The sequence below is a fragment of the Xanthomonas sp. NCPPB 1062 genome, assembly GCF_041481705.2.
Lineage (GTDB): Bacteria > Pseudomonadota > Gammaproteobacteria > Xanthomonadales > Xanthomonadaceae > Xanthomonas > Xanthomonas euvesicatoria.
Map to the genome: position 1 here is coordinate 570,407 of NZ_CM192987.1, position 57,671 is coordinate 628,077.

Annotated in this window: 46 protein-coding genes and 2 other RNA genes (2 of these 48 running past the window's edge); 25 read left to right on the top strand and 23 right to left on the bottom strand. The window is 67.0% G+C overall.

Annotated features, from left to right (window positions below):
- The 3 genes in view from ACCQ16_RS02480 to ACCQ16_RS02490 are tightly spaced (at most 39 nt apart) and all read right to left on the bottom strand, a layout consistent with a single transcriptional unit that may run on beyond the window.
- A protein-coding gene (locus ACCQ16_RS02480) for an ATP-binding protein (protein WP_029818494.1) crosses the window boundary here: on the bottom strand, positions 1–1,791 show its 5' portion. Its footprint begins 480 nt before the window's first position; 1,791 of the gene's 2,271 nt are visible here — the first part of the coding sequence; its start codon is at positions 1,789–1,791; its stop codon lies off the left edge, out of view.
- 39 nt (positions 1,792–1,830) lie between these two features.
- Positions 1,831–3,807 (bottom strand): EAL domain-containing protein, encoded by a 1,977-nt coding sequence (locus tag ACCQ16_RS02485; protein WP_277572975.1) that lies wholly within the window; start codon positions 3,805–3,807, stop codon positions 1,831–1,833.
- 38 nt (positions 3,808–3,845) lie between these two features.
- Positions 3,846–4,472, bottom strand: a complete 627-nt coding sequence (locus ACCQ16_RS02490) for a DUF4126 domain-containing protein (RefSeq protein ID WP_011346185.1) — start codon at positions 4,470–4,472, stop codon at positions 3,846–3,848.
- A gap of 140 nt (positions 4,473–4,612) precedes the next feature.
- On the opposite strand from ACCQ16_RS02490, the gene ACCQ16_RS02495 reads away from it, so the two are divergent.
- The 6 genes from ACCQ16_RS02495 to ampE all read left to right on the top strand — a co-directional run bounded on the left by ACCQ16_RS02495 (position 4,613) and on the right by ampE (position 10,658).
- Complete coding sequence (locus ACCQ16_RS02495) at positions 4,613–5,350, top strand: DUF6776 family protein (protein WP_033478798.1); 738 nt, start codon at positions 4,613–4,615, stop codon at positions 5,348–5,350.
- A gap of 3 nt (positions 5,351–5,353) precedes the next feature.
- Entirely contained in the window at positions 5,354–5,803 is a 450-nt protein-coding gene (locus ACCQ16_RS02500) for a bactofilin family protein (RefSeq protein WP_008574004.1), read from the top strand.
- Between the two features lie 83 nt (positions 5,804–5,886).
- Complete coding sequence (erpA, locus tag ACCQ16_RS02505; RefSeq protein ID WP_002808218.1) at positions 5,887–6,273, top strand: iron-sulfur cluster insertion protein ErpA; 387 nt, start codon at positions 5,887–5,889, stop codon at positions 6,271–6,273.
- 958 nt (positions 6,274–7,231) lie between these two features.
- Positions 7,232–8,494: a lipase family protein gene (locus ACCQ16_RS02510; RefSeq protein WP_029818498.1), complete on the top strand. Its 1,263-nt coding sequence runs from the start codon at positions 7,232–7,234 to the stop codon at positions 8,492–8,494.
- A 309-nt stretch (positions 8,495–8,803) separates the two neighbouring features.
- Entirely contained in the window at positions 8,804–9,694 is an 891-nt protein-coding gene (nudC, locus tag ACCQ16_RS02515) for an NAD(+) diphosphatase (protein WP_031420852.1), read from the top strand.
- 73 nt (positions 9,695–9,767) lie between these two features.
- Positions 9,768–10,658, top strand: coding sequence for a regulatory signaling modulator protein AmpE (gene ampE, locus ACCQ16_RS02520; RefSeq protein ID WP_372380193.1), 891 nt, complete (start codon positions 9,768–9,770; stop codon positions 10,656–10,658).
- Positions 10,659–10,846: 188 nt separating this feature from the next.
- Here the strand turns inward: ampE and ACCQ16_RS02525 are convergent, their stop codons facing one another.
- From ACCQ16_RS02525 to ACCQ16_RS02540, 4 genes are all read right to left on the bottom strand, one after another.
- Positions 10,847–11,254, bottom strand: a complete 408-nt coding sequence (locus ACCQ16_RS02525) for a DUF2752 domain-containing protein (protein WP_218539443.1) — start codon at positions 11,252–11,254, stop codon at positions 10,847–10,849.
- A 2-nt stretch (positions 11,255–11,256) separates the two neighbouring features.
- Positions 11,257–11,637 (bottom strand): CD225/dispanin family protein, encoded by a 381-nt coding sequence (locus tag ACCQ16_RS02530; RefSeq protein WP_218539444.1) that lies wholly within the window; start codon positions 11,635–11,637, stop codon positions 11,257–11,259.
- 463 nt (positions 11,638–12,100) lie between these two features.
- Complete coding sequence (locus ACCQ16_RS02535) at positions 12,101–14,023, bottom strand: MFS transporter (RefSeq protein WP_078538382.1); 1,923 nt, start codon at positions 14,021–14,023, stop codon at positions 12,101–12,103.
- A 68-nt stretch (positions 14,024–14,091) separates the two neighbouring features.
- Positions 14,092–14,994, bottom strand: a complete 903-nt coding sequence (locus ACCQ16_RS02540) for a LysR family transcriptional regulator (protein ID WP_277572974.1) — start codon at positions 14,992–14,994, stop codon at positions 14,092–14,094.
- A gap of 97 nt (positions 14,995–15,091) precedes the next feature.
- On the opposite strand from ACCQ16_RS02540, the gene ACCQ16_RS02545 reads away from it, so the two are divergent.
- Positions 15,092–16,282 (top strand): MFS transporter, encoded by a 1,191-nt coding sequence (locus tag ACCQ16_RS02545; RefSeq protein WP_014089205.1) that lies wholly within the window; start codon positions 15,092–15,094, stop codon positions 16,280–16,282.
- A gap of 131 nt (positions 16,283–16,413) precedes the next feature.
- Here the strand turns inward: ACCQ16_RS02545 and yccS are convergent, their stop codons facing one another.
- The 4 genes from yccS to purH form a co-directional block, all read right to left on the bottom strand.
- Positions 16,414–18,627 carry a YccS family putative transporter gene (gene yccS / locus ACCQ16_RS02550; protein WP_372380194.1) on the bottom strand — a complete coding sequence of 738 codons (2,214 nt, stop codon included), beginning with the start codon at positions 18,625–18,627 and terminating at the stop codon, positions 16,414–16,416.
- A 208-nt stretch (positions 18,628–18,835) separates the two neighbouring features.
- Complete coding sequence (purD, locus tag ACCQ16_RS02555; RefSeq protein WP_014089207.1) at positions 18,836–20,131, bottom strand: phosphoribosylamine--glycine ligase; 1,296 nt, start codon at positions 20,129–20,131, stop codon at positions 18,836–18,838.
- A 32-nt stretch (positions 20,132–20,163) separates the two neighbouring features.
- Positions 20,164–21,009, bottom strand: a complete 846-nt coding sequence (locus ACCQ16_RS02560; RefSeq protein WP_277572972.1) for a hypothetical protein — start codon at positions 21,007–21,009, stop codon at positions 20,164–20,166.
- 24 nt (positions 21,010–21,033) lie between these two features.
- A complete protein-coding gene (purH, locus tag ACCQ16_RS02565) occupies positions 21,034–22,617 on the bottom strand; it encodes a bifunctional phosphoribosylaminoimidazolecarboxamide formyltransferase/IMP cyclohydrolase (protein WP_008571212.1) in 1,584 nt (527 codons plus the stop codon).
- A gap of 73 nt (positions 22,618–22,690) precedes the next feature.
- Here purH and ACCQ16_RS02570 point away from each other — a divergent pair, with 73 nt between their 5' ends.
- The 8 genes from ACCQ16_RS02570 to ACCQ16_RS02605 all read left to right on the top strand — a co-directional run bounded on the left by ACCQ16_RS02570 (position 22,691) and on the right by ACCQ16_RS02605 (position 30,661).
- Positions 22,691–23,308, top strand: coding sequence for a CDP-alcohol phosphatidyltransferase family protein (locus ACCQ16_RS02570; RefSeq protein ID WP_057681096.1), 618 nt, complete (start codon positions 22,691–22,693; stop codon positions 23,306–23,308).
- 84 nt (positions 23,309–23,392) lie between these two features.
- Positions 23,393–25,153: a bifunctional alpha/beta hydrolase/class I SAM-dependent methyltransferase gene (locus ACCQ16_RS02575; protein WP_277572970.1), complete on the top strand. Its 1,761-nt coding sequence runs from the start codon at positions 23,393–23,395 to the stop codon at positions 25,151–25,153.
- Positions 25,150–26,487 carry a phosphatase PAP2/dual specificity phosphatase family protein gene (locus ACCQ16_RS02580; RefSeq protein WP_277572969.1) on the top strand — a complete coding sequence of 446 codons (1,338 nt, stop codon included), beginning with the start codon at positions 25,150–25,152 and terminating at the stop codon, positions 26,485–26,487. The genes ACCQ16_RS02575 and ACCQ16_RS02580 overlap by 4 nt, the downstream gene beginning before the upstream one ends.
- Positions 26,484–26,930 (top strand): hypothetical protein, encoded by a 447-nt coding sequence (locus ACCQ16_RS02585; protein WP_008571207.1) that lies wholly within the window; start codon positions 26,484–26,486, stop codon positions 26,928–26,930. The genes ACCQ16_RS02580 and ACCQ16_RS02585 overlap by 4 nt, the downstream gene beginning before the upstream one ends.
- Entirely contained in the window at positions 26,927–28,423 is a 1,497-nt protein-coding gene (locus ACCQ16_RS02590) for a TIGR04222 domain-containing membrane protein (protein ID WP_057681099.1), read from the top strand. Before ACCQ16_RS02585 ends, ACCQ16_RS02590 begins: the two co-directional genes overlap by 4 nt.
- Complete coding sequence (locus tag ACCQ16_RS02595) at positions 28,423–29,061, top strand: CDP-alcohol phosphatidyltransferase family protein (protein ID WP_029818511.1); 639 nt, start codon at positions 28,423–28,425, stop codon at positions 29,059–29,061. The genes ACCQ16_RS02590 and ACCQ16_RS02595 overlap by 1 nt, the downstream gene beginning before the upstream one ends.
- Entirely contained in the window at positions 29,058–29,690 is a 633-nt protein-coding gene (locus tag ACCQ16_RS02600; protein ID WP_008571203.1) for a lysophospholipid acyltransferase family protein, read from the top strand. The genes ACCQ16_RS02595 and ACCQ16_RS02600 overlap by 4 nt, the downstream gene beginning before the upstream one ends.
- Positions 29,687–30,661: a phosphatidate cytidylyltransferase gene (locus ACCQ16_RS02605; RefSeq protein WP_008571202.1), complete on the top strand. Its 975-nt coding sequence runs from the start codon at positions 29,687–29,689 to the stop codon at positions 30,659–30,661. Before ACCQ16_RS02600 ends, ACCQ16_RS02605 begins: the two co-directional genes overlap by 4 nt.
- A 214-nt stretch (positions 30,662–30,875) precedes the next feature.
- On the opposite strand, the gene fis is transcribed toward ACCQ16_RS02605, so the two are convergent.
- From fis to ACCQ16_RS02620, 3 genes are all read right to left on the bottom strand, one after another.
- Positions 30,876–31,148 carry a DNA-binding transcriptional regulator Fis gene (gene fis / locus ACCQ16_RS02610; RefSeq protein ID WP_002804983.1) on the bottom strand — a complete coding sequence of 91 codons (273 nt, stop codon included), beginning with the start codon at positions 31,146–31,148 and terminating at the stop codon, positions 30,876–30,878.
- A gap of 105 nt (positions 31,149–31,253) precedes the next feature.
- On the bottom strand, positions 31,254–32,624 hold the full coding sequence (locus ACCQ16_RS02615; RefSeq protein ID WP_277572967.1) for a DUF3426 domain-containing protein: 1,371 nt from the start codon (positions 32,622–32,624) through the stop codon (positions 31,254–31,256).
- A gap of 326 nt (positions 32,625–32,950) precedes the next feature.
- Positions 32,951–33,328 carry a helix-turn-helix domain-containing protein gene (locus ACCQ16_RS02620; protein WP_008571865.1) on the bottom strand — a complete coding sequence of 126 codons (378 nt, stop codon included), beginning with the start codon at positions 33,326–33,328 and terminating at the stop codon, positions 32,951–32,953.
- A 143-nt stretch (positions 33,329–33,471) separates the two neighbouring features.
- Between ACCQ16_RS02620 and ACCQ16_RS02625 the strand changes: the two genes are divergently transcribed.
- A complete protein-coding gene (locus ACCQ16_RS02625; protein ID WP_277572966.1) occupies positions 33,472–33,981 on the top strand; it encodes a hypothetical protein in 510 nt (169 codons plus the stop codon).
- A 22-nt stretch (positions 33,982–34,003) separates the two neighbouring features.
- Here ACCQ16_RS02625 and prmA read toward each other — a convergent pair whose 3' ends face one another.
- On the bottom strand, positions 34,004–34,924 hold the full coding sequence (gene prmA, locus ACCQ16_RS02630) for a 50S ribosomal protein L11 methyltransferase (RefSeq protein ID WP_277572965.1): 921 nt from the start codon (positions 34,922–34,924) through the stop codon (positions 34,004–34,006).
- 893 nt (positions 34,925–35,817) lie between these two features.
- Here prmA and ACCQ16_RS02635 point away from each other — a divergent pair.
- Complete coding sequence (locus ACCQ16_RS02635) at positions 35,818–36,747, top strand: hypothetical protein (RefSeq protein ID WP_277572964.1); 930 nt, start codon at positions 35,818–35,820, stop codon at positions 36,745–36,747.
- Positions 36,744–37,109 (top strand): hypothetical protein, encoded by a 366-nt coding sequence (locus tag ACCQ16_RS02640; protein ID WP_003483177.1) that lies wholly within the window; start codon positions 36,744–36,746, stop codon positions 37,107–37,109. The genes ACCQ16_RS02635 and ACCQ16_RS02640 overlap by 4 nt, the downstream gene beginning before the upstream one ends.
- Before the next feature lie 369 nt (positions 37,110–37,478).
- Here the strand turns inward: ACCQ16_RS02640 and accC are convergent, their stop codons facing one another.
- The 6 genes from accC to cutA form a co-directional block, all read right to left on the bottom strand.
- A complete protein-coding gene (gene accC, locus ACCQ16_RS02645) occupies positions 37,479–38,846 on the bottom strand; it encodes an acetyl-CoA carboxylase biotin carboxylase subunit (RefSeq protein WP_008571860.1) in 1,368 nt (455 codons plus the stop codon).
- Complete coding sequence (locus ACCQ16_RS02650) at positions 38,836–39,213, bottom strand: four helix bundle protein (protein ID WP_233381706.1); 378 nt, start codon at positions 39,211–39,213, stop codon at positions 38,836–38,838. The genes accC and ACCQ16_RS02650 overlap by 11 nt, the downstream gene beginning before the upstream one ends.
- 77 nt (positions 39,214–39,290) lie before the next feature.
- Positions 39,291–39,779, bottom strand: coding sequence for an acetyl-CoA carboxylase biotin carboxyl carrier protein (gene accB / locus ACCQ16_RS02655; protein ID WP_008571858.1), 489 nt, complete (start codon positions 39,777–39,779; stop codon positions 39,291–39,293).
- 96 nt (positions 39,780–39,875) lie between these two features.
- Positions 39,876–40,322 carry a type II 3-dehydroquinate dehydratase gene (aroQ, locus tag ACCQ16_RS02660; RefSeq protein ID WP_218493015.1) on the bottom strand — a complete coding sequence of 149 codons (447 nt, stop codon included), beginning with the start codon at positions 40,320–40,322 and terminating at the stop codon, positions 39,876–39,878.
- Positions 40,323–41,166: 844 nt separating this feature from the next.
- The gene (locus ACCQ16_RS02665) at positions 41,167–43,482 is read right to left on the bottom strand and encodes a protein-disulfide reductase DsbD family protein (protein ID WP_277572963.1); all 2,316 of its coding nucleotides are present in this window, start codon (positions 43,480–43,482) and stop codon (positions 41,167–41,169) included.
- 5 nt (positions 43,483–43,487) lie between these two features.
- The gene (gene cutA / locus ACCQ16_RS02670; RefSeq protein WP_008571855.1) at positions 43,488–43,820 is read right to left on the bottom strand and encodes a divalent-cation tolerance protein CutA; all 333 of its coding nucleotides are present in this window, start codon (positions 43,818–43,820) and stop codon (positions 43,488–43,490) included.
- Positions 43,821–44,204: 384 nt separating this feature from the next.
- Here cutA and ACCQ16_RS02675 point away from each other — a divergent pair.
- Positions 44,205–44,279: non-coding RNA, sX9 sRNA (locus ACCQ16_RS02675), on the top strand.
- Positions 44,280–44,283: 4 nt separating this feature from the next.
- Here ACCQ16_RS02675 and ACCQ16_RS02680 read toward each other — a convergent pair.
- Entirely contained in the window at positions 44,284–46,074 is a 1,791-nt protein-coding gene (locus tag ACCQ16_RS02680; protein ID WP_218489651.1) for an endonuclease, read from the bottom strand.
- Between the two features lie 140 nt (positions 46,075–46,214).
- On the opposite strand from ACCQ16_RS02680, the gene ACCQ16_RS02685 reads away from it, so the two are divergent.
- From ACCQ16_RS02685 to groL, 3 genes are all read left to right on the top strand, one after another.
- A non-coding RNA gene (locus ACCQ16_RS02685) (sX9 sRNA) lies at positions 46,215–46,284 on the top strand.
- A gap of 198 nt (positions 46,285–46,482) precedes the next feature.
- Positions 46,483–46,770, top strand: coding sequence for a co-chaperone GroES (locus ACCQ16_RS02690; RefSeq protein WP_003483210.1), 288 nt, complete (start codon positions 46,483–46,485; stop codon positions 46,768–46,770).
- Between the two features lie 135 nt (positions 46,771–46,905).
- Entirely contained in the window at positions 46,906–48,546 is a 1,641-nt protein-coding gene (groL, locus tag ACCQ16_RS02695; RefSeq protein ID WP_011346211.1) for a chaperonin GroEL, read from the top strand.
- 114 nt (positions 48,547–48,660) lie between these two features.
- Here the strand turns inward: groL and xopX are convergent, their stop codons facing one another.
- The gene (xopX, locus tag ACCQ16_RS02700) at positions 48,661–50,760 is read right to left on the bottom strand and encodes a XopX family type III secretion system effector (protein WP_277572962.1); all 2,100 of its coding nucleotides are present in this window, start codon (positions 50,758–50,760) and stop codon (positions 48,661–48,663) included.
- 501 nt (positions 50,761–51,261) lie between these two features.
- Between xopX and ACCQ16_RS02705 the strand changes: the two genes are divergently transcribed.
- The 3 genes from ACCQ16_RS02705 to ACCQ16_RS02715 form a co-directional block, all read left to right on the top strand.
- Positions 51,262–54,075 carry a TonB-dependent receptor plug domain-containing protein gene (locus tag ACCQ16_RS02705; protein ID WP_029818524.1) on the top strand — a complete coding sequence of 938 codons (2,814 nt, stop codon included), beginning with the start codon at positions 51,262–51,264 and terminating at the stop codon, positions 54,073–54,075.
- A gap of 530 nt (positions 54,076–54,605) precedes the next feature.
- Complete coding sequence (locus tag ACCQ16_RS02710) at positions 54,606–55,679, top strand: 3-deoxy-7-phosphoheptulonate synthase (RefSeq protein ID WP_014089228.1); 1,074 nt, start codon at positions 54,606–54,608, stop codon at positions 55,677–55,679.
- 789 nt (positions 55,680–56,468) lie between these two features.
- Positions 56,469–57,671, top strand: the 5' portion of a protein-coding gene (locus ACCQ16_RS02715) for a translocation/assembly module TamB domain-containing protein (RefSeq protein WP_277572960.1). Its footprint extends 975 nt past the window's final position; only the first 1,203 of its 2,178 coding nucleotides appear in the window; it begins with the start codon at positions 56,469–56,471; the stop codon falls past the right edge of the window.

The window sequence follows — 57,671 nt, forward strand, 5'->3', positions numbered from 1 at the left end:
GTCGAGCTGTTCGCGTGCGACCGGCTTGGACAGATAGTCGTCCATGCCGGCGGCCAGGCAGCGTTCGCGATCGCCGGCCATGGCGTTGGCGGTCATGGCCACGATCGGAATCGGGCGGCCGCCGCTCTCGGTTTCCATCGCGCGCCAGCGGCGGGTGGCGGCATAGCCATCCAGTACCGGCATCTGGCAATCCATGAAGACCATGTCGTAGCGGGTGGATTCCATGCTGGCCAGTGCGGCTTCACCGTCGGTGGCGGTGTCGGCCTCGAAGCCAAGCACGGCCAGCAGCTTCTGCGCGACCAGCAGGTTCACCGGGTTGTCTTCGACCAGCAGGATGCGCACCTCGCGCGCATTGGCCATCGGCGGCGGCAATGGCTCGGGGATCATCGCCGAGGCCAGCGTGGTGACGTGGGCGGGCTTGGGTTCGGGCGGCAGCACCAGGGCGCGCAGGGTTTCGTCCGGGCTCTGTCGCGGCACCAGGGTGGCGTGATCCTGCAGTTCGGCCGGCACCGGTTCTTCGCCGTACAGCCAGATCAGCCGCGCGCTGTTGGCGTTTTCCGGGCGGGCGAGCGCGCGGTGCACCGCGCGCGCGCTGTAGCGCAACGTGTCGTGGTCGGCGATGACGCAGCGGAAGCCCTCGCTGTCGTTGTGCCGGCGCACGCGTTCGAGCGCTTCCTGGGTGGTTTCCATGAGCACGTGCGACACCCCCCAGCTGTCGAGCAGGCGCTTGAGGCGTTGCGACAGGCGCGCATCGGAGCTGATCACCATCACCCGTGCGGCATCGGCGCCGGTGGCCTGCTGGAGGTCGCCGATGACCTTGAGCAGCGGGATTTCGAACCAGAAGGTGGAGCCGCGCCCGGGTTCGGATTCCACCCCGATGCGGCCGCCCATCAGGTCGATGATGCGCTTGCAGATCGCCAGCCCCAGGCCGGTGCCGCCGTACAGCCGCGTGGTGGAGGCATCGGCTTGTGCGAAGGAGCGGAACAGGCGTGCCTGCTGGTCCGGGGCGATGCCGATGCCGGTGTCGCGCACCTGGAAGCGCAGCAGGTGCTGGGCGCGCGTTTCGCCCAGGCGGCGCAGCTGGATGTCGACGCTGCCGCGTTCGGTGAACTTGATGGCGTTGCCGATCAGGTTGCCCAGCACCTGGCGCAGGCGGATCGGGTCGCCGCGCACCAGCAGCCGTACCGACGGTTCGATATCCAGGCTCAGGCGCAGCTGGCGGCCTTCGGCGGTGCGCTGCAGCAACTGGATGACGCCGTCGAGCAGCTCGCGTAGGTTGAAGGTGGTGATTTCCAGTTCGAGCTTGTTGGCCTCGAGCTTGGAGTAATCGAGGATGTCGTCGACGATGCGCAGCAGCTGCAGCGAGCTGCCGGTGGCGGTCTGCAGCATGTCGCGCTGGTCAACGCTGAGCTGGCCACTGGAGATCAGCTCCAGCATCGGAATGATGCCGTTGAGCGGGGTGCGGATCTCGTGACTCATGGTGGCCAGGAATTCGCCCTTGGCCAGGGTGGCGGCCTCGGCGGCCTGCTTGGCGCGCAACAGTTCCTGTTCGAGTTCGCCGTGGCGCCGCAGTTCCTGCTGCAAGCGTTCGCGGGCCAGGTCGGCCTCTTCCAGGCGCTGTGCCAACGCATGCTGCGCCTGGGCAGCCCGGTGGGCCGCAAGTGCGGCGCACAGCCCGCAGACCACCGCCAGTACTGCCGACACCGCGCTGACGGCGCGCCAGGGGCCTTGCAGCGACGACCATTGCAGGCCTGCGCCGAGTGCGGCCGCCAGCGCGGCCAGCACTGCCAAGATGCTCCAGGCGCGAAGACCTGCTGCCCGCTCTCTCACTCAGAGCACCGCGCTCGTGAAGTCGAAGTCCAGTTCCTTGCCGACCGTCTGCACCAGGTTGCCCTGGATGAAATCCACGCCGCTCATCCACATCGCAGCCGCGGCCTGCGGGTCTTCGATGCGTTGGCCGATGATCAGCAGGCCGCGCTGGTGGGCGATGTCGATGACGCCGCGCAGTTCGTCGCGCACCGCCGCGTTGCCGTGCGCATCGGCGAAGCGGTTGGCCATGCGCACGAAGCTCAGCGGCAGCTGGGCCAGCAGTGCGTTGGCTTCGTCGCCGGGTTCGAACTGGCTGAGGCAGAACTGCACGCCGGCCGGCATCAACTTGGCGCAGAACTGCTGCACGGTGACGGCATGGATCAATGCATCGTCCAGGCGCAGATCCACGATCAGCGACTGGCCGGCCACGCCACGTTCGACCAGCGCCTTGAGCAGCCAGTCGGCGAAGGCGTCGCGGGCCAGCGTGCGCGGCGATTGCGAGACGAACAGGCGCAGCGGCGGGCTGGCGTGCTGGTACAGGTGCAGCAGGCCCAGCGCGTGGTCCATGACCTGCTGGTCCAGATCGGCGATGCGCCCGGCCGCTTCTGCGGCAGGAATGACCTGGCCTGCCGAGAGCAAGGTGCCGTCGGCCTGGCGCAGCCGCAGCAGCACCTGGTACTGCGCGGTGTCGCCGCCGGCCACGGCCACGATCGGCTGATAGGCCAGTTCGAGCTGGCCTTCGACCAGCCGCAGTTGTTCCTGCTGTTCGGCCTGGCTGGGCGCCAGGTAGGTCTGCACGCCGTCGCTGCGCAGGCGTGCCTGCAGCGCGGTGCGTTCGACCGCTTCCAGCGCGCTGCCGGTGTCGTCGAAGCCCTCGCCCAGCGGTGCCACGCCGATGGCGCAGCGCACGTGCACGGATTCTTCTTCGCGCACCGGGAAGGCGTTGGCAGACAGCCGCTGGCGGATCTCCAGTGCCTGCTGTTCCAGGCTGGCTTCGGGCATGTCGACGGCCAGCAGCAGGAAGCTGTTGTCGTTCAGGCGCGCCAGCGGGTAGGGCTGGGCGGCGCTGGCCAGGCGGTGCCCGGCCTGGGTCATCAGGCGCTCGTAGGCGGCATAGCCGTAGCGCTCGCGCAGGCCGAGCGCGCTGGCGATCTCGATGAAGAACAGGCCGCCGGACTGCTTGCGCTCCAGCGCATCGGCGAGCAGGTCCATCACGTGGCCGCGGGTGGGCAGGCCGGTTTCCGGATTGCTGCGCGCGCTGACCTGTTCGCCGGCTTGCTGCAGCGCCTGTTGGCGTGCGCGCCGGATGCGGTTGGACACCGCAGCGATCAGGTGGCGCGGGCGGATCGGCTTGGTGAGGAAGTCGTCGGCGCCGCTGTCGAGCACTTCGAACTGGCGCTCCGGGTCCGGGTCGCCGGTCAGGAACACGATCGGCAGCAACTGCTGACCGGGCTGCTGGCGGATCAGCGTGGTCAGGCGGATGCCGTCCAGCTCGGGCATGTGCAGATCCATCAGGATCAGATCCGGGTGATAGTCCTGGATCGCCTGCGGCACGCTGGCGGCGGTCATTTCGACCTGCGCATGCATGCCGGCGCCATGCAGCACGCTCTGCGCAAACAAGGCCTGCGAGCGGTCGTCCTCGACGATGAGGACGCGGTACGGCGCATCGGCGGCGACATTGTCCTCGCCGTCGTGCGGCGCGGTGGCCGCTGCCGATGTGGGTAACGCCGTGGGCGCCGATGCTGCGGCAGCACGCGCGCTGCCGCTGGCCGCCGACGCGCGCGGCGCCGACACGGCCGCGGCCGGGCTGGGCACCGCTGCAGTGGCAGGCGCAGGAATGATCGCCGCGCTCACCGGCACAGCGGTGTCGACCGGCGACGCAACCTCATCGGCCCAGCGACGCCAGTGGTCGGCCGGCGGCGTCTCGGCGCGAAGTGGACGATTACGCGTGGCGGTGTCGTCACGTGTGGTGGAAGAAACCGGATCTCGGGCGGCCATCGATACTCCCTACAGTCGCTGTGATTATGCGATGAACTTCACGGTAGCGGGGAGCTGCGTGCAGTTGGCGTAGCGGCGGGGCGCATCGGCGCAACCAGCCGACGCATGCCCCGCCACAGCAATCGCCAGACCCACCACACCACCAGCCCCGCCAGCAGGCTGGAACCCACCGCAAGACCCAGTGCCAGCCAGGGGTGCGCCAGTGCCAGTGCCAAGGCCGTGGTGGCGATGGTGTCCTCGGCCAGCGAGGCGATCCAGTTGCTGGCCGGTTCGGGCGAGGTGTTGAGCAGTGCGCGCGTGCCGGCCTTGAGCGTGTGGCTGGTCAGCGCCACGCCGGCACCGGCCGCCAGGGCGCCCGCGCCCAGGTCGCCGTCGGGCGAGAGCGTTGCCGCGGCCAGGAAGGCGCCGGCGGGCACGCGGGCCAGCGTCTGCAGCAGGTCCCAGCCCGAATCCACCCCGGGGATCTTGTCGGCGAAGAATTCGGCCACTGCCAGCGCGCCGGAGGTGCCCAGGACCCACCACGACTGCGCCGGATGCAGCGCCGGCGGCAAGTCGATCCAGCCCAGCAGGCCGGCCAGGCCGACGCCGAACACGGTGAGATAGACCCGGATGCCGGCCAGCCAGGCCAGCAGGATGCCGATCACGAACAGATGCGCTTCGCTCATGGCGTGGTTCCCTGCAAACAATTGCAGAACTATCGCAGAACTTTGGGATAACCGCCGGTCCAGCGCCAGCGCGACCATTGTCTGCGCTCTGGCACACTACGCCGCCCATGATTGCGCCGGCCCGTCCGGACCCGATGCCCATGAGACCAGCCGCACGCGTGCAGATCGTCCAACGTGCCTCCGGCGGCGGCCGGCCCGGTCGCCGCTGGTTGTGGCTGCTGCTGGCCATCGTGTGGCTGGCTTCGCTGGGCGGGGTGTGGTGGATGGCCACGCGCACGGCTGCACCGCGGCTGGTGAAGGCCGAGGCAGCGCTGCAGCAGGCGCAACGCAGCCAGGCCCAGCAACGTCGGCAGATCGAGCAGTTGCAGCAGCGCCAGGTCAATCTGGCGATGTCCGACAAGATCAGCCGCGCAGCCAATACCGAAGTGCAGGCCTCGCTGGCCGAGCGCGACGAGCAGATCGCCGCGCTGCGCGCCGACGTGGCGTTCTACGAGCGGCTGGTGGGCTCCACCGCGCAGCGCAAGGGGCTCAACGCGCACTCGGTGCAATTCACTGCCGAAGCCGGCGGCACCTGGAATTACAGCGTGGTGCTGACCCAGAACCTCAACCGCGGCGCGATCAGCCAGGGCCAGTTGCGCTTTGCGGTGGAAGGCGTGCGCGCCGGCAAGCTGGTGACGGTGAGCTGGAACGAATTGCACCAGAAGCCCGATGCCGCCGGGCAGCCGTACTCGTTCCGCTATTTCCAGCAGCTGGACGGTAGCGTGATCCTGCCGAAGGATTTCACCCCGCAACGTGTCAAAATCTCCCTGAGCGGCGATGGGGCGCCGGTCAGTCAGACATTCGATTGGAAAGTCGCCGGCAATGGCGCGGGGGAGTAGCTCATGTTCGGAAACAAGTCCAACCGTGGTGCGCAGACCGTGGTCGATACCTTGATCGGGCCGCAGGTGGTCATCCGCGGCGACCTGATGTTCAGCGGCGGGCTGTATGTGGAAGGCCGCATCCTGGGCAAGGTGATCGCCGAAGACGGCGCCAGCGCGACCCTCACGGTGGCCGAGCAGGGCAGCATCGAAGGCGAAGTGCGTGCGCCGGTGGTGATCATCAACGGCCAGCTGACCGGCGATGTGCATGCGGCCGAGCGGGTCGAACTGGCCGCCAATGCGCGCGTGCAGGGCAATGTGCACTACCAGGTGGTGGAAATGAGCGCCGGCGCGCAGCTCACCGGGCGGCTGATCCATGCCGCGACGGCCGGCGCAACCGCGGCGCTGCCGGCGCCGGAAGCCGGCCGTGCCGAGCCGGCCACGGCGTTGCAGGCCGAAACCGCCGACGCCTGAGTGCGGCATGCGCAGTGAATGCCGCGGCAGCCGATGCGGCGGCCTGGCTTGAAGTGGGACCGTCTGGCCCCCATGCTGGCGCCATGAGTACGCTCGTTTCGCTTCCTACTGCCGCCCCGGCGCCGGACTACCAGTCCATCGACCGGCCACTGAACTTCTCCGTGGCCGCTGCCGCCAAGGTGCGCGAGCTGATCCAGGAAGAAGGCAACGCCGACCTGGCATTGCGCGTGTACATACAGGGCGGAGGGTGTTCCGGTTTCCAGTATGGCTTCGAGTTCGACGAGAACCGCGCCGAGGACGACCTGGCCGTGGCCACCGATGGCGTGACGCTGCTGGTGGATCCCCTGAGCCTGCAATACCTGATGGGCGCCGAGGTGGATTACACCGAAAGCCTGACCGGCGCGCAGTTCGTCATCCGCAATCCCAATGCGAAGACCACCTGCGGGTGCGGAAGCAGCTTCAGCGTCTGATTGCCTCTGGATAGATGCGGATTGTTCGATGCATCTGGGCAAATGCGAATTGCTGGCGCGTAGCGCCTATTCCTGCAGGCACCTGCGTTGATGCCAAGGCGATTGCCGAACGTGTGATCGATTGCGGTACGGCTGCGCGCTGTTTGCGCGAGATGTTGACCGGCTCGCGATGAGGTGGGCGTTGCAGGTGGCGGGACTGGCCGGTATGCCTCGCTCGCCTTGCAGTGCGCGCTGTGATGAGGGTGGTGCATCGCTTGTTGTGCGGCTGCGGCTCGTCGGGCGACCGCCGGCCGCCATCACGATGAGGCGGCCAACCCGAGCTGCGCAGTGCGTACATGGCCGCCACTGGTCAGGCATGCGTGTGAGTGCTTCCACGTTGCGCAATGACTGCGGCAATGCTTCAAGACGATGACAGCGCTGTGCGCCACGTGGAGACGAGCGAACCGCGCGCGTCGTTGCGAGCCACGTGCGTAGTTGAAAATGCCTGCGTCATGCGCGGCGCTGCAGGGTGCTTCAGCACGACGGCAGGAATGCAGCGAGTCGCTGGCGGTCGATCGCCGGGCACGCACCCGATTGCTTGGGCTGCGCCCGCAAGGCGGGCGATCTGCACGCGCGCGTAACGCGCCACGCCACTTTCTGCGCTGCAGGTTTCGCGGCGCGCGCGCCAGCTTCGTGCGTGCGCGATGGCGCGCAGATCCGGATGACCATACTGCGTGCGTGCTTACCGCTGGCGCCACGATATGCGCGTTTTTTTCAGGCATTGCCGCTTGTCCACGCTGATCCACCGCAGTCGTGTGCGACACCGTGCTGATGCGCATGCCATGCCTTGTGTCGATTCCACGCCGTGGTGCAGTGAGCGTTCCCGCTCGTTCCGCACCTGGATCGGGCACCGGCACCGATCCGGTGTCGGCTGATTGCTGCGCGTCTGTTCCGTCCTTCCCCAAGAGAGCATTACTTCATGTTGCAGATCAACTCCCGATCGGCGTTTGGCCTGGCGGCCATGTTGGGCATCGCCAGCGCAGTGCTTGCACCCGCCGCGCAGGCCGCGCCCGCGCGCGGTACCTTGCTTACCAGCAATTTCCTGACCAGCTACAGCCGTGACGCGATCGGCGCGATGCTGGCCTCCGAGCCGCAGGCCGAACAGCCCAAATGCAATGTCCGTGTCGCCGAATTCACCTATGCAACCGTCGGTGTCGAAGGCGAACCTGCAACCGCATCTGGCGTGCTGCTGGTTCCAGATGGCGAGCGGTGCGTAGGGCCGTATCCGTTGCTCGGCTGGGGACGTCCGACCGGAACGGTTCGCACTGAGGAGCAGGCCAAGGACATCCGCGATGCCAAGGGCAACGACCCACTGGTCACGCGCCTGGCCAGCCAGGGGTATGTCGTGGTCAGCAGTGATTATCTGGGGCTCGGGAAGTCCAACTACGGTTATCACCCGTATTTGCACAGCGCGACCGAGGCGAGTGCGACCATCGATGCGATGCGTGCGGCGCGCAGTGTGTTGCAGCGCTTGAACACGCCGCTGTCCGGCAAGGTGATGCTGTCGGGTTATTCGCAGGGCGGCCACACGGCGATGGCCACCCAGCGTGAGATAGAGACGCATCTGTCCAAGGAATTCCATCTGGTGGCCAGTGCGCCGATCTCCGGGCCTTACGCGCTGCAGCAGACATTTTTGGACAGCTGGAGCGGCAGCAATGCGGTAGGCGAAAGCAGCTTCGGCATCATTCTGGGCAGCTATGCCATCGTCGCGATGGAGCACACCTACAAGAACATCTATCTGGAGCCCGGACAGGTGTTTCAGGAGCCGTGGACTGCCAAAGTGGAGCCCTTGTTCCCGGGCAAGCAAAGCCTGACCGATCTGTTTCTCGGCGACACCTTGCCAGGCATCGATCAAATCAAGGCGTATTTCCAGCCTGGCTTCTACCGCGACTTTGCCAGCAACCCCGCCAACCCGTTCCGCCAGGATCTGGCGCGCAACGATCTGCTGGCGTGGGCGCCGCAAACCCCGACCTTGCTGTGCGGTTCGTCCAACGATGCCACCATTCCGCTCAAGAACGCGCAGACCGCCATCGCCAGCTTCAAGCGGCGTGGCAGCAACCAGGTGGCGTTGGTGGATATCGGCACCGGCAACTCCAGCGACAACTCGGCCTTCGCCCATCTGTTGACGAACGAGCCGTGCATCGTGGCGGTGCGGCATCAGCTGTTGGACAAGCAGCGCTGATACAGCGCTCGTTGCTTGACCCTGCCGAAAGAACCGTGCAGGTGCGGGCGTATCCCAAGCCCGCACCTGCACGGTTCTTCACTGCAGCCGGTGCAGCGCACTGCCGTGACCACTGGCGAACGTGCGTGTACTGGCATGGCCGCGCCTGCGCGCGGTCCCGTGATGGGGGCCGCGCGACCAGGCGTGAACCGCGTTCCAAGCCGGTGGCCAGCGCGGGCGGCGCCCGCGTCTGAACACGCACCGCAGGCGCGCTCGGTCGAGTGCGTACGATGGTTGCAGGCGCTGCCGATTATCGGCAGGCTTGCGCCGATGTCAGAGTCTCTTTTTTCATCTTCCGGTTTTGCCTTCACCCACGCGCCGCTCGATCGCGGCGATATGTTGCGTGACGATCCCGACGCCCTGGCGCGTCTGTGGCCGCAGGGCCGTGTGCTGTTGATCGACGCCAAAGGCGCGGCGCTGGCCGATGCCGATGGCCAGCCATTGTTGCTGGATGGCGCCGAACTGGGCGACGGGCCGGAGGCTGCGATCTTCCTGGGTCTGCGCGATGCGGTGGGCTGGTTTTGTGTGCCGGCCGACATTGTCGCGGTGCAGGCGCCGCAGCGGATCGATCTGCGCCAGGCCGCCGCCGACTGGCCTGCCGAGATCGCTACCGCCTTCGCCTATGCACGCGCCATGTTGCACTGGCAATCGCGCACGCGCTTTTGCGGCGTCTGCGGCGGTGCGGTCGCGTTCCGGCGCGCTGGCTTCATTGCGCACTGCACGCAATGCCAGACCGAGCATTACCCGCGCGTGGACCCGGCCATCATCGTGGCGGTCAGCGATGGAGCGCGCTTGCTGCTTGGTCGTCAGGCCAGCTGGGCCCCAGGACGTTATTCGGTGATTGCCGGGTTCGTCGAACCGGGCGAGTCGCTGGAGCAGACCGTGGCGCGCGAGGTGTTCGAGGAAACCCGCGTGCATGTACAGGACTGCCGCTACCTGGGCGCGCAGCCGTGGCCCTTCCCGGGCGCGCTGATGCTGGGCTTCACCGCGCGTGCCGTAGCGACCGAGGTGCCGCAGGTCACCGGCGAGCTGGAAGACGCGCGCTGGGTCAGCCATGCGCAGATCAGCGCTGCGCTGGCCGGCGAGGGCGACATCGGGTTGCCGCCACGCATTTCCATTGCGCGTGCGTTGATCGAGCATTGGCATCGTGCGCATGGCTGAGCCAGGCCGGCTTTTGCAGTGTTGCAGCGGCGCTCGCGTCCGCTCGGCTAGACTCGGCTGAGGAGGCCTGCCCATGTTCACCACCTTGGTTGCCGTCGTCGTCGCGCTCACGCTGGGCCATCTGGTACCGGCGCAGGTAGCCAGGCTGCGCAATTTCGCCTGGTTCGGCCAATGGCTGCGCCGGCTGGACGGTTACGCGGCCGGGCGCGGTGCGTGGCAAGGGCGCTATGGCGTGCTGCTGGCGGTGCTGCCGGCGCTGGTGGTGCTGCTGGTGCAGTGGCTGCTGGACGATGTCTGGCACGGTTTTCTGGACTTGCTGTTCGGCGTGGCGGTGCTGGCCTGGACCTGGGGCCCGCGCGATCTGGATCGCGATGTGGAAGCGGTCATCGACGCCGACGAGCCGCACACGCGGCGCGAAGCGATTTCGCACCTGCAGGCCGCCGGCGGCAGCGTGCATGAAGACGCGCCATCGCTGGTGGAAGCGGTGGTGGTCAACGGCCTGCGGCGTTGGTTCGCGGTGCTGTGGTGGTTTCTGCTGCTGGGGCCGTTCGGCGCGGTGTTGTATCGGCTCACTGCGCTGGCGGTGGAAAGCCCGCTGGCCGTGTTGCTGCCGCCCCGCAATCGGGCCGGCGCACGTTGGCTGCTGGCGGTGCTGGAATGGCCGGTTGCGCAGTTGATGACGATGTCGATGGCGCTGGTGGGTAACTTCGACACCGTGTTCCGCGCCTGGCGCGAAGCGCATGGCAACCGCTGGTCGCTGGAACCGCATTTTCTCGGTGCTGTGGCGCGTGCCAGCGTCAGCGCCGAGCTGCGCGAGGAAGCGCACGACTACACCGATTCGGGGCTGGTACCCGTTTGGCGCCGCCTGCCGGAAGTGCGTGATGCGATGAGCCTGGTCTGGCGTGTGCTGCTGCTGTGGTTGGTGGTGCTGGCGTTGTTGGTGATTGCGGGGTGGGCGCGGTAGCGCGTGTTCGGCGGGTGCCAACGTTGAAGCAGCACCGATCAGGCGTTGAGCGTGATGGTGTTGCAAGCAACCTATGTCAATCGCAGTAACGCGAGTTGGCGGTCCAGATGACTACCAAAACGTCGATATCGCTGAGTGTCGCGTCATCGCATTAACAAGCCATGGTTATCGCTTTGGTGTGCGTAGCTTCAACCTGGAGCAAGCCAGGTAAATGGAGGCCAGGGCAAATTTCTCGCTATCCAAAAGCCTGGCAATAAAATCCCCCAGAGCCAGGGAGAGCCAAAGATCCTGACCAGTGGCATCAAGCGCCTTGGCTGCCATCCGAGATGCCATAGCGTCGCCCATGGGATAAGGAACAAGAGCCCGACTGCAAGCGCGTTCATTTTGATGGCTGTGGCTAAGTCGCCGTGTGCCAGCGCGTGCAGGGCACGGGTGATGCCGCACCCAGCGCAATAGAAGCCTGTCAACGCGTGAAAGATGCACGGCGGGAAAGGGTTTCCCGGAAGGTTTGGATCAAACTTCCAAAAAATCCAGACGCCCGCACCAGCTGCCAAGGCAGCCGGCGCGAGCGAAAGCTGTAGCAGGCGTTTGGACACGCTTATCTCGAATTCTCGATCTGCTGCTGCATCTCGATAATGCGTTCCTTGTAGCCATCTACGCCAAGGCTGGCGATCGAGACAATCCAAAGGAGCAGTCCGAGTACGAAGATGCCAGTGGTCACCCATGCCAGTATCTTTGCAGTGCTCGACGCCTTGATCGCTGCCGGAATATCTCCTGCGTTGAGTAAAGGATTGACCTTCGCAGCGAAGATGATTGCGACGATGCCCGTGATAATGCCTGGAATGGTCCAGCATGAGCAGCAAATCACAAGGCAAAGAACCGTCATCGTGATGGACCAGGCCAGATGATTCCGGATTGGCCCGACAGGCGGCGGACTGACGGAAGGCTGCGGATGGATCGGCGGTGGCATGGCACTCATGGTGAAGCTCCTTGGGTGGTAAACAACAGCGAACTGATGGGTGAGTGGGGTGGATTATCGGGCGCCATGCGCGGCGGCGATGCGCCCGGTGTGCGCTGACGACGGCCGGATGACTCTCATGCGCGCTTTGGCGCGCGTGGGAGCCGGGGCCGGCGTGTCGGTCGCGGCAGCGGCGAGTAGCGTTGCGCGGTGCCGGAGGGCTGCTCGCGCAAGCGAACGGGCGCTCCACGCCTGCGCAGCGAACGAACGCGGTGGCATGCCCATCGCTGCCGGCACAGCCAGCCGCTGGAATGCATGACGCCCGCCGGTCACGGCAGACGCCTCAGGCGCGATGATGTTGAGCACAACGACGTCCCCCCGGTACGACCGGCCGCGTCCGCTTGGCGGCTGCGACGGCAAAGCGTGCAATGGCGCACAGGCTACTCGCGGCGCGCCATGGACGCAAAGCCTGCACCGGCCGGGCTCAGGGCTGATCCTGCCGCAGCGCGCGCACCTGTTGTTCGAGCAGCGCGGCACTGGCCTGATCGCCGGCCACTGCTGCCCCTGCCACCACGTCGATCTGCGCGCGCATCCGCCGCGGCACCCGCATGCGGCCCAGGCGCGTGTCGCGCCGGCTCCACATGCTCGACCACATGCCGCGCAGCGCCATCGGAATGACCGGCACGTTGCGGCGCTGCAGAATCTTTTCCACGCCGGATTTGAAGGGGGCGATTTCGCCATCCTTGGTCAACGCGCCCTCGGGGAAGATGCACACCAGCTCGCCATCGGCCAATGCGGCATCGATGCGGTCGAAGGCCTGCTGCATCAATGCGGGGTCTTCGCGCGCGCCGGCGATCGGGATGGCCTTGGCGGTGCGGAAGATCCAGCGCATGACCGGGATGCGGAAGATCTTGTAGTACATGACAAAGCGCACCGGACGCGGGATCACCGCCGACAGGATCAGCGCGTCCATGTAGCTGACGTGGTTGCACACCAGCAGGGCGGCACCCTCGTCGGGCACGTGCGCGTCGATGTTGCGCGCGCGCAGGCGGTACAACACGCTCACCAGCACCCAGCTGAGGAAGCGCATCAGGAATTCGGGCACCAGGGTGAAGATCCACAGTGCCACCAGCGTGTTGGCGATCGCCAGCGCCAGGAACACTTGCGGAATGCTCAGGCCCGGCAGCGGAATCCGCACCCCGAACAGCACCACCTGCGGCAACTGCAGCGCGATACCGATGACCGCCGCAGCCACGATGAACAACGAGTTCTGGATATTGAGCCCGGCGATCACGCGCGAGAGCTCGGCCTTGGGCGTGCGGCTCTGGATCAGCGCAAACAACGGCACCACGAACAGGCCGGTGAACAGGCCGATGCCGACCAGGTCGATGATCAGCCGCACGCTGCCGGGCTGCTGCACGAACTGGCCGATCGACAGGCCGGTGGCCGGCGCCGCGCCAGGCCGGGCGAAGTACAGGTCCAGCAGGAAGGCGCTGATGCCGAACGCGCCCAGCGGCACCAGGCCGATTTCCACGGTGCGGCCAGACAGGCGTTCGCACAGCAGCGAGCCGGCGCCGGTGCCGATCGAAAACAGCGCCAGCGCGAACACGTACAGGTCCTGCTGGCCGCCCAGGTTGAGCTGCGCATAGGTGGGCAGCTGCGCGGTCAGCACGGTGCCGATGAACCAGAACCAGGACACGCCCAACACCGCGTTGCGCACCGCCAACGTGCGCCGGGTCAAGCGCATGATGGCGCGCGATTCGGGGATGGGGTTCCAGTTGATTTTCAGCTCGGGCGCGCCGGCGTCGACGCGCGGTACCAGCCGCGCCACCAGGTTGCCAGTGACGGCAATCGCGATCACCGCGGTGGCGGCAGCCTCCGGCCCATGACTGCCGGCGATCTGGAAGATCAGTCCGCCGAAGATCATGCCGCACAGGATCGAGATCGAGGTGCCCATTTCGACCAGGCCGTTGCCGCCGGTGAGCTCTTCCGGTTTCAGCACCGACGGCAGGATCGAATATTTCACTGGCCCGAACAGCGTGGACTGCAGGCCGGTGCAGAACAGCGCAATCAGCAGGATCACCATGTTCTCGGTGATGAAGCCCACCGCGGCCAGCGACATGATCGCAATCTCCATCGTGGTGGTGATCACGATGAGCTTCTGCTTTTCCAGCTTCTCGGCGATCTGCCCGGCGAGCGCGGAGAACAGGAAGTACGGCAGGATGAACAATGCCGGCGCCAGGTTCGTATACAGCGTGCGCTGGGCGGCATCGATGCCGAGATAGAACAGCAGGCCGATGATGGCCTGTCGATAGACGTTGTCGTTGAACGCGCCCAGCGCCTGGACAGCGAAGAACGGCAAGAAGCGGCGCTGCCTGAGCAGGGCGAACTGACTGTGACCGGACATGCAGTTTCCTTTGCGAACGCGCGCAGCCTAGCAGGCTTCCACGGCGTGCTGGTGGATGGCGGCTGCGCTCAGCGGCTTCTACGTGCCGGCGGCCTGCGTTGCGCGAGCTGGGCGCGCAGCAAGGCCACGAAGGCGCGTGCGGCCGGGCTGGGATCGGGCCGCCACACCGCGTAGGTCAGAAAGCGGTAACGCTCCTTCAAGGCCACCGTGACCACGCCGTGCATGGCCCCGGCCATGGTCTGCGGGACGATGCCCACGCCCAGGTTGGCGGCGACCAGTTCGCGCACCAGATCGGCATGGGTGACTTCGTACTGCTGGCGTTGCCGCAGGCCCCCCTGCGCAAACGCAGCATCGATGATGCCGCGCACGCCGGCACCGGGAACCAGCCCGGCCATCGGTTCGTCGTCAAGCTCGGCCAGTGCGACCCGTTTGCGTGCGGCAAAGCGGTGGCCCGGTGCCACGATCAAGGCCAAGGCCTCTTCATGCAGCAGCAGGCGCTGCGCCGGCACCGCAAGCTGCGGGCCGACCCCCACCAGGGCGACATCCAGCCGGCCTTCGCCCAGATCGTGCAGCAAGGCCTCGCTCATGGCGGTGCGCAGATGCACGTCCACCCGCGCATGCGCGCTGCGGAACTGCTGCAGCAACGTCGCCAGTTGCACGGTGGTGAGCGAGGAAATCTGTCCCAACGCCAGCCGCCCGCGCACGGTACCCAGGGCCTGCGCCATTTCCTCGTGCAGGCGCTCGGCAGCGCGCAGGGTCTGGCGTGCATTGTGCAGGAACACCTCGCCGGCGGCGGTGGGCCGCACCTGGCGGGTGCCGCGTTCGAACAGGCGTGCGCCGAAGGTCTCTTCGATCTTGGCGACCTGGTGGCTGAGCGCCGATTGCACGGTGTTGCAGCGGCGCGCAGCAGCGGTGAAGCCGCCTTCTTCGGCCACGGCAATGGCAAATTCCAGTTGGCGCAAGGTCAGCATGCAATCTCGAAAAAAGATGGCGATGGTGAAAACAATACATTGGAAAGATGCGTGCCGGCTGCCCACACTGTGCATATTCCTTGACCAGGCAGCAGCCATGCAGACCGAGCCCACCTCCCACCCGCCCTTGCCCCGTCGCCTGGTGCTGCTGATGGCTGCCGCCACCGGGTTGGCGGTGGCGAGCAATTACTACGCCCAGCCTCTGCTGGAAACGCTGGCGCAGGCGTTCGGCATCCAGGTGCGCAGTGCCGGTGCGGTGGTCACCGCGGCGCAGCTGGCTTACGCGGCAGGGTTGCTGTTGCTGGTGCCGCTTGGCGACCGGCTGGAGCGCCGCGGCCTGATCGTGGGCCTGTTCGTGCTGAGCGCGCTCGGGCTGCTGGTGAGCGCCAGTTCGCACAGTTTTGCGATGTTGCTGGTCGGCACCATCGTGACCGGCGCCAGCTCGGTGGCGGCGCAGATCCTGGTGCCGTTCGCCGCCACGCTGGCGGCGCCCCACGAGCGTGGCCGGGTGATCGGCACGGTGATGAGCGGGTTGCTGCTGGGGATCTTGCTGGCGCGCACCGCGGCCGGCGTGCTGGCCGGTGTCGGCGGCTGGCATACGGTGTACTGGATCGCCTCGGTCGCGTTGTTGCTCACCGCCGGGCTGTTGTGGCGCGGGCTGCCGCGCCATCCCGGCAACGCGCAACTGGCGTATCCGCAGTTGGTGGGCTCGGTGCTGACGCTGCTGCGCGACGATGCGGTGCTGCGTTCGCGCGCGGTGCTGGGCGGGCTGATCTTTGCAGGATTCAGCATGTTCTGGACCACGCTGGCGTTTTTGTTGTCCGGGCCGAGTTATGGCTATGGCACTGCGGTGATCGGCTTGTTCGGCCTGATCGGTGCGGCCGGTGCACTGGCGGCCAATCGTTCCGGGCATTGGTCCGATCACGGCCATGGCGACCGCGTGAGCTGGGGCGGGCTGGCGATGTTGCTGCTGTCGTGGGGCTTGCTCGCGTTTGCGCCGCAGTCGATCGGGCTGCTGATCGTCGGCGTGCTGCTGCTGGATATCGCAGTGCAGGGCGTGCATATCGCCAACCAGAGCGTGATCTATCAGCGTAACCCGGCGGCGCGCAATCGCATCACCTCGGCCTACATCACCTGCTATTTCATCGGTGGTGCCGTGGGGTCGACGTTGGGCACGGCCGCGTATGCGCAGGCCGGGTGGATGGGTGTGGTGATCGGCGGCGCGGTACTGGCTGCAGCGGCACTGGGTTGGGTGGGGCTGAGCGTGGCGCGCAGGCAGTGGAAGTGAGCGTGGCCGGTGGGGCGACGACGCAGCGGTTGCACGCAGTGGCGAATACGCGGCATGGCCGTATTCGGCATCGCTTACCGCATCGAGGCTGCATGTACGGCGCGGCGCCCATGCCTGTCGACCACTGGCGGCTAGGTCTTGCTGGCCGCCAGACGTGGCGCGTTCTCTGCCGGCGCCGTTGTCACTGCCAGCGCTGCAGCGCGGAGCTTGGGCAGCAGGCGCAGCGTCAATGCCAGTTGGTCGCGCACCAGGCGTTGCTTGGGCGATAGTTGCACCGGATGATGTTCCAGCGCTTCGGCGGTGGCCAGTTCTTCGCTTTCGTCGTGCGCCGGCAGCGGTTGGCGTTGACCAAGGGCGCTGGCGATCTCGCTCAGTGCGCGCTGCAGATATTCGCCGGCTTGCGCGATGGTGGCGTCGTGTTCGCCCTCCAGTGCGGCGCGGTGCGCGCCCAGTGCCGACAGATAGCCGAGCAAGGTGTTGGACAGCGCCAGGAAGCGAAAGCCCGCATCCAGATTGCGCCGATAGCGGCCGGGTTCGCGCAGCATGTTGGATAAGGCCACCGACAACGCAGCATCGGCGTTGTGCATGTCGCGGCGCGCAATGCGGTAGGGCAGGTCGTCGCGCTTGCCGCTGGCGTACTGCTCCAGGACCAGGGCCAGATAACGCGCGCAGCTGGCCAGCACCGTGGCCATCACCTGGTTCAGCCGGCGGCCCTGCCAGTCCGGCAGGATCAGGAACGAGGCGGCCGCGGCAATCGCGCAACCGATCAGGGTGTCGATCAGGCGCGGCCAGATCAGCACGAAGCCATCGCCCAGCAGGTTGAAGCAGAACAGCGCCATCACCGTGATGCCGGCGGTGGCCAGCATGTAGCGATCGGTGCGGGTGATGAAGAACACCAGCGCGCCGGCCAGCGCCAGCAGCAGCTGCACTTCGGTGGTGGGGAACAGCTGCATCAGCGCCCAGGTGGCGACCAGGCCGATCAAGGTGCCGGCAATGCGCTGCACCAGCCGCAGGCGCGTGGCGCCGTAGTTGGGCCGGCACACGAATGCGGTGGTGAGCAGGATCCAGTACCCGTTGTCGGCGTGGATGGATTGCATGATGGCGTAGCCCACCAGCAGCGCGATGGCCATGCGCAGGCCATGGCGGAACAGCACCGAGCCGGGCGTGAGTTGTTGCGCCAGCCGCGCGCCCATTTCGCGCAAGGTATGCGGCGAGGAATCGCGTAGCCGGGTGTCGAGGTTGTCGCTGGTGGAATCGGATTGCGCCGCTTCCGACAACCTGCGTTCGATGCTCTGCAGATTGGTCACCAGCAGCTCCAGCGCGCCGAGCAGGCGGGCCAGTGCGGGGTCGGCGCGCGCGTGCAGATAATCCAGGGATTGGCGCAGGTCTTCGGTGGCCAGGCGGCTGCTGTCGCCGTAATCGAACGGTTGGCGCAGGCGAATCGCCTCGCCCAACGCCGCGCACGCCTTGCCTTGCAGGGCGAGCAGGCGCTGGCAGCGATACAGCACGTCGCTGTGGAAGAACGCGTCGGTGAGCGCCTCGTAGGGATAGTGCGAGGAGCTGGCGCGCTCGTGGAAGTCCTGCGCCATGTAATACAGCCGGAAATACAGGCCCGACTGCACGCCCGGCCGCCCCGAGCGGCCGAAGCGGCTCATGATGGCGGTCTTGGCCGCATTGAGCGCGCCGACCACCTTGGCGTTCTGTTCGGCCAAGGCCAGCCGGCGTGCATGCAGGTCGCTCTGGCGCACCGGTTCGAACAGATCGGCCTTGAGCTTGAGGTAGCGGCCCAATTCGAAAAACAGCCGCGACAGCCGCTCGCGCACCGGGCGATTGGCGAACAGGATGGTCCACAGGATCGACAGCACGCCATACCAGGTGGCGCCGATCAGCAGCAGCGCCGCGCCGTGCCAGGCGACCAGCGGATCGCGGCTGCCATGCTGGTCCATGCCGATCATGGCGTAAATCGACAGGGCCACCGTGGCCTGCGCGATCGAGGCATAGCGCTCGCCCAGCGCGCCGAGCAGGGTCAGCGAGAACGTAGCCAACGCCATGCCCAGCACGAACGGCAGCGGATACGGAAACAGCACCACCACGGCAGCGGCGGCGGCGGCGAAACACAGCAGCGAGAGCAGCACCGATTTGATGCGGCCCAGCCAGTTGTCGTCGGTTTCGGCAATGGCGCTGGCGATCGCGCCCAGAAACAGCGCCGGCACCGCAGTGAGCTGTTGCCAGTGCCAGCACACGCCCATCGCCACCGCCAGCGCGATGAACACACGCAGGCCATAGCTGGCCTTTTCATGGGCCCACAAGCGGCTTAAACGGGTTTCGAAGGAGGGAGTGGCCACAGTCTCTACAAGGCAGGGAGCCCGGGCATTATTGCCGCAGCCACGCGCCGCCGGTGTGGATGGCGGCTAGTTCTTTGTCAGTAGCCGCACGGTGCCAGGCGCCGCAGGTGGCCCGCGCCGGTATCGGCAGGATGCCTGGTGGTGCGCAGGAACCTGCAACCACCGCGTGGCGACAGCGCGCAACGCGGTGGTTGCAGGCGCGAGGCGCTTAGCCCTGCGCCGCCTGCTCGCGGGCGATGGCCCGCCAGCCGATGTCGCTGCGCTGGAAGGCGTTGGGCCAGTGGATCGGCTCGAGGCCAGCATAGGCGTTGCGCTGGGCGTCCTGCACGCTGTCGCCGAGCGCCGCAACGCACAGCACGCGGCCACCGGCGCTGATCACCTCGCCGGCGGCATTCAGCGCAGTGCCGGCGTGGAAAACCTTGGCGCTGGCCGGCACCGCGTCCAGCCCGGTGATGACCTCACCGGTGACCGGTGTGTCCGGGTAAGGCTTGGCGGCGATGACCACGCCCAGCGACGGGCGCGGGTCCCACTGCGCGTGCGCGCCATCGAGCTTGCCGTCGATGGCCGCGTCGAGCAGATCGACCAGATCCGACTGCAGGCGCAGCATCACCGGCTGGGTTTCCGGGTCGCCGAAACGCACGTTGAATTCGATCACCTTCGGCGCGCCGTGCGCGTCGATCATCAGCCCGGCATACAGAAAGCCGGTGAACGGCACGCCATCGGCGATCATGCCCTGCACGGTCGGCTCGACCACCTCGCGCATGACCCGCGCATGCACCTCGGGCGTGACCACCGGCGCCGGCGAGTAGGCGCCCATGCCGCCGGTATTGGGGCCGGTGTCGCCGTCGCCGACGCGCTTGTGGTCCTGGCTGGTGGCCATCGGCAAGGCGTGTTTGCCATCGACCATGGAGATGAAGCTGGCCTCTTCGCCGTCGAGGAATTCTTCGATGACCACGCGTGCGCCGGCATCGCCGAACGCATTGCCCGAGAGCATGTCGCGCACCGCGTCTTCGGCCTCGGCCAGGGTCATCGCCACGATCACGCCCTTGCCGGCAGCCAGGCCATCGGCCTTGACCACGATCGGCGCGCCTTTCTCGCGCACATACGCCAGCGCGGCGTCGACTTCGGTGTGCACGGCGTAATACGCGGTGGGAATGCCGTGGCGGGCGAGGAAATCCTTGGCGAAGGCCTTGCTGCCTTCCAGCTGCGCGGCCTTGGCGGTGGGGCCGAAGATGCGCAGGCCGGCGGCATGGAAGCGGTCGACCACGCCCAGCACCAGCGGCACTTCCGGGCCGACCACGGTCAGCGCGACGGCTTCGCGCTGCGCCAGCGCGAGCAGGCCGTCCAGATCATTGACCTTGATCGCGACATTGCGGCATTTGGCTTCGGTGGCGGTGCCGGCATTGCCCGGTGCCACCAGCACCTCGCGCACGCGCGCGGACTGCGCGATCTTCCAGGCCAGGGCATGTTCACGGCCGCCGGAGCCGATGACGAGGATTTTCAAGGCAGTTGCTCGCTAGTACGGGGGAAGGGGCGCTACCTGCAGCCTTCGCGCTGCAGTGCATTGGGAAACGGGTAGGTCCAGGTCTTGGTGTCGAGCGCGAACACGTGGGTCTTGTCCAGGGCCACCCCGCAATCGCTGCCGTGCTCGCGGATGCGCAGCGGCCAGGTGCGCGCCTGCGGCGCGCTGTTGTCCACCTCCAGCGCGAAATCCACGTCGAAGGCCTCGGCAAGGCATTGCGCCTGGGTCTGGTCCGGCTCGCGCGCGTCGTCGTCGCAGGCCAGTGCGCCGCTGTTGTCGATGTGCGCCCGCAGCGAGCCGGCATTGACCAGGCCCTTGGGCCCGGGCACGACCAGATCCTGCGATTCGAGGATCAGGCCCTGGCCCATCCAGAAACTGTGCACGGCAAAGCCGTAGAAATCGCTGCCCAGGCGCAGGACGTCCACGCTGCCTGGCTGGCCGGCGCTGCCGTAGCCGTCGGCGAGCCGTTCGGCCACGACCTTGAAACCGTCGCCATCGCCGCGCAGCACGAAGAAATCGATGAGCCCCGGATTGCCGTGGCCGGCATCGCTGAGGCTGTGGCAGACCGCCAGCAGTTGCTGTACCTGGTCGCCCACCACCACCGGCTGTTCGGCGCAGACCGCGCTGTCGGCCTTGAAGCCGTCGGCTTCGCCGCTCCACTGCGCGGCCAGGCCGGCCTTGCCGCCGTAGCGCGTGCGCAAGAACCCGTCCAGCCGCTCGGTGCGGCTCAGACGGGGGCCGTCGCTGGATGCGGCAGGTGCCGCGGCGCCCGGCGCCGCAGCGGGCTCAGGCGCCTGCCTGCAAGCGCTCAACAGCGCGGCGGTGGCAAGAAACGCGGCAAAACAACGCAGACGCTGCATCGACCTATCCCTGTGCCGGTGACATCAATGCCGGAAGTGGCGCACACCGGTGAACACCATCGCGATGCCGTGTTCGTCGGCGGCGGCGATCACCTCGCCATCGCGCATCGAACCGCCCGGCTGGATCACCGCCTTGATGCCGGCCGCAGCCGCCGCATCGATGCCGTCGCGGAACGGGAAGAACGCATCGGACGCCATCACCGAGCCGGCCACGGTGAGCTTGGCTTCTTCGGCCTTGAGCGCGGCGATCTTGGCGCTGACCACGCGGCTCATCTGCCCGGCGCCCACGCCAATAGTGCGGCTGTCCTTGGCATAGACGATCGCGTTGGATTTGACGTACTTGGCCACGCGCCAGGCAAACAGCAAATCGCCCAGTTCTGCCTCGTTGGGCGCACGTTGGGTGACCACGCTCAACTCGCCCAGCGACATGCTGCGGTTGTCGGCCGACTGCATCAACAGGCCCGAGCCGATCCGCTTGGTGTCGTAGTTGTTCAAGCCATTGCCGTGCGGAATCTTGAGCACGCGCACGTTGGCCTTCCTGGTGGCGTATTCCAGCGCGCCGGCCTCGTAGTCGGGCGCGATCAGCACTTCGACGAACTGGCGGTCCAGAATGGCCTTTGCCGTCGCTGCGTCCAGGGTCTTGTTGAACGCCAGGATGCCGCCGAACGCGCTGGTGGGATCGGTGGCGTAGGCCAGTTCATAGGCATCGCCGCAGCCCGCGCCCACCGCCACGCCGCAGGGGTTGGCGTGCTTGACGATCACGCAGGCCGGCGCGTCGAACTGGCGCACGCATTCCCACGCTGCATCAGCATCGGCCAGGTTGTTGTAGCTCAGTTCCTTGCCCTGCAGCTGCTGGAAGGTGGCCAGCGTGCCCGGCACCGGATACAGGTCGCGGTAGAACGCGCCGGACTGGTGCGGGTTCTCACCGTAACGCAGGTCCATCACCTTGACGAAGTTGGAATTGATCTGCGCCGGGAACGGGCTGCGCGTGGGCACCGCCTCGCTGCTGTCGGCCACTGCCGAGAGATAGTTACTGATCGCCGCGTCGTACTGGGCCACGCGATTGAACGCAGCCACCGACAGCGCAAAGCGCTTGGCCGCCGACAGCTGCCCGTCGTTGGCTTCCAGCTCGGCCAGCAGGTCGGCGTACTGCGCCGGGTCGGTGGCCACGGCCACGCGCGCGAAATTCTTGGCCGCGCTGCGCAACATCGCCGGGCCGCCGATGTCGATGTTTTCCACCGCATCGGCCAGGGTGCAATCGGCTTTCACCGTGACCGACTCGAATGGATACAGGTTCAATACCAGCAGGTCGATCGGCACGATGCCGTGCTCGGCCATCACCGCTTCGTCGACACCGGCGCGCCCGAGCAGGCCGCCATGCACCAGCGGGTGCAGGGTCTTGACGCGGCCATCCATCATTTCCGGGAAACCGGTCAGCTCGGCAACGTCCTTCACCGGCAGGCCGGCCTCGCGGATCGCCTTGGCGGTGCCGCCGGTGGACAACAGCTCGACGTTGCGCGCCACCAGCGCGCGGGCCAGGTCGATCAGGCCGGTCTTGTCGGAAACGGAGAGCAGGGCCCGGCGCACGGGCAGGAAATCAGAGGCCATCGGTGGGGGATGTCGTTGCGGAGCAGCCGATATTGTAGGCTGCGCCAGCGCTCGAATGGACTCAACACCCCGTATGGCCTCGATCTATGCATTGAAGGGACGCTTCCAGGCGCTGCTGCGGCCGATGGTGGGCGCGCTGTATCGCGGTGGCATCACCGCCAATCAGGTCACGCTGGGCGCAGCGGCGGTGTCGCTGATGGTGGCGGCGGTGGTGTTGCGCGGCGGCCCCAGCTGGCCGCTGCTGTATCTGCTGCTGCCGGTGTGGATGCTGCTGCGCATGGCGCTCAATGCGGTGGACGGCATGCTGGCGCGCGAATTCGGCCAGCAGTCGCGGCTGGGCGCCTACCTCAACGAGCTGTGCGACGTGGTGGCCGATGCGGCCTTGTACTTGAGTCTGCTTGGCGTGCCCGGTGTGAGTGCGCCCTGGCTGTGGATCTTCGCGCTGCTGGCCGCGCTGACCGAGTACGCCGGCGTGCTCGGCCTGATGGTCGGCGCCAGCCGCCGCTACGACGGGCCGATGGGCAAGAGCGACCGCGCCTTCGTCATCGGTGTGCTGGGCATGGGCCTTGCTTGTGGCTGGCTGGGTGCGCGCGGCGTCACCTGGGTCGCCATTGCCGTGAGCCTGGCCTGCGCGGTCACGGTGTGGCGGCGGGTGCGCGCCGGCCTGGCGCAGGCGCCCGCACGCACCTAGCGATCCATTCCCGCAGCAACGCCGCTGGCCGCTGCGCTGTGGTGATCTCTGCGATTCAACCTTTCGACTTTTCAGGATGCTTCGATGCGCACAGTGCTAGAGCGCGAGTTCGTCAGTTTCGATGGTGTGCCGCTGTTCTACCGGCACTGGCCGTTGCACGATGCCGCTGCCACCGGCACGCCGAAGGCGGTGGTACTGCTGCATCGCGGCCATGAGCACTCTGGCCGTGTGATGCATCTGGCCGAAGAACTCGACATGCCCGACGCCCAGTTCTTCGCCTGGGACGCACGCGGCAACGGCCGCTCGCCGGGCGTGCGTGGCGATGCGCCGGGCTTCGAAGCGCTGGTGCGCGATCTGGACAGCTTCATCGCGCATCTTCGCGCCACCCACGGCATTGCGGTGCAGGACATCGTGGTGATTGCGCAGAGTGTGGGCGCGGTGGTGGCCGCCACCTGGGTGCACGATTACGCCCCGCCGCTGCGCGCGCTGGTGCTGGCATCGCCGGCGTTCAAGGTGAAGTTGTATGTGCCGTTTGCACGCCCCGGGTTGGCGTTGCTGCATGCGCTACGCGGCAACTTTTTCGTCAACAGCTACGTCAAGCCGCAATGGCTGACGCATGATCCGGTGCGCGTGGAAAGCTATCGCACCGATCCGTTGATCACCCGTCCGATTTCGGTGCGCGTATTGCTCGGTCTGTATGCGGCAGCCGATCGCGTGGTGGACGATGCACAGGCCATTACCGTGCCGACCCAGTTGCTGGTCTCCGGTGAGGATTTTGTGGTGCATCGCGGCCCGCAGGACCGCTTCTACGAAAACCTGCGCTCGCCGATCAAGCAGCGCCACTGGCTGCCGGGGTTCTTCCACGACACCTTGGGCGAGCGCGATCGCGCGATTGCCATCGCGCACATTCGCCAGTTCGTCCAGGCGCGTTTTGCGCAACCGCCGGTGCGCGCCGCGCTGGGCGATGCACACCGTGCCGGGCCCAGTTTCGAAGAGGCCGAACGGCTGGCCTGGCCGCCGCAGCGCAATAGCCTGCAGGACCTGCGCTGGCGTGGCGTGCGTGCCGGCCTGCGCCTGGGTGGCAGGCTCTCCGAGGGCATCGCGCTTGGTCTGCAGACCGGTTTCGATTCCGGCAGCACATTGGATTACATCTACCGCAATCAGGCGCGTGGTCGCGGGCCGTTGGGGCGCATGATCGACCGCACGTATCTCAACGCGATCGGCTGGCGTGGCATCCGCATCCGCGGCAGCCATCTGGGCGAATTGCTGCGCGATGCGGCGGCGCGCTTGCGTGGCGCCGGCAAGCCGGTGCGCGTGCTGGATGTCGCTGCCGGGCACGGCCGCTATGTGCTCCAAGCGCTGGGCAGCGGCGCACAGCGTGCCGATGCGATCGTGCTGCGCGACTTCAGCCCGGTCAACGTGACCCAGGGCACGGCGCTGATCCAGACGTTGGGCGCAGGCGATATCGCCCGCTTCGAACAAGGCGATGCGTTCGACCCGGCAGCGCTGGCCACAGTGCAACCGGCACCGACGCTGGCGGTGGTGTCGGGCCTGTACGAGCTGTTTGCCGACAACGACCAGGTCGCGCGTTCGCTGGCCGGCCTGGCCGCGGCGGTGCAGCCGGGCGGTTATCTGCTTTACACCGGCCAGCCCTGGCATCCGCAACTGGAATTCATTGCGCGCGCGCTGACCAGTCACCGCGATGGCGTGGCCTGGGTGATGCGCCGGCGGAGCCAGCAGGAGATGGATGGCCTGGTGGAAGCGGCGGGCTTTCGCAAGGTGGCGCAACGCATCGATGCGTTCGGCATCTTCACCGTCTCGATGGCGCAGCGAATCGACGCATGAGCCACGTTGCCCGCCCATCCGGCCGTGCCGCGCTGTGGCTGGCGTTGCTGGGACCGTTTTTCTTCCTCAGCTACGGCCTGGCCAACACGCTGGCCGGGCGGGCGACGCAGGTGCCATCGGTGGTGTTTGGCTGGGAACACGGCATGCCGTTCTGGCCGTGGACCATCGTGCCGTACTGGTCGATCGATGTGTTCTACGCGGTCTCGTTCTTTGTCTGCCGCAACCGCCGCGAGCTGGACACGCATGCACTGCGCTTGCTCAGCGCCCAGCTGATCTGCGTGGCGTGTTTCGTGTTGTGGCCGCTGCGCTACAGCTTCGTACGGCCGCAGACCGAGGGCGTGTTCGGCTGGTTGTTCGCGGTGCTGCTGGGCTTCGACAAACCCTTCAATCAGGCGCCGTCGCTGCACATCGTGCTGCTGGTGGTGCTGTGGGTGCGCTATGGGCAGCATCTTTGCGGGGTGTGGCGCTGGTTGCTGCATGCCTGGTTCGCATTGATCGGTGTGTCGGTGCTGACCACGTATCAGCATCACTTTCTCGATATTCCTACCGGACTCGCGGTGGGCTGGCTCTGCGTGTGGCTATGGCCGGAGCGGGTCGCCGCACCATTTGCGCAGGCACGGTTTGCACGCGACCTGCGCCGTTGGCGCCTGGCCGCGATGTATCTGGCCGGCGCGCTGGTCAGCGCTGCGCTGGCGCTGTGGAGCGGCGGTGCAGCACTGTGGTTGCTGTGGATCACCCTGGCCTTGCTGCTGGTTGCCTTGAATTACGCGCTGCTCGGGCCGGGCGGATTCCAGAAGCGCAGCGATGGGCGCCTGAGTCTTGCAGCCCATTGGTTGTATGCGCCGTATCTGTTGGCGGCCTGGTGCAACTCCCGGCTCTGGACACGGCGTGCGCCGTTGCCGCGCGCGGTGTGCGATGGCGTGTGGCTGGGGCGGATTCCGTTGCCCGGCCAGCGCGACAAGCGTGCCGCCGTGGTGGACGTGTCTGCAGAGCTCTCGTTGTACGCCGCGCAGGCGCAGGACCGTGTGGTGCCGATGCTCGATCTGGTCGCGCCGTCGCCGGCGCAGCTGCGCGAGGCCGCGCAGGCGATCGCGCAGGCGCAGGCGATCGGGCCGGTGCTGGTGTGTTGTGCATTGGGCTATTCGCGCAGTGCTGCCAGTGTGGCCACCTGGCTGGTGCGCAGCGGTCGCGCCCAGGACGTGGATGCGGCCATCGCACAGTTACGCGCCGTGCGGCCGTCGATCGTGCTCGGGCATGCGCATCGCGCGGCGATCGTGACGGCATGCGACGGTCATGACGGTGGCGACGACATCCCCGAACGGAGAGCGCAATGAATATCGCCCCGCTGACCTTGGCGGCCATGCGCGCAGTGCTGCGGCAAGGTGCAGCATTGGACCGCCTCTCACTCCTGCTGCTGGCAGCGGCCATCGGCTTGCTTGGTGTTGCGCAGGCGCCGCCGTTGATGCAGTTGAGCTATGCCATCAGCATGCTTGCGGGCGTGCTGCAGCGCTATTGGGCGTTTCGCGTGGGCCTGGATGCCGACCTGCTGGCAGCCTCCATCGCGCATCTCGAACGCTGCGGTGGCACCGGGCAAGACGCCGCGCACCAGCTCGATGCGGCGATGCATGCGATTGGCCTGATACCAAAGCTTTCGCCCACCCGCGACTGGGCATCGCGCTGGACCGGCATGCGCCGCCTGCTGCGTTGGCAGCTGGCAAGCGTGGTGGTGCAACTGCTGTTGGTGGCTGCCGCGCTCGCTCTCAGGATATTCGGATGAGCAACCAACCCGATTCCGCTCGGCGCGAACCGCGCCATGCCACGCCAGCGCAGCGAGCGCTGTGGCAACGGCTGCAGGGCTATCGTTTTGGCCAGGACGAAGCAGCGTTTGCCGCCTTCGTTCGGCGCGTGGCCAAGCAGGCACAGTGCAGCACCGAACAAGCGCAGGCGTTGGTGGAGGAGTACCGCCGGTTCTGTTTTCTTGCCTGCACCGACACCGTCGACGTCACCCCCAGCCCGTTGGTCGACCAGGTCTGGCACACGCATCTGACCGACACCCGCGAGTACTGGCAGCAGTTCTGCCCGCACGTGCTGCAGACCACGCTGCATCATCAACCCGGACGCGGCGATGCCGGCGAAGAGGCGCGTTTCCAGGCGCAGTACCGCCAGACGCTGGAGCGTTACCGCACGCAGTTCGGCGAGCCGCCGGCGCAATGGTGGCCTGTGGCGCGACCGCCGCAATCGACGCTGGATCCGCTGCACGGCCACACTGCCGAACAGACCTTGCAAGCCTTGCGTGGAGCGCCGCGGTCAGCTGGGCCGCAGCGCGGTGTGCCACATGCCGTGGTTGTGTGGGCAATCATCGCGGTGGCAGTGGGCATGGTCTGTCACTCAGCCAATGGCGGGGCGCTGTCGCCGCTGCACTGGCGCGGTGTCTATTTCCTGCCGCTGTTCATCGCGCTGATCGGTCTGGCCTGGTCGATGGCGGCATGGTTGCGACGGGTGCTGCGACGCGGTCGCACCGCAGCAGCAGTGGATGCCAGCGAGCTTGCATATCTGGGCGGCGGTGCCGATCGCGTGGCCGACCTGTGGTTCACCGAATTGCTGGTGCGCAATGCGGTGTATCTGGAGCGCGACGCAACCGAACCGGCACGTCGCTGGGTACGTTGCCACCGGCAGATTGCAGTCCCGCCTGCGCTGGAGCCGGCACTGGAAGCGGTGCGCACCACCGAAGACCCGGTGTGGGCCTTACGCGCGTTGCGCGCGCTGGCCGCACCGCTGGAGCAGCGCTTGATCGACAAAGGCCTGTGGCTGAGCCAGGCGCAGGCACGCGCGGTGCGCCTGGCATGTACCGTGCCGGTGGCGCTGGTATGGGGGCTTGGCCTGTGCAAGCTGGTCATCGGCGTGCAGGGCAACCATCCGGTGGGCTACCTGCTGTGTCTGATGGTGCTGACCACATTGCTGGTGCTGGGCTTTGCGCTGGTGCCCGTGCGGCGCACGCTCGGCGGCGAGGCCCGCCTTGCGACACTGCGTCAGACGCGGCGACGCGATGCGGCGCGCAACGGCGGTGATCCAGGCGAGGCGGTGGCGCTGTACGGCACTGCGGCACTGATCGGAACCGCTTGGGCCGACTACCACAGCCTGCGTGCGCCGCATGGTCACGCCGGTGGCAGTGGCAGCAGCTGCGGCGGGGGTGGCGGCGACTGCGGCGGCGATGGTGGTAGCAGCGATGGTGGCGGCGGCTGTGGCGGCTGCGGCGGAGGAGGCGACTGATGCAACACGGACAGCGACAGCGGCAGTTGCTTTGGGCGCGCGTGCTGCGCGGACGTGGCGCCACGCCCAATGGCGTGTCGTGGGTGGGCATCGCATGTGCGGCGTTGGCCGGGCTGATGTTCTACATCGGGTTGAGCGCGCCTGCGCGCGAAGGGGCCATGCCGCTGCTGCTGGCGGTGCTCGGGATGCAGGGGCGGCTGTGGTGCAACCGCATGGATGGCGTGCTGGCGCGCCAGGCGCGCATGGTCGCGCGCGCCGGTGAGGTCTACAACGACGCGCCCGATCGGTTGTCCGATGTGCTGGTCTGCGTGGGCCTGGGCTATGGACTGCAGGCCGGTTTGCCGTGGGCTGCGCAACTGGGGTGGGCGGCGGCGCTGTGCTGCGTGACCACCGCATACGTGCGCATGCTGGGCCTGGCCTGCGGCACGCCAGAGCCGCGGCAGGGGCCGATGAGCCGCGTGCAACGCATGCAGTGGTTGTCGCTGGCAGGCGCGCTGGCCTTGCCGCTGCAATGGATGGGCCAGCCGCGTCTTGCGGCCTGGCTGCTGGTCGGAGCACTGGCGGTGTTGATCGCCGGTGCCTTGCTGACGGTGGCGGTACGACTGCGCACGATCGTGCGCACCCTGGAGCAGAAATGATTGCCCGTTTGATCGCGCGCGCTTGCAGCGGCGCCATTCGTACCTTGACCGGCGCGCGTGCGCTATGGCGCGGTTGCGCGCCCTCCAACGAGCGTCGCGTGTATTACGGCAACCATGCAAGCCACGGCGATTTCGTGCTGATCTGGTCATCGCTGCCAGCCAGCCTGCGGCATGAAGTGCGCCCGGTGGCGGCGGCCGACTACTGGCAGCGTACCGCCCTGCGGCGCTACCTGATCCACGCGGTCTTCAACGGCGTGTTGATCGAACGCGACCCGGCGCAGCGCACGCGCGACCCGATCCAATGCCTGTGCGATGCGGTGGACGCCGGCGATTCGTTGATCCTGTTTCCCGAAGGCACGCGCAACCCGGACGACGGCGTGCTGCCGTTCAAGAGCGGGCTGTATCACCTGGCAAGGCAACGCCCGGAACTGGAGTTCGTGCCGGTGTGGATCGATAACCTCAAGCGCGTGATGCCCAAGGGCAAGTGGTTGCCGCTGCCGCTGCTGTGCACCACCACCTTTGGTGCGCCATTACGCCTGGATGCGGACGAAACCAAGGATGCGTTTCTGGCGCGTGCACGTGCGGCGTTGCTGGCGTTGTCGCCCGATCAGTTGGAGGCGCGCGCATGAGCCTATATGTGTACAGCGGGCAGCTGCAGCAGTCTTCGATGCATCAGCAGACGCTGTGGCTGTTCAGCGGTATCGCGCTGGTGCTGGTCATCGCCACGCTGATTTCCGAAACCCTGCGTTGGCGCGCACGCGAACGCCCCAGCGCAGTGCTGGACAACCTAGTCGCCCGTATCCGTGCGTGGTGGGTGATGGCTGCGGTGGTCGGCCTTGCGTTCGTGTTTGGCCGCGCCGGCGTCATCGGCTTGTTCGCGCTGGTGTCGTTGTTTGCGCTGCGCGAGTTCATCACCTTGACCCCGACCCGGCGCGGCGATTACTACGCGTTGTTGGCCGCGTTCTACATCGTGCTGCCGTGGCAATACGGCCTGGTGTGGACCGGCTGGTACGGCATGTACACCTTGCTCATTCCGGTCTACGCGTTCTTGGTGTTGCCCATCCTGGCCACCATCGGCGGCGACACCACGCGCTATCTGGAACGCACCGCCAAAGTGCAGTGGGGCCTGATGATCTGCGTGTTCTGCATTTCGCATGTGCCGGCGCTGTTGAACCTGGACATTCCCGGCTATGCCGGGCGCAATCTGCTGTTGATCGCCTTCCTGGTGATCGTGGTGCAGTCTTCGGATGTGCTGCAGTACGTGTGGGGCAAACTTGCCGGCCGCCATTTGATCGCGCCGAAATTGTCGCCGTCCAAAACGGTGGAAGGATTCATCGGCGGCGTGTTGTCGGCCAGCCTGCTCGGGATGGCGCTGTGGTGGATCACCCCGTTCGCGCCGTGGCATGCCTTCGGCCTGGCGTTGGTGGCCAACCTGATGGGATTTTTCGGCGGGCTGGTGATGTCGGCGATCAAGCGCGATCGCGGCATCAAGGACTGGGGCCATATGATCGAAGGCCACGGCGGCGTGCTCGACCGCCTGGATTCGGTGTGCTTCGCCGCGCCAGTGTTCTTCCACCTGATCCGCTATGGATGGGCGTGACCGCTTGTCACATCGCTCGTCATGAAATCGCAACACGTGCATCGCGTGCGGTTGGCAATCTGCAGCATCGGATCGGCGCAGCGCGCGCCGGTCAACCACCGCTCTGGCCAACCGGAAGGCTGACCCGTACGAAACCACGCTGTGACCGGTAACCCGTGCGCGCACCGTCTGCCAGAAGCACGCTTTTACGATTCCCGATTCCCGATTCCCAAGCCTACGTCAGCCCGTACTCTTTGAGCTTCTTGCGCAAGGTTGCCCGGTGAATGCCCAGCATCGCCGCGGCGCGGCTCTGGTTGCCTTCGCAGTGGTTGAGCACTTCGACGAACAACGGGATCTCCATCTCGCGCAGCACGATTTCGTAAACATCGTCCGCGTCGCTGCCGTCCAGGTCGCGCAGATAACGGCGAACGGACTGGGCCACGTGTTCGCGCAGGGGCGACTTCGGGGCGCCACGACTGGTGTCAGGACGAGAGGGGGCTGCGTTCAAAGGAGGTTCCCAGTGTCACGAAGCCGGGACGCGTGGCCGGCGAGGGGGAGTGAGTCTAGCGCGTGACCTCATCGCTCGCCACGCCCATGTGGCGGTCGCGCCCGTTCACCGGAAGTCGAAACTGAAGGCGGCGGTGCTCGCGGCCGGTTCGCGTACCCGGAACGCGACCTGCACCGCCTGACCCGGCGCCAGCGTGTCCTGCGCCGGCGGCGATGGTCCCAGATACTCCTGCGGCGACAGGATGCGGGTGCCGATCACCCGGCCGTCGGCATCGGACAGCGACAGCTGCAGCCACGGCCAGGCCTGTGCCCAGCGCGCGTCGTTGCGGAAGCTGGCCTGGATCTGCAGCACCCCGGCCACACCGGGCAGCGGCCGCACCTCGCGGTTGAGCAGGGTCAGCGCCTCCGGCTCGCGCCAGGCCGGCAAGCTGCAGCGCGCCAGCGTGCAGGCCGCGCCGACCAGCGGCCGCAAGCGCGCGTTGGCGGCCAGGTGCGCGCGGTCGGCGATGACGATCTGCAACCCGAGCACGCCGACCAGCCCGACCAGCAGCGCCCACTGGCGCCCGCTGGCGCGTAGCCGCGGGCGGGTGACGCAACGCCGCGCGAAGGCGGGGGCGGCCAAGGCGGGCGCGGGCAGGGGCTGCATTTGCACGGCAGTGGTACGGGGCTGCGCGATGCCGGCATCGGACTGCGCGTGCTCGCCTGCCAATGCGCTGGCTGCGCCGGACTCGGTGGTTGCCGGGTCGGGATGGCTGGAGGAGCGGCCCGGGTGCGACTGGCCGTCGGCTGTGCCCGCCGTCCGCTCGCTGGCGCTGGTGTCGGCCTGCGTTGCGGCTGCCGCCGTTGCCACAGCTGGGGTAGATCCCGCAGACGCTGCTGGCGTTGCGACTGAAGCCTGGCGCGCGGGCGTTTCTGCCAGCGCCTTCGGCGTGCCCGGCGCATTCTGAAATGCCAGATCTGCATCCGCCGAGGCGCGTAGTGCCCGTTGCTGCGCTGAATTCGATGGGCCAGGTGCCGCCCGCGCGGTTGGGTGCCCGAGCTCGTCAGCATCGGTCGCGGCCAGCTCGTCGTCGGCCCGGGTATCGGTGGCGGCCGACGCCGAGCGAGGTGGATCGAGCATCGCATCAGGAACGTCTCCGGCCGCGGGCGCGCTCGCCGAAGCGGACGGCGTCGCGGTGCCGGGCGCGGGCAGTGGCGTCTGGCCGGACACCGGCGCCTGGAGACCATCGTGCCCGGACATGCCCGTTGCGCGCTGCGGCGACGAAGCCACCGCGGCAGCAGGCAATGGCACACGCGGTGCCGGCTGCGCATCCACCTCTGGCGCTGGCGCCGGCGGCAACGCAGAGCCCGGGGCCGATGTGGCCTGCTCGGCCGGCTCCGCAGGTGGAACCACCGGGGTCGGAACCAGCGGCGGAGCAGCCGGCGTCGCACGCAGGAACGTGGCCAGGGGGCGGCGCGGTGGCGGAGTCTCGGACATCGGCAGGCGTGCAGCGGGAAGACCCCTATTCAACCACGCGCACGTCCAGGGGCGAACCTGTGCCGACGGCGATGCGGTCAAGCCGCCGCGCGCATGCCTGCAGGTGTTCGTCTCCGGCCCAGGTGGTCATGGCGGCGTCTGCGTCGATGCCCACGCAACGCACGCAGCGCATGCCTTCTCCGAAAACGGCCGCCGCCACGCCCATGCAAGCCGACGAAGACGCCCGGGCGCATCCAGGATCAGGAGGCCACAGCCAGCGGAATATCGCCTTGAAATCTCGGTGTCGGTTGCGTCGGCTCGCCGATTCCCGATTCCCGATTCCCGATTCACCGCCTGCGCCGCGTCTTCCCTTCAGCCAGCAACAGATCCAACAGGCCGGCGCGCTGGCGCGGCGTCAGGGTATCGAAGCGCGTCAGCAGCACGCGTTGCTGGTCATCCAGCCGGCGGTACTGCGCCGGTTCTTCGGCGATGGCCGACACCGGCGGGCCGAACACGCGGTCGCCGCGGCCGGTGGCCAGGTATTCGAACGCCATGCCGCTGCGCCTGGCCAGGCCGATCAGGTTTTCCACCGACGGTGCGGTGCCTTCGGCCATCTCCCATTGCGCCACCGCGCTGCGGGTGACACCCAGCTCGCCGGCCAGGGCTTCCTGGGTCAGCTTGGTGAGGCTGCGGGCTTCGCGTACTCGTTCGTACAGCTTGCTCACACGGCACCGTTGGAGGGCAGGCAGGGGCGGGAGATATAGCCCTAGCAGCGCCTGGAGATAGTTCGTATAACTTTCATATAGCCATATGTTTGCGATACTGTCGGTGGATCAATGATCGCTACATCACAGCGAACTCAAGGAGGATGTTCATGGTCGAGCCTGCCGGTCGAAAACCCGACCCCCAGCGGCGCAGCCCGCCCCCGCACGCCGCGCCCGCAGACGTGCCGTGGCCGGCCCATTCGCCGCTGGACCCTGCGGTGAGACGTTTTCGGGGCGCGGCCCGGTACGCGATCTGGCGGCGTGGCGACGAGTGGACGGCCGTGGCCGATGGTCCGCAGTGGTCAGCGGCGCTGGCACCGCGGGTCTGGGCGCTAGGTCAGCGGCACTGGCCGCTGCTGGCGGTGAGTGCGCCGATGCTTGTGGTTGCCGGCGCAGTGGCGCTTGCAGGTGTGCGGGCGTGGTCGCCGGTGGCCTGGACGGCGCTGCTGGTGGCTGAGATGCTGCTGCGGGTCTGGGTGGCCCGGCAGGCCGGGCCGTGGCGCACGGCGGCGCTGCAACGCGACGGCTGGCAACCGGTGACCCGGTTGCGGGCGATCAGCGTGGCCGATGCAGTGACCACCGCGCAGATTCGCGCCGGCCGGCCACGGCGCTAGCCGGCGTGGACGATCAGCCGGATCAGCCGCGGCGCACGCCGTCGATCCGCATCCAGTCTTCGTCGCGTTCGCAGCGCAACTGTTCGAACCAGGGGGCGTAGCGTTTGAGCAAGTCGTCTTCCTGGCCGTGCAGGATGCCCGACAGCGCGATCCGTCCGCCCGGTGCTACGCGCGCGGCCAGGGTGTCGGCCAGGGCGTCCAGTGCCGAGGCCAGGATGTTGGCCACGACCACCTGGTAGGTCTGCACCGGTTCGTCCTGCGGCCTGTAGACCGTCAGCTGCGCGTCCACACCGTTGCGTTGTGCATTGTCGGCGGTCGCCAGCAGCGCCTGCGGGTCGTTGTCCACGCCGACCGCGCCGGCGGCGCCCAGCTTCAGCGCGGCGACCGCCAGGATGCCCGAGCCGCAACCGAAATCGAGCACGCTGCGGCCCTGCAGCTCGCCGCGGCCGGCCAGGCTGTCCAGCCAGCGCAGGCACAGCGCGGTGGTTTGATGGGTGCCCGAGCCGAACGCCAGGCCCGGGTCCAGCCGCACCACGGCAGCCCCCGGGGTGTCGGCGGCTTCGGGCAGCGCGTGATTCCACGGCACGATGAAGGTGCGTTCGCCAAACTGCATCGGCTTGAACAGGTCCATCCAGGCGCGTTCCCAGTCGCTGTCTTCGACCATGCGAAACGCCACCTGGCTCCAGTCCAGGCCCGGATCGAAGGCTTCCAGCGCTGCCAGCACCACCAGCGCGTCGCTTTCGCCATCCAACAGCGCGGTCATCGTCAGCCGGTCCCACAGCGGCATTTCGCCCACGCCCGGTTCGAGAATGGCGCGCTCGTTGCTGGTATCGGCATCGGCGTCGAGCATGGTCACCGCCAGTGCGCCCACATCGTCCAGGGCATTCTGGAAACGGGGCAGGGTGACCTCGGAACAGGAAAGCGTCAGTTCAAGAAACGGCATCGTGGCGGTCGGGCAATTCGAAAGCACGCATCCTAGACCATTCGTGCCGGCGTGCCTGCCGCGCTGCAGGCGACGGCGTTCGCAGGCGCCGTCGCTTCGGCGGTGTGTCTTGCCCATGCGTGCGGTGAAAACTGCCTTGCTGAGCAAGATGCGTCCGCCGCCAGGCAGACGGCGTGCTGCTGGCGAATGGACGACTGCCCGGTGCGACGCTGCCAAACAGCGCATCTGCGGCTGGATGTGGTGCCCGGCGGATGGCTGTAGGCCGATGCCGCCACGCCTGGGACTGAACCGATGATGCTGCTGCGCAATCGGGCACGGGCTTGGTCGACGGCCGCGTCGAGCAACCAGGAAGAGGCGCTGCGTCTTTGCGACCACGCGCAATCGCGTGCGCAGACAGCTGCGTGATGTGCTGCCGTGTTGCGTACCACCGTGCAGCGCGATGTGTGCGGCACGCTGCGTCCACCGATGACGCAACAGCGCTGCAGCTGGGCATCGCAGCGTCGGCGAGTGATGTTGCCAGAGGACAGGCTCGCTCGAAGCGGCGCTCTCCAACATGCGCTGCTATCGGATGCCCAACCGGCGAAGATCGATGCCGCATCCGGCAATCGGCAACCGATCAACTCAACCGCAAGCCACACGCAGCTGAGCAACACCGACACCACACCAACACCCAACACGCAGCACGGCACGGCAAACACCACAGCGCAGCACACCGCACAACCGAACGCATGCAGCGCGCCACTCACGTGCAGTCCGTTCAGGCCGTGACGCATGTCGCTCCCTTCCCGCCACCTCCACTGGCAGCGTCTGCTTGGCGGCGGCTGTGCGCGTGGGTGGGTGCTAGACTCCGCGCCGTCGCTGCGGGTGGTTCCGCAGCAGGGTCGCCGCCATCCATGCCGCTTGCTCGTGCCCGCCATCTCTGGCTGCTGCTCGCTCCCGCTGCGCTTGCGGCGGCCGCGTGGTGGTATGTCCGCGCGCAACCGGTCGAGCGTGATGTTGACCGCGCAGCGCCGGTTGCTGCAGAGGCGGCGCCGGTCAGCGCTGCCACACCGCAGCTGCATGCGGCGGCCGAGCACGGCGCCGCGTTGCAGCTGCCGCATCGCGATGCGGTGGAAGCGCAGCCGGATCTGTATCGCTACGCGCAGCAATTGCAGCAGCAGGTGCGTGCCGGCGACGCACAGGCCGGGTGGCGGTTGAGCCGTGTCTACGATTACTGCGCGCCCTATGCGGCCAGCCCGTCCGGCTATGCCGCCGATAGCGCATGGATCGCCGCGCAACGCACGCCGGGAGTGGCAGCGATGCATGCCGCACGCGAGCGCCTGGCGCAGCGTTGCGCCGGCTTCGCCCCCACCGACGGGCTGAGTCCGCGCATGGTTGCGCAGCAACGCCTGGCCGCGGCGCGCGCCGGCAGCCTGGCCGCCGAGGCCGCCATGCTGGCGTTGGGCGAACCGTTGCACGCATCGCCCGGCTACAAGCGCGCGCTGGTACGACGCGTGCTGGCCTCGCGCGATCCCGAGGCCTATCTGGCCCTGGCCCCGGCGATGGGCGCGCGGGCCAGCGGCGATGACAGCCTGCAAGGCTATGTGGCCGGCGATCAGTTCGCCGAGCTGGCCTGGCAAGTGGCTGCGTGCCGGCTGGGGCTCGATTGCAGTGCCAGCAGCACCTTGGTCACCAGTTATTGCGCCAACGCGGGCATCTGCTCGCGCGACAGCGCACAGGATTTCGTGTCCTTCGTATTCGATGCCGCGGTGCCGCGGCAGGGAGCAGACAGGGTGGATGAGATGGCCGATACATTGGTCTCCGATGCGGGAGCGCAGTCATGAATTACCGTCGGTTGGCGCACGGCGCCAAGTTCTGGTTATGGGTGGCGTTGTTCGTGGCGTATTCGGCGGCGGCAGTGAGCATCGTGATGATCGATACCGCCGATCACCGTTACCAGCCGCTGTCGGTCAAATCCACCAGCGTCACCGCCGACGAACAGCAGCGACGGCATGGCGCAAGCCAGGTCGCCGCGGTCTACCGCGCCAGCAGTGCCATGCCGTTTTCCACCTTGCCGGCCGGCTCCACCTTCCAGGTGGTGTGGCCGGACGGCTCCACCGAAACCATGACCGTGGTCGACCCGTCATCGGCCAGCGGCATCGTGCCGGTGCCCGGCAGCCAGCAGGCGCCTGCGCCGCGGCGGTGAGGGGTGCGGCGCGTTACATATCGACACGGCCGCAGCCGCTACGTCTCCGGTAGCGCAGGCGGCGAAGGCGGCTAGGTGCGGCTGCAGCTTCAGTCATTCTCATGTGTGCAGACGACCGAGGGTCTGCAGATCGGATCCGGCGCTGGCTTGCGCCATCCGGGCGTCGAACCCTCGGGCTCTGTAGGAGCGCACCCGGGCGCGACAGGGCTTTATCGGTAAGCCCGGTCGCGCCCAGGTGCGCTCCTACGCATAGACTGGCCGGCTACAGGGTTGGCGGCGCGACGCAGTGTCGGCGCGATGCACCGGGGAACAACGAAAAAGCCCGGTTTCCCGGGCTTTTTTGCTTCATCGATACCGCGGCAAGTGCGATCAGGTCAGCGCGATCGACTTGTTCTTGCGCTCGGCCAGACGCTTTTCCAGGTAGTGGATGTTCTGCCCACCGGCCTGGAAGCCCTTGTCGCGCATGATGCGCTGCTGCAGCGGGATGTTGGTCTTGATGCCGTCCACCACCATCTCGCTCAGCGCCACGCGCATGCGCGCAATCGCGGTTTCGCGATCGGGGCCATGCACGATCAGCTTGCCGATCATCGAGTCGTAGTTCGGCGGCACCTTGTAGCCGCTGTAGATGTGCGTATCCACACGCACGCCAGGGCCGCCTGGCGGATGGAAGGCGGTGATCAGGCCCGGGTTGGGCATGAAGGTTTCCGGATCCTCGGCGTTGATGCGGCATTCGATCGCATGCCCGCGCAGCACGATGTCGCTTTGCTTGATGCTCAGCTTGTGGCCGGCGGCGATGCGCAGCTGCTCGCACACCAGGTCGATGCCGGTGATGCGCTCGGTGACCGGATGCTCCACCTGGATACGCGTGTTCATTTCGATGAAGTAAAAACGCCCGTTCTCGAACAGGAATTCGAAGGTGCCCGCGCCGCGGTAGCCGATGCGGATGCAGGCGTCCACGCAGACCTTGCCGATCTCGTTGCGCAGTTCTTCGGTGATGCCCGGCGCCGGCGCTTCTTCCACCACCTTCTGGTGGCGACGCTGCATCGAGCAATCGCGTTCGCCCAGATGGATCGCACCGCCCTGGCCGTCGGCAAGCACCTGGATTTCCACGTGTCGCGGATTTTCCAGGAACTTCTCCATGTAGACCTGATCGTTGCTGAAGGCGGCCTTGGCTTCGGACTTGGTGGTTTCGATGGCAGCCTTCAGCGCAGCCTCCGAATGCACCACGCGCATGCCGCGTCCGCCGCCGCCGCCGGCCGCCTTGATGATCACCGGGTAGCCGATCTCACGCGCGACCTTGGTGTTGGCGACGATGTCATCGCCCAGCGGGCCGCCCGAGCCGGGCACGCACGGTACGCCGGCGGCCTTCATGGCGCGGATCGCTTCCACCTTGTCGCCCATCAGGCGAATGGTGTCGGCCTTGGGGCCGATGAAGATGAAGCCGGATTGCTCCACGCGCTCGGCGAAATCGGCGTTTTCCGACAGGAAACCGTAGCCGGGGTGGATGGCCTGCGCATCGGTGACCTCGGCCGCGGCGATCAACGCCGGAATGTTGAGGTAACTGTCGCTGGAGGCGGCCGGGCCGATACACACCGACTCATCGGCCATGGCCACGTGCTTGAGGTTACGGTCGACCGTGGAATGCACCGCGACCGTGCGGATGCCGAGCGTGTGGCACGCGCGCAGGATGCGCAGCGCGATTTCACCTCGGTTGGCGATGACGACTTTATCGAGCATGGGATTGGGGATTCGGGATTGGGGATTCGTAAAAGGCGCTGGTTTCGCGGAGATGTCGCGACTTTCCCAACGAGCGGATCAATGCGTTGAGCTTGGCAAACGTGCGATTCAGCAAGTCGGCAATTGCCGCATCGGGCGATGCGAACTGCAGTCGTGTTGCGATCTGCAGCTGCGTGTCCAGCTCCGCCAACGAGCCACGCGCCATCGAGAGATAGCGCAGGTACTCGGCCGTGGAGCGATGTGCAGCTCCTTCGGCAATGTTGGATGGAATGCTGATCGCGGCGCGGCGCATCTGTGCCGTCAGCCCAAAGCGTTCGGAATCAGGAAAGTCGTGGCTCAGGCGATAGATCGCTTCGACGAGCGACATCGCGTCGCGCCACACCGTCAGGCGCTCGTGTGGTCGCTCTTGCGAATCCCGAATCACGATTCCCGAATCCCGGCGCTTCAGCCAATCACAAACAACGGCTGGTCGAATTCCACCGGCTGGCCGGTTTCGCCGAGGATGGCGACGATGGTGCCGGAGGCGTCGGCTTCGATGGGGTTGAACATCTTCATTGCCTCGATGATCGCCAGGGTATCGCCGACCTTGACCTGCTGACCGACGGTGACGAACGCCGGCTTGTCCGGGGAGGGCGAGGTGTAGAACGTGCCGACCATCGGGGCGCGCAGCACGTGGCCTTCCGGCAGTGCGGCGGCCTGCTTGGCGCCGCCGGTGGAGGCTTCGGTGGGCGATTGCATCGGCATGGTGGCCGCGGCGGCCGGCGCCTGGACGGGGGCCGGCGCGTACTGCTGCTGCACCGGGGCGCTCAGCATGGCCGCGCCCTTGGGTACGCGCGCCAGGCGCACGCTTTCTTCGCCTTCCTTGATCTCGATTTCGGCGAGATTGGATTCTTCGAGCAGGTCGATCAGTTTCTTGATTTTGCGGAGATCCATAAGGGCCTCTGGAAGTGAAACGGTGGGGAGTGCCGGCGGATGCCGGCGGAATGGGATCAGGACGCCGGCGCGCTGGCCGAGGTCATGCGGCAGGGGTCATGCGTCGCGCTCCAGGCGCGCGATCACCGCTTCCAGCGCCAGCCGGTAGCTGTCGGCGCCGAAGCCGCAGATCACCCCGTCGGCCTTGTCGCTGAGATAGCTGTGGTGCCGGAACGGCTCGCGCGCGTGCGGGTTGGACAGATGAATTTCCACGAACGGCAGCCCCACGCCCAGCAGCGCATCGCGCAGCGCCACCGAGGTATGGGTGAAGGCGGCCGGGTTGATCAGGATGTAGACGGTGCCGTCCTCGCGCGCGGCGTGGATGCGCTCCACCAGCACGTGCTCGGCATTGGACTGCAGGCAGTGCAGCACGTGCCCGGCCGCCTGCGCGCGGTCCACCAGGGCCGCGTCGATCTGCGCCAGCGTGGTACGCCCGTAGACCTCCGGCTCGCGGGTGCCGAGCAGGTTGAGGTTGGGGCCATGCAACAGCAGCAGATGGGCCATGGGATCCGGAAGAGCGGAAAGGCCGGAAGTCTGCGCGATGTCGCCGATGCTGTCCAGTTCGACGAACTTAGGTCTGTTTAAAACGATTGTTTTAAATTTCGAATGGTTTGGGCGGTGGCTAATGGCGGCGGGCAATGGCGTGTCGGAGGTCATCGTGCCGGCCTTGAATCGCCCGGACCGCTGCGAGCGGAACCGGCAGCCGGCCGTGCGCATCCGGAGCGCAGCGTTTGCGCCTGACGCGATGGAGACAGCCGTCCCGGCCGGTTACGCGGCAACAACTGCTGGCGGCATCCTCTCCTGTCGGGCGTCGGAATGTTGTGCCGGCGGCAGCAATTCGGTGAGTGCCCGGCTTGTTCATGGCAAGGGCGCAGGAGGTGACGCTGCGGCGGCCGCGATCTGCGTTTTGTGCGGAGATGCAGGCTCCCAACAACGTGGCGTCGGGCCGGACCGGCCGGCGTGCCGGATGAAGGGCGATCAGCGCGATCGACCCCCTCTGCTGCCTCGCTTCCTGCAGCTTCCCGCCGTGCAGGCCGCGGCCACGGTCGCCTGCTGCGCATCGCATGCATCAAGGCGTTGGAGGTGCCAGGGGCACCGAACAGGCGAGGCCGCGCGCAGCCTGACGCCACCTGACGCCACCTATGCGCATGCCAACATCGGCCGGTCAGGTCTGCAGGGCGCCGGCAGCGCGGGGCGTGCAGACCCCGGCCAGGAGGGGCCGAACCCGTGCTTGGACCTGTCGCAACACGCCTATGGCACGGGTGTCGGCCTACACGGTTCGCAAAATCTTCGGCCTGGCCCGCCAACAGACGGCCGCCCAGGCCACCGGCCGCAGCGAAGGCGCGCCTTACCGCGCAGCGCGCAGCAAGGCGTCTTCGGTAATCGCGCCGGTCAGCACGGTCGGCAGGATCGCCGGTGGGGCGCCGGGGCCGTAGACCACGTACAGCGGCACGCCGACGGCCTGGTGCTGGTCCAGGAAGGTGCTGATGGCGGGGTCGACATTGGTCCAGTCGCCCTTCATGTAGACCGCATCGACGCGGCGCAACGCGTCGCGGAATTCGGCGCTGCTCAGCACGTTCTTTTCGTTGGCCTTGCAGGTCACGCACCAATCGGCGGTCATGTTGACGAAGACCACGCGGTTGTCGGCACGCAGGCGGTCCAGCAACTGCGGCGAGAACGCCACCACGCCCTCGGCCGCGGTGGCCGCCGGCAGGCTCAGGCGCGTGACCGCGACCACCGGCACCAGCGCCAGTACCAGCATCGTCGTGGCCAGCCCCAGGCCCAGGCGGTGGCTCTTCCAGCGGCTGCGCTCGAAGCACCACAGCCCCAGGGCCAGCAGGGTGGCGCCGACCAGCATCAAGGCCAGCGCATCCACGCCGCGCTGCTTGCCCAAGACCCACAGCAGCCAGATCGCGGTGAGATACATGGGGAACGCCAGCACCTGCTTGAGCGTTTCCATCCACGCCCCGGGGGTAGGCAGGCGCCGCGCCAGCGAAGGCACGAAGCCGATCAGCAGGAACGGCAGCGCCAGGCCCAGGCCCAGCACCAGGAATACCAGCATCGCCAGCAGCGCGGGCGCGGTGAAGGCGTAGGCCAGTGCCGTGCCCATGAACGGCGCGATGCAGGGGCTGGCGACCACGCAGGCCAGCACACCGGTGAAGAAGTCGCCCAGCGGCCCGTTGCGCGCGGCCAGCGACTGGCCGATGCCGCCCAGGTTGGTGCCCAAGGTGAACACGCCCGACAGGCTCAGCCCCACCGCGAACATCAGATACGCCAGCGCCGCGACGAACCACGGCTGCTGCAGCTGGAAGCCCCAACCGGCGGCCTGCCCGGCGGCGCGCAAGCCGATCACCAGCCCACCGATGGCGGCAAAGGACACCAGCACGCCCAGCGAGTACCAGATCGCATGGCGACGCGCGTGGCTGCGGCTCTCGCCGCTATGGGCCAGGCCCAGCACCTTCAGCGACAGGATCGGCAGCACGCAGGGCATCAGGTTCAGCACCAACCCGCCAAGCAGGGCCAGCACCAGCATGCCCAGCAGGCCCTTGTCGGCATGCGGCGGCGGCGTGCGCTCCGGGTTGCCGGCCGAGGCATCGGCGACCGGGACGGCCGTGCTGGCGGCCGGCGCCGGCTCGACCGGTGCCTGACCGGCGGCCAGCGGCGAAATCATCAACGGCGCGGCCTGCGCCTGGTTCTGCGGCGACACGGTGCCGGCCGGTACATCCAGGGCGACGCGGCGGGTCATCGGCGGATAGCAGATCCCGTCGGTCTGGCAGCCCTGGAAGGTGGCCACCAGGGTCACGTGGGCCGGGTCAGGGTGGTCGCGCAGCAGCGGCAAGGTCACTTCGGCCTGGTCGAAATACACCACCACATCGCCGAAGTGTTCGTCGCGGTGCGCCTTGCCTTGCGGCCAGCGCGGCAGCCCGGTGCGCACGCCGCTGGCGCCTTCCAGGGCCAGCGAGGTGCGGTCGCGGTAGATGTAATAGCCCGGCGCCGGGGTGAAGCGCAGCAGCAGGCTGTTGCCGTCGCCGACGATGGCTTCGAAATTGAACGCCTGCTCGGCCGGCAGCGGCAGCGCGTCCACCCCGGCGGTCTGGCCGGAGGCGCCGAACAGGCGCGGGGCGGCGTTGCGTGGCACCAGCGCGCCCAGGTTCTCGCGTGGCGCAGCGGTGGCCTGCGCCCCGGTGGCATCGGCCGCGGGCAGGTCGAGGCGGATTTCGCGCCGCTGCGGTGGATAGCACACGCCGGCATCGGCGCAGCCCTGGTACTGCACCTGCAGGACGGCGGTCTGCACTGCCGGGTCGGCCTTGCCGGCCAGGGTGGCCTGCAGTTGCTTGCGGTAGGTCTGCACCTGGCCGAAGAACTCGTCGTGCTTGCTCTCGCCTTCCGGCAGCGCCAGTTCGCCCGCGGCAAACCCCTTTCCGGCCTTGACGCTGATGCGGTGGCGATACAGGTAGTAGCCCGGTGCGATCTTCCAGTGCAGCGCGATGCGGTCGCGGCTGTCGGCGGTGGCGCTCAGCGCGAAGGCCTGGTCCACCGGCAGCAGGTCGGCTTCGGTCACGGCGGCCTGCGCGGGGGCGGGCGCCAGTACCGCCAGCGGCGCGGCGAGCAAGGGGGCGGCCAAGAGCGCGCAGCGGGCGATCCAGCGGGACAGAGACTTCATGGACGTCAGAATTCCTTGCGGGTTTCGGCCCGGACCCAATCGAGATATGCCGGCAGCCCGGCGCTGGCTTGGACAGCGACCGCCTCCGGCAGTTCATACGGATGCAAGGCCTGCAGCCGCGCGATGGCGTCGGGCAGGCAGTCGTCCCAGGTCTTGATCAGCAACTGCACCTCGGTGCTGCGCTCGATCGCGCCCTTCCAGCGGTACAGCGATTGCACGCCGGGCAATAGGGTGACGCAGGCGGCCAGCCGTTCGTCGAGCAAGGCCTGCGCAATGCGCTCGGCGCTGTCGGTATCCGGGCAGGTGCTCACTAACAAATGGAGGGAAGGTGCGCTCATTGGACCCGGCAGTGTAATCCCCTGTTTGCGGGGGATCGACCGCCGATTCCGGAACAAGACGTTAACTTCGTGGCCCCGGTGAGATGGCGTGCTCAAGCGACCCTGCGGTCAGCACGCGGCGCCTTGGATGGTTCCGGGTTCGCTTGCGCCCTGCCGTGCACGGCAGGGCGGCTACCCGGGTTCGGCCAATGGGGGATCAATGCCGTGGCGCCTGCAGGCAACGCATGCCGTCTGTACAGACGCCCGGCGTCACCGGTTGGGGCAAGGCGCCCGGCGCGATCTGCTCCGGGCCCCGCGCCTCACCCGCCCGGCCGGTGCAGCCCAGGCCAACAGGCAACACGGTTGCGCTTGCCGCCAGGCGGGTGCGGCGGGCCCGGAATCGGCATGTACCACGCGTACAGTGCGGTTCCGAGCGTGCCGTTCACCCCGCCTGGCGACTGCGCGCGACGTGCGTGAGCCGGTCTTAGTTGGCCAGCTGGCAACTGGCCGGCTTGGCCGAGTTGAACAGGCTGGCGGTGGCCCATTCGGGGTGATCCACGAACGGGTTGCGGTTGCCCTGGAAGCTGAAGATCACCTCGTTGCGGGCGCGCTCGGCATCGTCCGGCGGGTCGGCCTGATGCCAGGCCAGCAGGGTGGAGAGCAGGCCCATGTAGGCCGGCGAGGCCGCGGTCTGCACGATCTTGCTGCGGTCGTCGGTCAGCTCCAGGTCCGGCTCGGATTGTCCGGTGGCCGCATCCAGCCCGCCTTCATAGCGGATGGCCATGTACATCACCGCGCGCGCCATGTCGCCCTTGCGCCGGCCCCACACCTCGAAGGTGCCGCTGTTGCCGTCGGGCGTGCGGACCCAGTTGGAATTGCCCGGGTATCGTCCGCTGCCGCCGCCACTGCCGTCGTTGACCTCGGTCACCCGCTCGCCGCAGCTGCTGGTGCAGGTGGCATAGGGCTTGTTGCCGCGGTCTGCGTTGAAGCTGGTGTCGGTCAGGTACAGCATGTGGGTGTCGGTATAGGGCGCGTACGGCAGGCCGCGGTCGCCGGTGGCGCTGCCAAAGCCCAGCGAATTGGGCCAGGTGTGCTCGCGGTTGTAGGTGAGCCCGCTGCCGGTGCCGGCGCGGTCGCTGACCTTGGCATAGCTGCGGTTGCGGTAGGCGTCCAGGATGCGGCCGCTGTTGTTGGGATCCTCGTCGGCCATTTCCAGGATGGTCCAGGTGCTGGTGCCGCTGCCGCTGTACGGGTAGACCGTGTGCCCCTTGATGGTGGCGTGCAACGAGCAGCGCAGCTGGCTGGCGCTGGCGGTATTGACCCGCGCGTAGTACCCGGTACCGCCGCCGCTGGCGGTGGCCACGGTGAAGGCGATGGACTGGTTGGCGGCCGGGCTCAGGCCGGTGGCATCGCGGATGGCGCTGGCGGTGATGGCCAGCGTGCAGCGCTCGCCGCCGACCAGGGCGGTGTTGGTGGACAGGGTGAAGCGGGTGCCGCTGGTCGGGTACGTCAGCGCCACGTTGCCGGAGCTGGCGCAGCTCAGCGCAAACGCACCGCTGCCCAGCGTCACCGCTTCGCTGAAACCCACGGCCAGATCGCCGGCAGCCGGAAAGCCGGTGGCGCCTTGCGTTGGTGTGGTGCTGCTGATGGTGGGAGCACCGGTACTTCCACCGCCGTCGCTGCCGGTGAAGGTCTGGCCGCGGTTGCAGGCGCCGAAGGTCTGTGCCGCCGAGCCGGCCCAGCTGAAGTTGGCCGCGCTGCTGCCGGTACCGGTCAATTGCAGCGAACTGCCGACCGCGGTGCTGTTGCTCTCGCTCACCGGCAGGTTCTGGCTGGTCACGCCGGCCGCCGGGCCGCCGCTGCCGGTGATGGCGCCTTCATAACTGAGGAACTGCACCAGCTGCCCGTTGGGGTCGACCAGCGCCACGCCGTCGTTGGGGCCGTTCTGCACGCCGTTGCTGGCATAGCTCACCGTGGCCATACGCACCTGGCTGCCGCAGCTGACCACCGTGCCGGCCGGCACCGCCGTATTGGCGTACACCACTGCCGCACTGGGGCTGTTGCCGTTGTACAGGTAGATGCGGTAACCGCTCAGCGATTCGCCGGCAGTGGCCACCACTTCCACCCCCTCGCCGCTGTCGCCGGAGGCGCCCGCGTCGTCGTAGTGCAGTTCGTTGATGAAGACCGCCGCATTGGCGGAGGTGGCACCGAGTGCGAACGCGCAGGCCAGGGGAAGGGTGCAACGCAGGGACACGAAACGGGACGGCAACCTCATCGACAGCTCCTTGTGATCGGGGAATGCGTTCCCGACTGTAAGGCGCGCGCATGACAGGCGATGGAACCTGGTTCCATTTCTAGGGCATTGGACGAGACTGCTATACGCCTGCCAGGTGGGCGCGCCCGGTGCCCGTGGGCATGGACCCCATTCCGGTTCCCCAGCGACGTCCGCGCCCACCTGACAACCGCTCGCTCCGTTTTGTCGGCTGCCCTCGGCGGTTCGGAGAGAAGCGGTCGGAGAAAAATTTTTGCCGCCAGCCCTTGAAAGCCGCCCGCGCAGCACAATCTCTGGCCCGCACCCGCTTGTCGGGTTTTTTCCGCGCGCTGTGCTGGCAGTCGTCATGTGCGAGTGCTAACATCGCCGATAATTTCCAAGCCAATCAAACACTTAAGAGGTCTTCTCTCTATGAGCATCAAGCCGCTTCACGACCGCGTTGTAGTCAAGCCGATCGAAGCCGACGAAGTTTCCGCCGGCGGCATCGTGATTCCGGACTCCGCCAAGGAAAAGTCCACCAAGGGTGAAGTCGTCGCGATCGGCGCCGGCAAGCCGCTGGACAACGGCAGCCTGCGCGCGCCGGTGGTCAAGGTTGGCGACAAGGTCATCTACGGCCAGTACGCCGGCAGCAGCTACAAGTCCGAAGGCGTCGAGTACAAGGTGCTGCGCGAAGACGACATCCTGGCCGTCATCGGCTGATAGCCGTTGCCGGCGGGATTCGGGAGTCGAGATTCGGGATTGGTCACCGCGGCTTGCCGCACCAATCCGCCTCTCCTCCGGATCCCGCTCTAGCCAATCCCCAATCCCCAATCTCAAATCCCGGAGTAACAACCAATGGCTGCTAAAGACATTCGTTTCGGTGAAGACGCACGTACCCGCATGGTTCGTGGCGTCAACGTGCTTGCCAATGCCGTGAAGGCCACCCTGGGCCCGAAGGGCCGCAACGTCGTGCTCGAGAAGAGCTTCGGCGCGCCGACCATCACCAAGGACGGCGTTTCCGTCGCCAAGGAAATCGAACTGGCCGACAAGTTCGAGAACATGGGCGCGCAGATGGTCAAGGAAGTCGCGTCCAAGACCAACGACAACGCCGGCGACGGCACCACCACCGCCACCGTGCTGGCCCAGGCCCTGATCCGCGAAGGCGCCAAGGCCGTGGCCGCCGGCATGAACCCGATGGACCTCAAGCGTGGTATCGACCAGGCCGTCAAGGCTGCGGTCGTCGAGCTGAAGAACATCTCCAAGCCCACCACCGACGACAAGGCGATTGCCCAGGTCGGCACCATTTCGGCCAACTCGGACGAGTCGATCGGCAACATCATTGCCGAAGCGATGAAGAAGGTCGGCAAGGAAGGCGTGATCACCGTTGAAGAAGGCTCGGGCCTGGAAAACGAGCTGGACGTGGTCGAGGGCATGCAGTTCGACCGCGGCTACCTCTCCCCGTACTTCATCAACAACCAGCAGAGCCAGTCGGCCGACCTGGACGACCCGTTCATCCTGCTGCACGACAAGAAGATCTCCAACGTGCGTGACCTGCTGCCCGTGCTGGAAGGCGTGGCCAAGGCCGGCAAGCCGCTGCTGATCGTCGCCGAAGAAGTCGAAGGCGAAGCGCTGGCGACCCTGGTGGTCAACACCATCCGCGGCATCGTCAAGGTCGTGGCCGTCAAGGCACCGGGCTTCGGCGACCGTCGCAAGGCGATGCTGGAAGACATGGCCGTGCTGACCGGCGGTACCGTGATCTCCGAGGAAGTGGGCCTGGCGCTTGAGAAGGCGACCATCAAGGACCTGGGCCGCGCCAAGAAGGTGCAGGTCTCCAAGGAAAACACCACCATCATCGACGGCGCCGGCGACACCGCGGCGATCGAATCGCGCGTGGGCCAGATCAAGACCCAGATCGAAGACACCTCGTCCGATTACGACCGTGAGAAGCTGCAGGAGCGCGTGGCCAAGCTGGCCGGTGGCGTTGCAGTGATCAAGGTCGGCGCCTCGACCGAAATCGAAATGAAGGAAAAGAAGGCACGCGTCGAAGACGCCCTGCACGCCACCCGTGCAGCCGTCGAAGAAGGCGTGGTCCCGGGCGGCGGCGTGGCCCTGGTGCGTGCGCTGGTGGCCGTGGGCGAGCTCAAGGGCGCCAACGAAGACCAGACCCACGGCATCCAGATCGCCCTGCGCGCTATGGAAGCCCCGCTGCGCGAGATCGTGGCCAATGCCGGCGAAGAGCCGTCCGTGATCCTGAACAAGGTCAAGGAAGGCAGCGGCAACTACGGCTACAACGCCGCCAACGGCGAGTTCGGCGACATGGTCGAATTCGGCATCCTGGACCCGACCAAGGTGACCCGTTCGGCACTGCAGAACGCCGCCTCGATCGCCGGCCTGATGATCACCACCGAAGCCATGGTGGCCGATGCGCCGAAGAAGGACGAGCCGGCGATGCCGGCCGGCGGCGGCATGGGCGGCATGGGCGGCATGGATTTCTGATCCACGCCACTTCGGCTGTTGCAGCAAAAAAAAACCCCGCCCAACGGCGGGGTTTTTTTATGCGCGTCACTTGCGCAGGCACGCGGCAGTTGCCGATGACCGGCGGCCGTACCGTCAGGACGAAGGCACAGTGCTGGCTGCGGCCTGGTCCGGCGACGGATGGGTGCGCGCAGGCGAGCGTTGCTCAGGCGATGCGCTGGCTGCGGCGAGCGCCTCCTCCTCGTTTGCCTCGGTGATCTCGGTGATGGTGACGCTGCTGGCGGGCCTGGTCTGCGCCTGCGCGCCGGCGTCCTCGATCCCCTGCAGGGCGCTATCGGCAACGGTCTGCGCGTACTCCTGCGCCTGTTCCGGCGACAGGCTTTGCACATATCTGGCGGTGTCCTGCACGTGCTGGATGAGTTCCTCGGGCGAGGACGGCATGCGGGTTGCGAGCGCGGTACCGTCGGGCCCCCTGAAGACACGCATGATCTGACCGCCGCCCCAGTTCATCGCCAACTCTGCGCCACGCGCCATGGGGCCGGGCATGGTCATCGACATCAGCGACATGATCGCGCCGGCGTAGTAGGGCGATGAGGACGAGGCTTCGATCAGGCTCTTGTCTGCGAAGGTCTTGGACAATTTCTCCACGCCCAGGGCCAGCGCCATGACCAGGCTGCCGGAGCACATGGCCTTGAAGCGTTCCATGGCGTCCTGACGGGTCGCATGTGCGTTGACCGCCGATTGCATCATCACCGCCGTCACCACGACCGAGTCGGCCAACAGATCCACCGTGCCGATGCGATCGGGCTGGATCAGGTAGACCGTCAGCCCGGTCACTCCGGCTCCCAACAATGCCAATGCCAACTTGGGGGCGATGTCGTGGTTGGTCACCTGGCGCGGGAGGGTGGCTGGCTGGTCCTGGTCCACTTGTAGCGCAGCGCTCAGTCGCTTGCTGCATCGGTCCAGCGTCTCCAGCAGGTGCGTGCACTGGGCATTGAGCGTGCGGGTCAGCTCGCGCCCTTGGCTTGGGTCGGTGAAGTCGCGACGTGCCTGTTGAAACGCTTCCCGGCCGTGCTCCAGAGCGGCGCAGATCTCGTTGAGTTGCGTGCGCAGTTGCGCGCTGACCTGGCCGGGCGTCAGGCGTGCACGCAACCGCTGCGCCTGGCTCTGAAAACCGGCGTTTTCTGCAATGCCTGCGCCCAGATGCGACAGCTTGTGCTGCAGCCGATTGCCAAGCACGTTGAGGCTGTTCCAAAGGAAGGGCGTCAGCACCATCGCCGCGCACGCCGTCGATGCGGCCGCGGCAAATCCCAGGTTGTTTTCCACTGCTTCGGCTTGGTGCCGCATGGAGGGGGTGCCGAATTTCTTGGGCAGTTCGGTGGTGAGAAACAATCCGTTGAGCAGAACGGAATAGAAGTGCATTTCGTTGGCGTCGCGCCCCAGCTGCCCGCCCATCAGCGGGAACGGAAGCCCGTCGGCGGTGGGGCGCAGTGCAGATGCCGAGAGCGTCATCACGCCCTTGGTTGCCGCGGCGATGGAATAGGCGAAGGTCTTGGCCTGGTTGCCCAGCAACGGACTGGGGACCATCAGTGGCCAGAGATTGACCAGGTTGGCCAGCGACTTGAGCGCCCGCCCGGTCGCAGGTGTGCCGTGCTCCAGCGGCTGCAGGGCGTCTTCCACGGCCTTGATGTCGCCGAGCAACTGCTGCCTGAAGCGTGCTTCCAGGCCGGTTGCCGCTTCGATGGCATCGCGCAGCTGCGTGATCTGTTGGCGGCACGCGGCCAGAGTGTGCGGGGCGCTCTGTTCCGGGTCGGTGTGACGCACCATCTGCAGGAATGCGGGATCGTCCGCATGGATCTGCAGCATGGTGCGCAGGTCCGCCAGCGACCAGAGATTGGACGCCCCCTTCGATACCGCAGCGTAAGCCTGCTGAACGCCGCTTGCCAATGCGGCGTTTGCGCGTGCGGCAAGTGTTGCGGCGGTGGACGGGCCGGAGGCGCGTTCGGGTGAGTCGGCCTGCGGTTCGGGGTCGTGCGAAGGCACCGGCGAAGCGCCGTGCTCGGAGTCGGCGCTGGATGCGCGCGAACGGCTGCGCGGAGTGAGCGCAGCCAGGCTGGGGTGGAGCGGGGTTTGCGTCGGCGATGTGGCGTCGGCGACGGGGGCATTGTCGGTATGGATGTCGTGCAATGGCGCCAGAGAAGAGGGGCCTGCGGTTTGCTGTTTCTTGATCTCCATGGTGGGTTTCCTTGATGAGGGGGAGCGGCCAGCGCGTACTGGCTGGCGCGCCTGCATCATTCGAACAAGCCTGCCCGGCCGGCCTAACGCGATGCGAACTACTGCGTTGCAGGAAGAACCAACCAGGCAGGACGATGGCAACTTGTGATCGCATGACCTGTTGCCAGCTGCGCAGGGTCGAGTGCGCTGGGAGCGCAATCATCGCAGTGAGGGCAGCCCCAGCCTGCCGGATAGTCGATCGCCGTCACACTCCGCGACCACCTGTTGACACCGATGTCATCGCAGCCTTAGCGTCGCTAGGCAGGCGTTTGCGCCGAGCGGTCGGGGGGCCATCGGACAAGGGGCAGCGGTGCACGCATCGCTGGCAGGCGTCGTTGCAGCGCATTGCCACGCCGGCCACGTCCGGCCTCTCCCGGGGATCTTATGAACTGCCGCAGTCATCGCCTTGCCTTGTCGATTTCCGTCTCCCTTGCCGTGACTGCCGCGTGCGCGCCGCCGCTCATGGCCCAGCAAACCGAACCCGATGCCACGCGCGCCACCTCCACGCTGGATGCGGTCAGCGTCACCGGCTCGCGCATCAAGCGCGCGCAGGTCGAAGGTGCGCAACCGGTGGTCACCATCAGTGCGCAGCAGATCCAGCAGGAAGGCTTCGCCACCGTCTACGACGTGCTCAACAGCATGAATCAGCAGGGCTCGGTGGAAGCCGATACGCAGTGGGGCTCGCATACGCCCAACGCCTCGCCGATCAATCTGCGCGACCTCGGGCCGGGGCGGACGCTGTTGCTGGTCAACGGGCATCGCGTGGCCGATTACCCGCTGCCCTACGGCGGCGAGAGCAACTTCTCCAACTACAGCAATATTCCTTCCGCTGCGGTGGAGCGCATCGACATCCTCACCGGCGGCGCGTCGGCGATCTACGGCTCCGATGCAGTGGCCGGCGTGATCAACGTGATCCTCAAGCGCGACTATCAGGGCGACCAGGTGCGCCTGCGCGGCGGCACCGCCACCGAAGGTGGGCGCGACAGTTTCGACGTGTCCTGGGCCGGCGGGCGCACTGGCGAGAACTGGAGCCTGACCTACGCGCTGCAGGCCACCAAGCGCGACCCGTTGAGCGGGCGCGATCGCCCTGAAATGGACGATTCGGACGACATGTCCTATTCCAACTGGACCGGCCAGAACCGCCTGTACGGCTTCAATCCGTTCACCGGCTTGAGCCTGATCGACGCCAATACCAACGAGCGCCTGGCACCGCCGGCCGGCACCTGCGCGCGCTTTGGCGGTGAGTTCATCGACGGGCAGCGGCTGAGCTACAACCAGAACACCGGTGCGCTCACCAATGCCGGCGATTACTGCGGCGTCGCGCGCGATTACGGCGACTGGGGTCTGGTCACCGGCAGCGAGGATTATTCGGCATATCTCTACGGCACCTGGAAATTCGGCGAGCACACCGAGGCTTGGGCCACGCTGTCTGCCAACCGCAGCATCGGCCGCTGGACCTACGACCCGCCGTACGCGTACCTGGGCCCGTTCCAGGACGCGGCCACCGGGCGTTCGTTGAACCTGATCCGCCAGCTCACCCGGCGCGAAGCCGGCGGCTGGGACCGGCTTGCCAACTACAACAAGGAGCAGTCCTGGGATCTGAGCGCCGGCTTGCGCGGCGTCTGGGCCGACCGTTTCGATTGGGAATTGAGCGTGGGCCGCTCGCGTTACACCGTCGACGAATACATCCGCACCGTGGACACCGCGCGCGCCACCGACTACTTCCTCGGCAGCTCCCTCGGCACTGCCGCCGATGGCACGCCGATCCATGCGATCAACGAGGCGCGCCTGTACACGCCGCTGTCGTCGGACCAGTACGACGCGCTGGTCGCCAAGTCGCATAACTCGGCGTATTCGTGGGTGAATCAAGCCAGTTTCAGCGTGAGCGGCGATGTGGTGCAGGGCTGGGCCGGGCCGATCCGCTTCGCCACCGTGGCCGAAGTGGCAAAGCAGGGCTATCAACTCTCGCCCGACCCCTGCGCCAACGAGTGCTACCCGGTGGATGTGGTGGACAGCGGCGGTGGCGAACGCATGCGCAGTTCGGCCGGTCTGGAATTCCAGATTCCATTGCTCTCCACGTTGAGCGCGAATGTGGCCGGCCGTTACGACCGCTACGGCAATTACCGTTCTTCGGCCGCCATCCCCACCGATGTGGGCACGCAGAGCGACACCACCTGGAGCGCGGGCCTGGAATGGCGGCCGGTGGAAAGCCTGCTGGTGCGCAGCACCGTGGCCACCAGCTTCCGCGCACCCGACATGCATTACGTGCTGGGCGAACCCAGCTCCACCAACCAGACGGTGATCGATCAGTACCGCTGCATTTCCTCGGGCGCGTATTTGACCGGCGGCTGCAACGACGAGAACAACAACATCTTCTACACGGTGGACGTCAATCGTCGCGGCACCCCTGATCTGCGCTCGGAAACCGGCCGCTCGTTCACCGGTGGCGTGGTGTGGGACATCGCCCAAGGGCTGTCGTTGAGCGTGGATTACTACCGCATCCAGCTGGAGGAGATGATCAAGGACCTGGACCGCGACGAGATCCTGTCGGCCGAAGCCGGCTGCCGTACCGGCACCACCATCAGCGGCGGCACGTGGAATAACCCCGGCGGCGCGGGCTATTGCGACACCATCACCTCGCGCGTGATGCGCAATGCCGACGGCACCATCGCCAGCATCGAGCGCGGACCGATCAACCTGGCGCAGATGGAAACCTCCGGCATCGATGCGTCGCTGAAGTATCGCCTTGCCACCGCAGGCTGGGGCAACTTCCAGCTGTCGCTGGACTACAACAATCTGATCGCCTACCGCGAGCAGATCTACCGCACCGACAGCGACGAAAACCGCCGCGACGAACGCGTGCGCAGCCGCGTGCGTGGCAGCGTGCATTGGGACAACGGCGGCGCCTGGGACTGGACGGTGTATTTCCGCCGGATCGGCTCCATGCGCGCGGTCAACTGGGGCACCTGCGAACGCTTCGACGACGGCTATCAACCCAGCGCCTCCGATGCGTGCCTGGTGACCGACACCGCCAACGTGCATCTGGGCGAAACCAGCAAGCGTTACTTCGGCCGCGTGGGCCCGGCGATCTACTGGAACCTGAGCACCGGCTACAAGATCACCGACCACGCCAAGGTCAATTTCTACGTCAACAACGTCTTCAACGAAGTGGGCTACGACCACAAGGAACGCTTCTACGGGTACGGCTTCTACAACACCACGCTGTTCAACCCGATCGGCCGCGAAGTGGCGGCCGAATACGTGTTCACGTTCTGAGCGAGTGCGGCGCTTGCGCACGCCACGGTGGCGGCCGTGGCGTGCGGGCGTCTGGTGTCTGCACTGCTTCCGGCAGGGCCGCAGGACCAGGCGAGACGACCAGCTCGATCAGCGCGTCATCGATTGTTTGCATCGCGCCGATTGGCGACAGCGCCATCGTCATCCGTTGGATTGGCGGCCGCCGCGGGAACCTGTGCCGACTTCACCGCTGCGGCCGCATGCATTTCAACGCGCGGGTGTGCCGGAGCCAGTGGAGGGGCGTTCGCTTCCACCTGTGCCCGGTCCGTTGCCGATGAAACAGTGGCAACGCGCAAAAGTGCGTGGTATCAATGCATCCCATGAACGCACCCCGCAGCCAGTTTTATTTTTGGTACTACGGTTTTCCGATGCCGCTGGCGGAGGAAGGATTGCGCTCACCCTGAAGGCAACTTCAGCAGCATTCCCGAAAAGCCGCCAGCGCACACCTGGCGGCTTTTTTGTTGCCGCCGCGCCTGGCTCCCCGATGCAACACCGCCCACCGAGACACTGTGATGCCGCCTGTAACCGATGACCTGCGTATCCGCAAGATCGAAACCCTCGCACCGCCTGCGCAACTGCTGTCGCTGCTGCCCTGCGATGAGCGCGCCTCCGAAACCGTCACCAATGCGCGCGCCGCGCTGCACGACATCCTGCACGGGCGCGACGATCGCCTGGCCGTGGTGATCGGCCCCTGCTCGATCCACGACCCGGTCGCGGCGATGGAGTACGCACAGCGCCTGCGCCCGTTGCGCGACCAGTTCGGCGACGCGCTGGAGATCGTGATGCGGGTGTACTTCGAAAAGCCGCGCACCACCATCGGCTGGAAGGGCCTGATCAACGATCCAGACCTGGACGGCAGCTTCCAGATCAACAAGGGTCTGCGCGTAGCGCGTGGCCTGCTGCGCGATATCAACAATCTCGGCCTGCCGGCCGGCGTGGAATTTCTCGACATCATTTCGCCGCAATACATCGCCGACCTGGTGGCCTGGGGCGCGATCGGCGCACGCACCACCGAGAGCCAGGTGCATCGCGAAATGGCATCCGGGCTGTCATGCCCGGTGGGCTTCAAGAACGGCACCGGCGGCGACGTCAAGATTGCGGTGGACGCGGTGGGCGCGGCCTCGCATCCGCATCATTTCCTGGCCGTGACCAAGGACGGACACACCGCCGTGGCAGCGACGGCGGGCAACCCGGATTGCCATGTGATCCTGCGCGGCGGCAAGCAGCCCAACTTCGATGCGGCCCATGTGGAAGCGGCCAGCCAGGTGCTCAATGCATCCGGCCTGCCCGCGCGCCTGATGATCGATGCCAGCCACGCCAACAGCAGCAAGAATCCCGAGAACCAGCCCAAGGTCGTCGAGGACATCGCCCATCAGCTGGAAAACGGCGAAACGCGCATCGTCGGCGTGATGGTGGAAAGCCACCTGGTCGGTGGGCGTCAGGACCTGTTGCCGGGGTGCGAACTGACCTACGGCCAGAGCATTACCGACGGCTGCATCGGCTGGGACAGTTCGGTGCAGGTGCTGGAACGCCTGGCGAGCGCAGTGCGCGCACGGCGCATGCGCCGGATTGCCGAGGCTGCGTGAGTGGCGACGCAGCAGCATCGGCAGAACATGTGCTGATGCTGCGTGGAGCATCGCCAACACGGAATGATTGCCAGGCAGCGCGTTGGCTGGTCTGCGGTGAGCGTGAGGCCTCGCGCGTCCCCTCATCCGGCGCTGGGCGTCACCTTCTCCCGATGGGAAAGCGTCTTGCGGCTGGCACGTGCGTCGGTGCAGCGGGCGTCGGCAACTGCGCAGGCGATGAAGTGGATGCGCCGAACGCTCGTCACGCCTCACCGAGGAGAGAAGGCACCGCTGGCGCGCCGATCTCGTGCAGGTGCAGCGTTCAACATGACGCGCAGCGGTGCCATCGGCGACGACGCTCAGCGACGACCAATGGCGACATTGATCGGCTTTGGCAGTGAGCGCAGGCGTCTGGCAGGCCGCTGCAGGCCAAGAACGTCGGGCCGGCGCAGGGAGCCGGCCCGACGGATTGGACACCACCCAGTGATGGCCCGTTTCGCTCAGTGACAGAAGGGGGAGAGAGCCTTCCTGGCACAGGAAGCGAGCGGGCAGGACCGTTATCCACCCGGCACGTGACCCTGCGATGTCGCTGCATGTCGTGCGCAGCAATGAAGTTCGAGAAGCGTTAAACGCCGGGATTGCGCGATTGCAGCGGTTCAGCGCATCGCCGGCGCAGCACCGGTCACCGGCCGCGCGCCAACTTCCAGGCTCGCCGCCGATTCCCGATTCCCGCAACGGCACCAGCCTTGTTCACGCGTCGCGGTCAGCGCAACCGGGATAGTGGCGGCAGACTCTTTCCTGCCTGTGCCCATGCCCTCACTTCGCGACCGCTTCCAGCGCTGGCCACGGCCGTGGCGTCGTGCAGTGGGCGTGGTGTTGGCGCTGTACGCGCTGTATCTGCTGGCCGGCAACCTGTATCTCAATACCCCGCTGTTCGACGCCAGCACCAATCGGCAACCGCACAAGTTCACCATGCAGACCGGCCCGGCAGTGACGCTGTTTCCGGGCGAGGTCATCGCCTGGAACGTGCGCATGCGTGGGCAGGCCAACCGCACCGTGTACGTCTTCCACGCCGACCGCGCACATGCGCGTATCGCCCTGCTGGCCTTGTTTCGGCGCGAAGTGCGGCTGCCCTGGCTGCATGCCACCGGCGTGAGCGCAGAAGTGGAAACCTCCGATACGCCGATTCCGCCACCGCCGCGGGGCGACCAGGGCTGGACGTTGCGCTTTGATGCAATCACCAGCAACAGCATTCGCAGTGCCCGCCTGGGCAAATTGCTGATTGCCGGACAAGGGCACGGCAAGGTCGGTTTCCTGAAGCAACTCAAGGGCGGGCCGTCGGAACTGTTTCCTTCCGAAGCGGGCTTTACCGACGCGGTGGTCAGCTACGACGGAGTGCAGGTGTTCAACGGTGCGCAGCTGGATGCGCAGTTCCAGTTTCCACGCCATTACCGCGACCAGGCGCCGGGCTTGCGCAAGCTCGGCATCACCGCCGCACGGCTACAGCTCAAAGCCAATTCCGTGGCGCTGAAGATCGACACCGGCGCGCCGCATGTGGACATCGGCAGCGGGCCATCGGCCGCGCGCGTGGAGGCCGATATCCGCCTGGCCAGCGGCGCGCTGCAGCCGGGCAGCCGTGCGGTGTGGCGGCTGCCATTGCTTGCGGGCGTTGGTGCCACCGACCGCGGCATGCTTGCGCTGCAACTGGACGTGGCGCAGGACATCCGCGTGCAGGCGCGGCTGCCGCGCGATGAGAAGACCGGCAGCGAGCTGCACGCCGATCTGCGCGTCGCCGGGCGCAGCGTTCCGTTCGAACGGCCTGCGCAGCTGTTGCCGCGCCTGTCGGGGCAGGTGCGTGGGCGCTGGAAGTTCGAATCGTTGAACTGGATCGCCGAGCTGTTCGTGCGCAAGCCGTGGTTCCAGCTGGAAGGTGGCGGTCTGGTCGAAGCGGACCTGCGCCTTGCACAGGGCCGGTTGAGTGCCGGCAGCACGCTGGATATTCCGCGCGTGGAG

Bases quoted from the DNA above. Each gene is read 5' to 3' on its own strand.
- ACCQ16_RS02575 (WP_277572970.1), top strand. From the start codon at position 23,393: ATGCGCACAGTGCTAGAGCGCGAGTTCGTCAGTTTCGATGGTGTGCCG.
- ACCQ16_RS02615 (WP_277572967.1), bottom strand. From the start codon at position 32,624: ATGTCCGAGACTCCGCCACCGCGCCGCCCCCTGGCCACGTTCCTGCGT.
- ACCQ16_RS02495 (WP_033478798.1), top strand. From the start codon at position 4,613: ATGAGACCAGCCGCACGCGTGCAGATCGTCCAACGTGCCTCCGGCGGC.
- ampE (WP_372380193.1), top strand. From the start codon at position 9,768: ATGTTCACCACCTTGGTTGCCGTCGTCGTCGCGCTCACGCTGGGCCAT.
- ACCQ16_RS02680 (WP_218489651.1), bottom strand. From the start codon at position 46,074: ATGAGGTTGCCGTCCCGTTTCGTGTCCCTGCGTTGCACCCTTCCCCTG.
- ACCQ16_RS02665 (WP_277572963.1), bottom strand. From the start codon at position 43,482: ATGAAGTCTCTGTCCCGCTGGATCGCCCGCTGCGCGCTCTTGGCCGCC.
- aroQ (WP_218493015.1), bottom strand. From the start codon at position 40,322: ATGGCCCATCTGCTGCTGTTGCATGGCCCCAACCTCAACCTGCTCGGC.
- accB (WP_008571858.1), bottom strand. From the start codon at position 39,779: ATGGATCTCCGCAAAATCAAGAAACTGATCGACCTGCTCGAAGAATCC.
- ACCQ16_RS02535 (WP_078538382.1), bottom strand. From the start codon at position 14,023: ATGTCCGGTCACAGTCAGTTCGCCCTGCTCAGGCAGCGCCGCTTCTTG.
- ACCQ16_RS02690 (WP_003483210.1), top strand. From the start codon at position 46,483: ATGAGCATCAAGCCGCTTCACGACCGCGTTGTAGTCAAGCCGATCGAA.
- ACCQ16_RS02640 (WP_003483177.1), top strand. From the start codon at position 36,744: ATGAATTACCGTCGGTTGGCGCACGGCGCCAAGTTCTGGTTATGGGTG.
- ACCQ16_RS02500 (WP_008574004.1), top strand. From the start codon at position 5,354: ATGTTCGGAAACAAGTCCAACCGTGGTGCGCAGACCGTGGTCGATACC.
- ACCQ16_RS02530 (WP_218539444.1), bottom strand. From the start codon at position 11,637: ATGAGTGCCATGCCACCGCCGATCCATCCGCAGCCTTCCGTCAGTCCG.
- groL (WP_011346211.1), top strand. From the start codon at position 46,906: ATGGCTGCTAAAGACATTCGTTTCGGTGAAGACGCACGTACCCGCATG.
- ACCQ16_RS02585 (WP_008571207.1), top strand. From the start codon at position 26,484: ATGAATATCGCCCCGCTGACCTTGGCGGCCATGCGCGCAGTGCTGCGG.
- ACCQ16_RS02635 (WP_277572964.1), top strand. From the start codon at position 35,818: ATGCCGCTTGCTCGTGCCCGCCATCTCTGGCTGCTGCTCGCTCCCGCT.
- ACCQ16_RS02510 (WP_029818498.1), top strand. From the start codon at position 7,232: ATGTTGCAGATCAACTCCCGATCGGCGTTTGGCCTGGCGGCCATGTTG.
- ACCQ16_RS02705 (WP_029818524.1), top strand. From the start codon at position 51,262: ATGGCCCAGCAAACCGAACCCGATGCCACGCGCGCCACCTCCACGCTG.
- prmA (WP_277572965.1), bottom strand. From the start codon at position 34,924: ATGCCGTTTCTTGAACTGACGCTTTCCTGTTCCGAGGTCACCCTGCCC.
- ACCQ16_RS02625 (WP_277572966.1), top strand. From the start codon at position 33,472: ATGTTCATGGTCGAGCCTGCCGGTCGAAAACCCGACCCCCAGCGGCGC.
- cutA (WP_008571855.1), bottom strand. From the start codon at position 43,820: ATGAGCGCACCTTCCCTCCATTTGTTAGTGAGCACCTGCCCGGATACC.
- ACCQ16_RS02580 (WP_277572969.1), top strand. From the start codon at position 25,150: ATGAGCCACGTTGCCCGCCCATCCGGCCGTGCCGCGCTGTGGCTGGCG.
- ACCQ16_RS02600 (WP_008571203.1), top strand. From the start codon at position 29,058: ATGATTGCCCGTTTGATCGCGCGCGCTTGCAGCGGCGCCATTCGTACC.
- ACCQ16_RS02650 (WP_233381706.1), bottom strand. From the start codon at position 39,213: ATGTCGCTCGTCGAAGCGATCTATCGCCTGAGCCACGACTTTCCTGAT.
- purH (WP_008571212.1), bottom strand. From the start codon at position 22,617: ATGGCCTCTGATTTCCTGCCCGTGCGCCGGGCCCTGCTCTCCGTTTCC.
- erpA (WP_002808218.1), top strand. From the start codon at position 5,887: ATGAGTACGCTCGTTTCGCTTCCTACTGCCGCCCCGGCGCCGGACTAC.
- nudC (WP_031420852.1), top strand. From the start codon at position 8,804: ATGTCAGAGTCTCTTTTTTCATCTTCCGGTTTTGCCTTCACCCACGCG.
- ACCQ16_RS02595 (WP_029818511.1), top strand. From the start codon at position 28,423: ATGCAACACGGACAGCGACAGCGGCAGTTGCTTTGGGCGCGCGTGCTG.
- ACCQ16_RS02605 (WP_008571202.1), top strand. From the start codon at position 29,687: ATGAGCCTATATGTGTACAGCGGGCAGCTGCAGCAGTCTTCGATGCAT.
- xopX (WP_277572962.1), bottom strand. From the start codon at position 50,760: ATGGAGATCAAGAAACAGCAAACCGCAGGCCCCTCTTCTCTGGCGCCA.
- ACCQ16_RS02710 (WP_014089228.1), top strand. From the start codon at position 54,606: ATGCCGCCTGTAACCGATGACCTGCGTATCCGCAAGATCGAAACCCTC.
- ACCQ16_RS02570 (WP_057681096.1), top strand. From the start codon at position 22,691: ATGGCCTCGATCTATGCATTGAAGGGACGCTTCCAGGCGCTGCTGCGG.
- ACCQ16_RS02485 (WP_277572975.1), bottom strand. From the start codon at position 3,807: ATGGCCGCCCGAGATCCGGTTTCTTCCACCACACGTGACGACACCGCC.
- ACCQ16_RS02540 (WP_277572974.1), bottom strand. From the start codon at position 14,994: ATGCTGACCTTGCGCCAACTGGAATTTGCCATTGCCGTGGCCGAAGAA.
- ACCQ16_RS02560 (WP_277572972.1), bottom strand. From the start codon at position 21,009: ATGCAGCGTCTGCGTTGTTTTGCCGCGTTTCTTGCCACCGCCGCGCTG.
- ACCQ16_RS02590 (WP_057681099.1), top strand. From the start codon at position 26,927: ATGAGCAACCAACCCGATTCCGCTCGGCGCGAACCGCGCCATGCCACG.
- ACCQ16_RS02490 (WP_011346185.1), bottom strand. From the start codon at position 4,472: ATGAGCGAAGCGCATCTGTTCGTGATCGGCATCCTGCTGGCCTGGCTG.
- ACCQ16_RS02545 (WP_014089205.1), top strand. From the start codon at position 15,092: ATGCAGACCGAGCCCACCTCCCACCCGCCCTTGCCCCGTCGCCTGGTG.
- accC (WP_008571860.1), bottom strand. From the start codon at position 38,846: ATGCTCGATAAAGTCGTCATCGCCAACCGAGGTGAAATCGCGCTGCGC.